At 33.5% G+C, this 57,671-nt stretch carries 53 protein-coding genes and 1 tRNA gene (1 of these 54 cut by a window edge); 21 read left to right on the top strand and 33 right to left on the bottom strand.

Annotation, left to right across the window (positions count from 1 at the left end; all coding sequences use genetic code 11):
- Positions 1-124 precede the first annotated feature (124 nt).
- The 4 genes from ACODSI_RS08675 to ACODSI_RS08690 form a co-directional block, all read right to left on the bottom strand.
- Positions 125-400 (bottom strand): helix-turn-helix domain-containing protein, encoded by a 276-nt coding sequence (locus ACODSI_RS08675; RefSeq protein ID WP_488916450.1) that lies wholly within the window; start codon positions 398-400, stop codon positions 125-127.
- 102 nt (positions 401-502) lie between these two features.
- Positions 503-1,375: a hypothetical protein gene (locus ACODSI_RS08680; protein ID WP_488916451.1), complete on the bottom strand. Its 873-nt coding sequence runs from the start codon at positions 1,373-1,375 to the stop codon at positions 503-505.
- 26 nt (positions 1,376-1,401) lie between these two features.
- The gene (locus ACODSI_RS08685; protein ID WP_488916452.1) at positions 1,402-2,775 is read right to left on the bottom strand and encodes a site-specific integrase; all 1,374 of its coding nucleotides are present in this window, start codon (positions 2,773-2,775) and stop codon (positions 1,402-1,404) included.
- 278 nt (positions 2,776-3,053) lie between these two features.
- On the bottom strand, positions 3,054-3,272 hold the full coding sequence (locus ACODSI_RS08690; protein WP_488916453.1) for a KTSC domain-containing protein: 219 nt from the start codon (positions 3,270-3,272) through the stop codon (positions 3,054-3,056).
- Positions 3,273-3,483: 211 nt separating this feature from the next.
- Between ACODSI_RS08690 and ACODSI_RS08695 the strand changes: the two genes are divergently transcribed.
- From ACODSI_RS08695 to ACODSI_RS08705, 3 genes are all read left to right on the top strand, one after another.
- Positions 3,484-5,907, top strand: coding sequence for a T9SS type A sorting domain-containing protein (locus tag ACODSI_RS08695; RefSeq protein WP_488916454.1), 2,424 nt, complete (start codon positions 3,484-3,486; stop codon positions 5,905-5,907).
- A gap of 9 nt (positions 5,908-5,916) precedes the next feature.
- Positions 5,917-6,726 carry a zinc-dependent peptidase gene (locus tag ACODSI_RS08700; protein ID WP_488916455.1) on the top strand — a complete coding sequence of 270 codons (810 nt, stop codon included), beginning with the start codon at positions 5,917-5,919 and terminating at the stop codon, positions 6,724-6,726.
- Positions 6,727-6,804: 78 nt separating this feature from the next.
- Entirely contained in the window at positions 6,805-7,224 is a 420-nt protein-coding gene (locus ACODSI_RS08705; RefSeq protein WP_488916456.1) for a CBS domain-containing protein, read from the top strand.
- Positions 7,225-7,251: 27 nt separating this feature from the next.
- On the opposite strand, the gene rpe is transcribed toward ACODSI_RS08705, so the two are convergent.
- The 7 genes from rpe to ACODSI_RS08740 all read right to left on the bottom strand — a co-directional run bounded on the left by rpe (position 7,252) and on the right by ACODSI_RS08740 (position 16,582).
- On the bottom strand, positions 7,252-7,914 hold the full coding sequence (gene rpe, locus ACODSI_RS08710) for a ribulose-phosphate 3-epimerase (RefSeq protein ID WP_488916457.1): 663 nt from the start codon (positions 7,912-7,914) through the stop codon (positions 7,252-7,254).
- Between the two features lie 292 nt (positions 7,915-8,206).
- A complete protein-coding gene (locus ACODSI_RS08715; RefSeq protein ID WP_007804760.1) occupies positions 8,207-9,070 on the bottom strand; it encodes a sigma-70 family RNA polymerase sigma factor in 864 nt (287 codons plus the stop codon).
- Positions 9,071-9,164: 94 nt separating this feature from the next.
- On the bottom strand, positions 9,165-10,835 hold the full coding sequence (locus ACODSI_RS08720; RefSeq protein ID WP_488916458.1) for a hypothetical protein: 1,671 nt from the start codon (positions 10,833-10,835) through the stop codon (positions 9,165-9,167).
- Entirely contained in the window at positions 10,823-12,049 is a 1,227-nt protein-coding gene (locus tag ACODSI_RS08725) for a DUF4249 domain-containing protein (RefSeq protein ID WP_488916459.1), read from the bottom strand. Before ACODSI_RS08725 ends, ACODSI_RS08720 begins: the two co-directional genes overlap by 13 nt.
- A gap of 5 nt (positions 12,050-12,054) precedes the next feature.
- On the bottom strand, positions 12,055-14,817 hold the full coding sequence (locus tag ACODSI_RS08730; RefSeq protein WP_488916460.1) for a TonB-dependent receptor domain-containing protein: 2,763 nt from the start codon (positions 14,815-14,817) through the stop codon (positions 12,055-12,057).
- 10 nt (positions 14,818-14,827) lie between these two features.
- Entirely contained in the window at positions 14,828-15,556 is a 729-nt protein-coding gene (locus ACODSI_RS08735; RefSeq protein WP_488916461.1) for a hypothetical protein, read from the bottom strand.
- Between the two features lie 63 nt (positions 15,557-15,619).
- Entirely contained in the window at positions 15,620-16,582 is a 963-nt protein-coding gene (locus ACODSI_RS08740) for a hypothetical protein (RefSeq protein WP_488916462.1), read from the bottom strand.
- A 243-nt stretch (positions 16,583-16,825) separates the two neighbouring features.
- Between ACODSI_RS08740 and ACODSI_RS08745 the strand changes: the two genes are divergently transcribed.
- A complete protein-coding gene (locus ACODSI_RS08745) occupies positions 16,826-17,428 on the top strand; it encodes a CDP-alcohol phosphatidyltransferase family protein (RefSeq protein WP_488916463.1) in 603 nt (200 codons plus the stop codon).
- A 43-nt stretch (positions 17,429-17,471) separates the two neighbouring features.
- Here the strand turns inward: ACODSI_RS08745 and ACODSI_RS08750 are convergent, their stop codons facing one another.
- The 4 genes from ACODSI_RS08750 to ACODSI_RS08765 all read right to left on the bottom strand — a co-directional run bounded on the left by ACODSI_RS08750 (position 17,472) and on the right by ACODSI_RS08765 (position 24,316).
- Entirely contained in the window at positions 17,472-21,080 is a 3,609-nt protein-coding gene (locus tag ACODSI_RS08750) for a DUF2339 domain-containing protein (RefSeq protein WP_488916464.1), read from the bottom strand.
- 108 nt (positions 21,081-21,188) lie between these two features.
- Positions 21,189-23,345, bottom strand: a complete 2,157-nt coding sequence (locus ACODSI_RS08755) for a polyribonucleotide nucleotidyltransferase (RefSeq protein WP_488916465.1) — start codon at positions 23,343-23,345, stop codon at positions 21,189-21,191.
- A 143-nt stretch (positions 23,346-23,488) separates the two neighbouring features.
- Positions 23,489-23,758 carry a 30S ribosomal protein S15 gene (rpsO, locus tag ACODSI_RS08760; protein WP_133533524.1) on the bottom strand — a complete coding sequence of 90 codons (270 nt, stop codon included), beginning with the start codon at positions 23,756-23,758 and terminating at the stop codon, positions 23,489-23,491.
- 102 nt (positions 23,759-23,860) lie between these two features.
- A complete protein-coding gene (locus ACODSI_RS08765; protein WP_488916466.1) occupies positions 23,861-24,316 on the bottom strand; it encodes a GAF domain-containing protein in 456 nt (151 codons plus the stop codon).
- 69 nt (positions 24,317-24,385) lie between these two features.
- Here ACODSI_RS08765 and xrtF point away from each other — a divergent pair, with 69 nt between their 5' ends.
- The 6 genes from xrtF to ACODSI_RS08795 all read left to right on the top strand — a co-directional run bounded on the left by xrtF (position 24,386) and on the right by ACODSI_RS08795 (position 29,044).
- Complete coding sequence (gene xrtF / locus ACODSI_RS08770; protein WP_488916467.1) at positions 24,386-24,943, top strand: exosortase family protein XrtF; 558 nt, start codon at positions 24,386-24,388, stop codon at positions 24,941-24,943.
- The gene (locus ACODSI_RS08775) at positions 24,918-25,361 is read left to right on the top strand and encodes an exosortase F system-associated membrane protein (protein ID WP_488916468.1); all 444 of its coding nucleotides are present in this window, start codon (positions 24,918-24,920) and stop codon (positions 25,359-25,361) included. The genes xrtF and ACODSI_RS08775 overlap by 26 nt, the downstream gene beginning before the upstream one ends.
- Positions 25,362-25,406: 45 nt before the next feature.
- Complete coding sequence (locus ACODSI_RS08780; protein WP_488916469.1) at positions 25,407-25,808, top strand: HYC_CC_PP family protein; 402 nt, start codon at positions 25,407-25,409, stop codon at positions 25,806-25,808.
- A 73-nt stretch (positions 25,809-25,881) separates the two neighbouring features.
- Positions 25,882-27,891 carry a TonB-dependent receptor plug domain-containing protein gene (locus ACODSI_RS08785; RefSeq protein WP_488916507.1) on the top strand — a complete coding sequence of 670 codons (2,010 nt, stop codon included), beginning with the start codon at positions 25,882-25,884 and terminating at the stop codon, positions 27,889-27,891.
- Positions 27,892-27,913: 22 nt separating this feature from the next.
- Entirely contained in the window at positions 27,914-28,255 is a 342-nt protein-coding gene (locus ACODSI_RS08790; RefSeq protein WP_488916470.1) for a heavy-metal-associated domain-containing protein, read from the top strand.
- A gap of 120 nt (positions 28,256-28,375) precedes the next feature.
- Positions 28,376-29,044: a DedA family protein gene (locus tag ACODSI_RS08795; RefSeq protein WP_488916471.1), complete on the top strand. Its 669-nt coding sequence runs from the start codon at positions 28,376-28,378 to the stop codon at positions 29,042-29,044.
- 101 nt (positions 29,045-29,145) lie between these two features.
- Here ACODSI_RS08795 and groL read toward each other — a convergent pair whose 3' ends face one another.
- The 9 genes from groL to miaB all read right to left on the bottom strand — a co-directional run bounded on the left by groL (position 29,146) and on the right by miaB (position 36,912).
- The gene (gene groL, locus ACODSI_RS08800; protein WP_488916472.1) at positions 29,146-30,777 is read right to left on the bottom strand and encodes a chaperonin GroEL; all 1,632 of its coding nucleotides are present in this window, start codon (positions 30,775-30,777) and stop codon (positions 29,146-29,148) included.
- 75 nt (positions 30,778-30,852) lie between these two features.
- Positions 30,853-31,212: a four helix bundle protein gene (locus ACODSI_RS08805; protein ID WP_488916473.1), complete on the bottom strand. Its 360-nt coding sequence runs from the start codon at positions 31,210-31,212 to the stop codon at positions 30,853-30,855.
- Between the two features lie 32 nt (positions 31,213-31,244).
- Positions 31,245-31,520, bottom strand: a complete 276-nt coding sequence (locus tag ACODSI_RS08810; RefSeq protein ID WP_488916474.1) for a co-chaperone GroES — start codon at positions 31,518-31,520, stop codon at positions 31,245-31,247.
- 298 nt (positions 31,521-31,818) lie between these two features.
- Positions 31,819-32,175, bottom strand: a complete 357-nt coding sequence (gene secG / locus ACODSI_RS08815) for a preprotein translocase subunit SecG (protein ID WP_488916475.1) — start codon at positions 32,173-32,175, stop codon at positions 31,819-31,821.
- 3 nt (positions 32,176-32,178) lie between these two features.
- Positions 32,179-32,994: a DUF8458 domain-containing protein gene (locus tag ACODSI_RS08820; protein WP_488916476.1), complete on the bottom strand. Its 816-nt coding sequence runs from the start codon at positions 32,992-32,994 to the stop codon at positions 32,179-32,181.
- Positions 32,995-33,052: 58 nt separating this feature from the next.
- Positions 33,053-33,559, bottom strand: coding sequence for an LptE family protein (locus ACODSI_RS08825; RefSeq protein WP_488916508.1), 507 nt, complete (start codon positions 33,557-33,559; stop codon positions 33,053-33,055).
- A gap of 64 nt (positions 33,560-33,623) precedes the next feature.
- A complete protein-coding gene (locus ACODSI_RS08830) occupies positions 33,624-34,883 on the bottom strand; it encodes a sigma-54 interaction domain-containing protein (RefSeq protein ID WP_488916477.1) in 1,260 nt (419 codons plus the stop codon).
- Between the two features lie 34 nt (positions 34,884-34,917).
- The gene (locus ACODSI_RS08835; protein WP_488916478.1) at positions 34,918-35,337 is read right to left on the bottom strand and encodes a hypothetical protein; all 420 of its coding nucleotides are present in this window, start codon (positions 35,335-35,337) and stop codon (positions 34,918-34,920) included.
- 126 nt (positions 35,338-35,463) lie between these two features.
- Positions 35,464-36,912, bottom strand: a complete 1,449-nt coding sequence (gene miaB / locus ACODSI_RS08840) for a tRNA (N6-isopentenyl adenosine(37)-C2)-methylthiotransferase MiaB (protein ID WP_488916479.1) — start codon at positions 36,910-36,912, stop codon at positions 35,464-35,466.
- A 364-nt stretch (positions 36,913-37,276) separates the two neighbouring features.
- On the opposite strand from miaB, the gene topA reads away from it, so the two are divergent.
- The 7 genes from topA to ACODSI_RS08875 all read left to right on the top strand — a co-directional run bounded on the left by topA (position 37,277) and on the right by ACODSI_RS08875 (position 47,018).
- The gene (gene topA / locus ACODSI_RS08845; RefSeq protein ID WP_488916480.1) at positions 37,277-39,778 is read left to right on the top strand and encodes a type I DNA topoisomerase; all 2,502 of its coding nucleotides are present in this window, start codon (positions 37,277-37,279) and stop codon (positions 39,776-39,778) included.
- A 3-nt stretch (positions 39,779-39,781) separates the two neighbouring features.
- On the top strand, positions 39,782-40,930 hold the full coding sequence (locus ACODSI_RS08850; protein ID WP_488916481.1) for a formimidoylglutamase: 1,149 nt from the start codon (positions 39,782-39,784) through the stop codon (positions 40,928-40,930).
- A gap of 253 nt (positions 40,931-41,183) precedes the next feature.
- Positions 41,184-42,590, top strand: a complete 1,407-nt coding sequence (gene porK / locus ACODSI_RS08855; RefSeq protein WP_488916482.1) for a T9SS ring complex lipoprotein PorK/GldK — start codon at positions 41,184-41,186, stop codon at positions 42,588-42,590.
- A 60-nt stretch (positions 42,591-42,650) separates the two neighbouring features.
- Entirely contained in the window at positions 42,651-43,286 is a 636-nt protein-coding gene (porL, locus tag ACODSI_RS08860; RefSeq protein ID WP_488916483.1) for a type IX secretion system motor protein PorL/GldL, read from the top strand.
- Positions 43,287-43,339: 53 nt separating this feature from the next.
- Positions 43,340-44,899, top strand: a complete 1,560-nt coding sequence (gene porM, locus ACODSI_RS08865; RefSeq protein WP_488916484.1) for a type IX secretion system motor protein PorM/GldM — start codon at positions 43,340-43,342, stop codon at positions 44,897-44,899.
- Between the two features lie 51 nt (positions 44,900-44,950).
- Positions 44,951-45,865 carry a type IX secretion system ring subunit PorN/GldN gene (gene porN / locus ACODSI_RS08870; protein ID WP_488916485.1) on the top strand — a complete coding sequence of 305 codons (915 nt, stop codon included), beginning with the start codon at positions 44,951-44,953 and terminating at the stop codon, positions 45,863-45,865.
- An 85-nt stretch (positions 45,866-45,950) separates the two neighbouring features.
- On the top strand, positions 45,951-47,018 hold the full coding sequence (locus tag ACODSI_RS08875; RefSeq protein ID WP_488916486.1) for an NAD(P)/FAD-dependent oxidoreductase: 1,068 nt from the start codon (positions 45,951-45,953) through the stop codon (positions 47,016-47,018).
- On the opposite strand, the gene ACODSI_RS08880 is transcribed toward ACODSI_RS08875, so the two are convergent.
- Positions 46,981-47,367 (bottom strand): DUF983 domain-containing protein, encoded by a 387-nt coding sequence (locus tag ACODSI_RS08880; protein WP_488916487.1) that lies wholly within the window; start codon positions 47,365-47,367, stop codon positions 46,981-46,983. The genes ACODSI_RS08875 and ACODSI_RS08880 overlap by 38 nt on opposite strands.
- A gap of 99 nt (positions 47,368-47,466) precedes the next feature.
- Here ACODSI_RS08880 and ACODSI_RS08885 point away from each other — a divergent pair, with 99 nt between their 5' ends.
- Complete coding sequence (locus ACODSI_RS08885; protein ID WP_488916488.1) at positions 47,467-49,374, top strand: ABC-F family ATP-binding cassette domain-containing protein; 1,908 nt, start codon at positions 47,467-47,469, stop codon at positions 49,372-49,374.
- A 37-nt stretch (positions 49,375-49,411) separates the two neighbouring features.
- Here ACODSI_RS08885 and ACODSI_RS08890 read toward each other — a convergent pair whose 3' ends face one another.
- The 6 genes from ACODSI_RS08890 to ACODSI_RS08915 all read right to left on the bottom strand — a co-directional run bounded on the left by ACODSI_RS08890 (position 49,412) and on the right by ACODSI_RS08915 (position 53,760).
- The gene (locus tag ACODSI_RS08890) at positions 49,412-49,765 is read right to left on the bottom strand and encodes a hypothetical protein (protein ID WP_488916489.1); all 354 of its coding nucleotides are present in this window, start codon (positions 49,763-49,765) and stop codon (positions 49,412-49,414) included.
- Positions 49,762-50,247: a DoxX family protein gene (locus tag ACODSI_RS08895; RefSeq protein WP_488916490.1), complete on the bottom strand. Its 486-nt coding sequence runs from the start codon at positions 50,245-50,247 to the stop codon at positions 49,762-49,764. The genes ACODSI_RS08890 and ACODSI_RS08895 overlap by 4 nt, the downstream gene beginning before the upstream one ends.
- A gap of 27 nt (positions 50,248-50,274) precedes the next feature.
- Positions 50,275-50,631 carry a hypothetical protein gene (locus ACODSI_RS08900; protein ID WP_488916491.1) on the bottom strand — a complete coding sequence of 119 codons (357 nt, stop codon included), beginning with the start codon at positions 50,629-50,631 and terminating at the stop codon, positions 50,275-50,277.
- A gap of 183 nt (positions 50,632-50,814) precedes the next feature.
- Positions 50,815-52,020 carry a helix-turn-helix domain-containing protein gene (locus ACODSI_RS08905; protein WP_488916492.1) on the bottom strand — a complete coding sequence of 402 codons (1,206 nt, stop codon included), beginning with the start codon at positions 52,018-52,020 and terminating at the stop codon, positions 50,815-50,817.
- A gap of 57 nt (positions 52,021-52,077) precedes the next feature.
- Positions 52,078-53,223 carry an 8-amino-7-oxononanoate synthase gene (locus tag ACODSI_RS08910; protein ID WP_488916493.1) on the bottom strand — a complete coding sequence of 382 codons (1,146 nt, stop codon included), beginning with the start codon at positions 53,221-53,223 and terminating at the stop codon, positions 52,078-52,080.
- A gap of 54 nt (positions 53,224-53,277) precedes the next feature.
- On the bottom strand, positions 53,278-53,760 hold the full coding sequence (locus tag ACODSI_RS08915; protein WP_488916494.1) for a DUF1761 domain-containing protein: 483 nt from the start codon (positions 53,758-53,760) through the stop codon (positions 53,278-53,280).
- Between the two features lie 182 nt (positions 53,761-53,942).
- Here ACODSI_RS08915 and ACODSI_RS08920 point away from each other — a divergent pair, with 182 nt between their 5' ends.
- Positions 53,943-54,797 carry a leucine-rich repeat domain-containing protein gene (locus ACODSI_RS08920; RefSeq protein WP_488916495.1) on the top strand — a complete coding sequence of 285 codons (855 nt, stop codon included), beginning with the start codon at positions 53,943-53,945 and terminating at the stop codon, positions 54,795-54,797.
- Between the two features lie 78 nt (positions 54,798-54,875).
- Here the strand turns inward: ACODSI_RS08920 and ACODSI_RS08925 are convergent, their stop codons facing one another.
- Together ACODSI_RS08925 and ACODSI_RS08930 are read right to left on the bottom strand one after the other, a co-directional pair.
- Entirely contained in the window at positions 54,876-55,322 is a 447-nt protein-coding gene (locus ACODSI_RS08925; protein ID WP_488916496.1) for a KTSC domain-containing protein, read from the bottom strand.
- A gap of 56 nt (positions 55,323-55,378) precedes the next feature.
- Positions 55,379-55,451 (bottom strand) — tRNA-Met (locus ACODSI_RS08930).
- A 119-nt stretch (positions 55,452-55,570) separates the two neighbouring features.
- Here ACODSI_RS08930 and era point away from each other — a divergent pair.
- Both era and der read left to right on the top strand, forming a co-directional pair.
- Complete coding sequence (era, locus tag ACODSI_RS08935) at positions 55,571-56,455, top strand: GTPase Era (protein ID WP_488916497.1); 885 nt, start codon at positions 55,571-55,573, stop codon at positions 56,453-56,455.
- A gap of 76 nt (positions 56,456-56,531) precedes the next feature.
- On the top strand, positions 56,532-57,671 hold the 5' portion of the coding sequence (der, locus tag ACODSI_RS08940) for a ribosome biogenesis GTPase Der (RefSeq protein ID WP_488916498.1). Its footprint extends 168 nt past the window's final position; 1,140 of the gene's 1,308 nt are visible here — the first part of the coding sequence; it begins with the start codon at positions 56,532-56,534; the stop codon falls past the right edge of the window.

A 57,671-nucleotide genomic window follows, 5' to 3' on the forward strand; every position in this document is an offset into this window, starting at 1 on the left:
CTGAACAGATTGTTCTACTTCGCAAAATGATTCCTAAATAATATGCTAGTAAATGATTGTAATGGTTGTCCAATTTCATTGCAATGATTTTTTTGAAGTTATCAGAGGAATATTTAGAAATATGCTACGGGTTCAAATGTTTAACCGCTTGCAACACTTCACTTTTCTTGTAATACACTCTATTGCCTAATCCTAAACTTTTAAGTTTACCCGATTTGGTATGTTTCCAAAGTGTGGTTTTGTTAATCGATAGTAGTTTGCAAACTTCCGAACGAGTTAAAAGTTCGCTTTGTGGCTCATTGTTAGATTGATTTGTTGTTTTTTGAAGTTGCAATAACGGTACTAATGCTTGTGCAAGTTCCTCAACTGTAATTCCGTTTAATAAAATTGGTGCATTCATTGTACTAATATTTAAGATTTATTAGTACAAAGGTGTATCTGTATGAATGCCCATTTAGGGCTTGTTTTTTCCCATTATGGAAAAATAAACCCCAATGAATCGTTATAAAATACTTTCAAAGACAATATTGAAGTTATTTTCTCTATGCGTACTGTAGCTTTTTGTTAATGATTTTAATTTTCCAACAACACAATAGTCATTATATTTTTTCTCAGAAATTAACTTTAAATCTGAAAAAATAAATTTCATAAAATCATTGTCTGTATGATAATGGATAAGTTTTTCTTTTTCCAATCTTTTTTTAAGATAAGAATAATCAGTGTAAAAATGATCAATATAATTTTTTTGATATTTTACAAAGCAATTGTAAATCTCTATACTTTTAAACAATGATAAAATAAACTCTTCGTTGTTTGGTTCAATAAAAATGCCTAATCCTTTATTCTCTATATAAAAATCAGGATATGCTTTTCGGTGCAATTTTTTAAATATAGGTGTATGGTCTAAAAGTAAACCTCTGTGGTATCGTATTTCAAAATCATCAAAATCATTTAATTGATACATCATCTCTATCAATCGAGAGTTATTAGATAATAATCTTGCAATCTCATTTACTACTTCAATTATTGCAATACTTTTTATGAGTTTAATGTAATTGTAGTCTTTAGGAATTTTTGAACCATCAACTTTCTCGAAAGCATCTTTCAATTCATTTCTAAAAATCTCTTGTTCAGCATCGGTTTCATAAAAATTATAACGCTTGTTAAAAAGCAAATATAATTCTGCCAATAATTCGTTGTTTTCAAGACCATATCTACTTTTAAAATCATCACTTATATACAACCGAATTGAGTTATATGTATCTCCAAAGGTTCTTTTTTGTTTTTTGCGTTTGATAAAAAAATGTTTTATCAAAAGTTCTGCTTTGTTATAGTACTTTGTATAAAAATCGGTGTATATTTTTTCGTAGTTCATTTTTTACTTCAAAATTTTACTATTTTTTAACTAACATTGCTTTTAACAACCTCCATCACGGGCTTTTTTTCTTTAGGGGTTAACTTGCTAAAATATTCCAACATTTGATAAGCATTATCATAAGTTGTTTTTCCAATATAACTTAGAAACATTTTTTCTGTTCCATGTGCTGTAATATTCATTAGTATTGGTGTTGGAATTCGTCCATAGAAATTAGTTGCAAAAGAACGTCTACAAATGTGAGAGGTAACTAATTCATATTTTTTATATTCCCCAACAACATTCAATTTTATTTTTTCATCAATTAATTTGCCAGTTCTTTGAGAGATTACTTTTTTTCCTGTTTTTTTTGTTACTGATTTACTTCCTTTAATAGTTTGAGTTAGCCCTGCTATCAAGCAAACATCTTTTATGTATTCATTAAAACGTGCTATTGATATTTTATAAGGTAAACCGCTTTCAATTAGTTCCACAGCATTGGGTAGTAGCGGTATTGCAACGAGTTTTCCTGTTTTTTGTTGTTTGAGTTCAATTATTTTCATTCCACCCAAATCTTTGATGTTTTTCTCGGTTATATTCAGTAAGTCACCACCTCTTTGCCCTATTAAACAGCCCAATAAAAGCCATTTTCTAGCGTTAATCAGTGCTTCTCTTATTAATGGAGTGTTTTTGATAGTCTCTTGTTCTTCTTCACTTAAAATTATAATTTGTTCGGGAGGTTTGTTTTCCGAAATACTTTTTATGTTTTTTAATTGAGGTGAGGTTTCAATATCATTTTTATAAGCATCATTACAAATAGTTTTTATGTTGTCAATATTCTTACCTACGTAATTAACAGAATATTTTTGGTTAAATAACCACACTTTGTACTTTTCAATAAATTGTAAATTGATGTCTTTGATTAAAATGTTTTTATTGTTCAAAGCTTCCTTTTGATAGCGGATAATTGTGTTTTTAAATAACTTTAAATTTCTAATACGTCCATCACTAAGTCCTGCTTCTTTTTTTTGATTTATTTTGTAGGGTGCTTCGCTTATAAATTTGTCAATATAATTGGTTAGAACATCAAGTTCAACAATTTCTACTTTATTGTTAAAAAGATTAATTTGAAGTTGAAGCCAGTCACCATCAAATTCTATTCCTTTATTTATTCCTTCGTTGTAAGCATCATTTATATATATTGCTAATTTATCAAGTTTTGATTTAAGTATTTTTAAATCTTCTTTGCTTGCTTTTGGAAACCCTTTGTCGGAATTCCATTCTTTAGCATCAATTATGAAACCTGTTTTGCGTTTTAATGCAGTAGTTTTGTTAATGGAATAACGCACATAAATATTTGATGTTTCGCTTTTGCTTTGAAGTAAAAATTTTATCGTAGCCATTTGTTTTTTCTTTATCAAAAACAAATATAAAGTATTTAGTCAGTATTTAGTCAGCCAAATGAAGATTTATTTCAATTTGAACAAATATAAAACAAACTGAATTATATTAATTTCAATAAATTCAATGGTTTAAGATATATTGGGATTTATATAAGTATAGGGGTTCTGTTCCCTTCGCGGTCACGAATAAATAAAAGTCTCAAAAGAAATTAAAATTTATTTTCAAATTTCTTTTGAGACTTTTATTTTCAAAGCGGAGCTTTAGGGATCAATGAAATTGAATCCATTTTTTGCATTTAAACATTATCAAAAGCATCATAATGATACTTGCAATTGATGAAGTTAAAGTAGAATTCTTCGGTATTTTCGGCTTTCATTAAGGCCACAAATTCATCTAATGGAACATCAAAATACTGATGAACTACATTGAGTTTGAATTCTATTTCAAGTATTTGATCTACTTCGTCATAACCGATATACATAATATTTGGCGATTGTATGAGATATGTGTTCATGGCGTTGATTTTTTTTATAACGTCTTAAATCAGAATAAAGTATAAAAGTAAAAGTTTTCTTTGTACTGTTTATGCGTAGTTTTACGTGTTTTTTATTTTATAAAATAATAATGCGATAAATGTGAAAAGCAATAAATAGCTAATGGTGAAAAGCATTTTTTTTCTATCAACTTATAAATAAATTATTTAGCTTTGATAAAAATACATTCCTATGAAAATTCGTACAATTCTACACCTTGTTTTTTTTGTAAGTTGTTTTGCACACGCTGCCGTCGTCTCTAATCCAATTATTCCAACATTACCTGATTTGGTCGTTTGCGATGGTAATGCTGATGGTTTTGAATATTTTGATCTAACACAACAAACTCCTATTGTTTTAGCGGCGCAATCTTCAGCACCTTCAGATTATACGGTCAACTATTATACCTCACAAATTGACGCTAATCTTGGTTTTAATGCTATTTCAAATACTAGTTCCTATTTCAATATTACAAATCCACAAACAATATATGTTAGAGTAGTTAACTTAATTACTAGTGAGTATAGTGTAGGCAATTTTACTATAATTGCTTATCCACCTCTGATCCCAGTTTTTACACCTATTGCGCCCATTTGTCAATATGCAACAGCTCCTGTATTGCCTTTTACATCAGCTAATGGTATAACAGGTACCTGGTCGCCATCCACTATAGATACTTCGGTTCTTGGGACTACTATCTACACTTTTACTCCCGATTTTGATCAATGTGCTAGTGTTGTAACGATGGCAATTACCGTTGCGCCTTCATCAACTTTATATTTAGTTTCATCAGCTGCTACAATCAATCAAACGGTTTGTGTGAATAGTCCAATTTCTGATATTGTATATGTGTTTGGAGGTAATGCAACAGGCGCTAGTGTAACAGGATTACCATCCTCTTTTTCGGCTTCAATAAGTGGTTCTACAGTCACTATTTCTGGTGTAGCAGCAACTTCTGGATTTTATCCATATACTATAACGACAATTGGAGGATGTTACCAGTCTTTGAATGGGAATATAACAGTAACCGCTCAATCTACACTTACATTGGTTTCAGCACCTCCAACAACCAATCAAACCGTTTGTTGGAATAGTCCAATAACTGATATAGTGTATCAGGTTGGTGGAGGCACAACTGGAGCTTTAGTTTCTGGTTTGCCGCCAGGTGTCACAACCTCAGTACTAGGTTCGGTAGTTACTATATATGGTGCTCCTGCAGTTTCAGGAGGATCATTTCCTTTTACCGTTACAACTACAGGTGGGTGTGCTACACAAACATTGACAGGAACTATTAATGTTACGACTCCACAAGTTTATATTCCTGCAAATTTTGTTACATGTGATGTTGATGGAGCAAATGATGGATATTCTTCCTATCCTTTAGATGTATTAATTCCATCCATTTTAGGAGGTCAAAGTCCTTCCAATTTCACAGTAAATTTTTATAACGATCAAGCAAGTGCTTATAATGATATAAACGCAATCACGAACCTATCGAATTATCAAACCTATACTCACACTATTTGGTTTAGAGTGACCAATAATGTATCAGGATGTTATAGAATTTCTAATTTTTACACACAAATTGAGCAAAGACCACAGCCAATTATAACGGCAAGTTCTAATGCCATTTGTGTAGATGTTAGTTCCCATAGCGTTCTGAATAGCCTTGTTTTAATGGCAGTAAATACCACTAATTATCTTCCTCAGAATTCTGTTAATTATACTTATCAATGGTATGCTAATGGATTGGCAATAATAGGAGCGACAAGTTCAACTTATTTATTGACTTCTCCATCATTAGATAATGTTGCGACTATTTTTTCTGTTACTATGACCAGTACTTCGCCGTTAGGTTGTGTACAATTCTCAACTGATTTTACAGTACTACAATCTGGTCCAGCATCACCAATAGGTATTGGGTATTCCATTGTAAACAATGCTGGAAATCAAACTGTAACTGTTGATTGTCAAGGATATGGAACATATGAGTATAGTCTTGATGGAGGTGTTCAGCAAACTAGCAACATTTTTTCAAATGTACCTCTTGGATTACACACAATCACCGTTTGGGATATAGAAGGCAACTGTGATCCTTTAGTACTTTCAAATGTAGATGTAAATCTAACTGCAACGCCACCACCAAATGGAAATACAATACAATCGTTTAGTTACGGAGCTACTTTAGGAGATGTTGTAGTGTCGGGTCAAAATATTCAATGGTATTCAGGTGCAAATAAAAATGCAGCAGCTACTTCTTTACCTTTAAATACTGTTTTGGTTAATGGAACTACTTATTATGCCTCTCAAAAAATTGGAGGATATGAAAGCACTACGCGTTTACCAGTAACCGTTCAAGTGAGTTTGAGTAATGCCGAATTTGAATTAACAGGGTTGACTTACGCACCAAATCCAGTAGCCTCTCAGTTGCATGTAAAAGGTAATGAAACAATAGACAACATAAGTGTTTACAATCTTTTAGGACAATTGGTACATGACCAAAAAGCTATGGATTCAGAAGTGCAAGTGGATTTATCGGAATTAAAATCGGGTAATTATTTTGTTAAAGTGAGTTCGGGTAGCAAGAATCATGTCTTTAAAATAATAAAAGAATAGATGCTCTTAATGGATGTATTTGCAATATTAACTATAGCTTTAGCACTCTTTGTTTTGTTCATGATTTTGGATTTTGTATTCGTTATTACAGAATACAATTATAGTTTGCTTTTTGGAAAACCATTTTATGTTCATTATTATTTAAAGATAAATAGATTGCCGCTAAGTCAGTTTGAGATTTTAAGAAATCAATTCTCATTCTATAAATCGTTATCGCTTCGAGAAAAAAAATACTTCGAGCATCGTGTGGCTTCGTTTATTGAACATTACGAATTTATAGGTAACGAAGGTTTTATAATTACTGATGAAGTTAAGGTTTTAGTGGCGTCCACAGCGGTTATGTTAACCTTTGGAATGCGTGACTATTTGTTTGATATCATTGACAAAATAATGGTGTATCCTTCGGCGTATTATTCGACTATTAATCAAGTGTATCACAAAGGCGAATTCAATCCGCAGTTGCGAATAGTGGTTTTTTCTTGGGAAGATTTTAAAATGGGGTATCAAATTGATAATGACAATCTCAATCTTGGGATACACGAATTTTGTCATGTCGTACATTTTAATGCGACAAAAAACGACAATGTAAGTGATGCAATTTTTTCTAGAATGTTTCGTCAAATTCAAGACGATTTACTCATTCCTGCCAATAGAGAGCGATTGATTGATTCCAATTACTTCAGGGTATATGCCTATACTAATCAATATGAATTTTTAGCTGTTGTGATTGAACATTATTTTGAGTCTCCAAAGCAATTCAAACAAGAGTTTCCTGAACTCTATAAAAATGTCAGTTTGATGCTCAATCACAAGCAATAAATTAATAGGTTGCTGACTTTTATCATATTTATGTTGCTATTGTAATTGTAACTTTAGTGTCCAATAAAAGATCAAGTCATGAAACAGAAAGTACCAGTGTCATCTATTATGACTAAAAATGTGATAAAGTTAAATTTGTCAGATGATTTAACTAAAGCAGAGCAATTGTTTAAAAAACATCATATTCGTCATATTCCAGTAGTGAATGGGAATAAGATTGTGGGAATGTTAAGTTATACCGATTTGTTGCGGATTTCTTTTGCAGATGCTGTAGATGAAGACGAAATGGAAGTAGATGTTACGGTGTATAATATGTTTTCAGTAGAGCAGGTTATGGCAAGAAATCTGGTTAAAGTTGCTCCAGATACAACCATTAAGGAAGTAGCCGAAATTCTTTCTAAACGTGAGTTTCATGCCTTGCCCGTAGTTGAAGATGAATTGCTTGTGGGAATAGTAACTACGACCGATTTGATAAAATATTTAATCAACCAATACTAAAACAAAATGCTCCATCTGGAGCATTTTTTATAAGGATGTAATTTTCTTTAAGTCACTTATTGTGCTTGTTGGGTTTTCGGCTTTAAAAACATAGCTGCCAGCAACGAGAACATCAGCACCAGCTTCAACTAATTGAGCTGCATTTTTGTTGGTCACGCCACCATCAATTTCAATAAGGGTAGAAGCATTATTTCTTTTGATGATTTCTTTTAAATCTTTAATTTTTTTATACGTATTTTCAATAAAGGATTGTCCTCCAAATCCCGGATTTACACTCATAATACAAACCATATCGATATCCTTAATTATATCTTCTAGTAAATTAACATTGGTGTGTGGATTAAGTGCTACTCCAGCTTTCATGCCTTCAGCTTTAATAGCTTGCAACGTTCTGTGAAGGTGAGTGCAAGCTTCAAAATGAACGGTGAGTATATTAGAACCCAATTCGGCAAACGTTTTAATATAACGATCAGGATCAATAATCATTAAATGAACATCAATGGTTTTTTTTGCATGTTTAGAAATAGCTTCTAAAACGGGCATTCCAAAAGAAATGTTAGGGACAAAAACGCCATCCATAATGTCAATGTGAAACCAATCAGCATCAGAATTGTTGATCATTTCGATGTCGCGTTGTAGGTTGGCAAAATCGGCTGCAAGAACTGATGGTGCGATAAGTGTATTCTTCATTGTAGTTAGTGTTGTTTTGTTGATTTCAAAATTCGTTGTTCAATTTTGAATATTCAATCTTTTTGCAAAGGTACAAATTATACACTTTAATTTTTGAATTTTGAATATTCAACTTGGAATATTGAATGTTGAAGTCTGTTTCCCATACAAAAAACAAAACTCTGGAACCCGAGCGAAGCGAACTGACCGGATTTTGTTTCCCATACAAAAAACAAAACTCCGGTAATCAGCCGGAGTTTCAATCATCAATCAAAAAACGAACAGTTTTGAAACTGTTGTTGCGTGTATAGGATTATCCTAAATATGTTTTCAAGATTTTACTTCTTGATGTATGTTTTAATCTACGAATAGCTTTTTCTTTAATTTGACGAACGCGTTCACGAGTTAAATCGAATGTTTCACCAATTTCTTCTAATGTCATTGGATGTTGGTCACCTAATCCAAAATACAAACGCACTACGTCTGCTTCTCTTGGGGTTAAAGTTTCTAACGAACGCTCAATTTCTGTACGTAATGATTCGTGGATTAATTCTCTATCTGGATTTGGAGATTCACCAGAGCGTAAAACGTCGTAAAGGTTAGAATCTTCTCCTTCTACAAGTGGTGCATCCATGGATAAGTGACGACCTGAGTTTTTCATAGACTCTTTTACGTCATTAACCGTCATATCAAGTTCTTTGGCAATTTCTTCAGCAGAAGGTGGTCTTTCATTAGATTGCTCTAATAAAGCATACATTTTGTTGATTTTATTGATAGAACCGATTTTGTTTAAGGGTAAACGAACGATACGAGATTGTTCTGCTAGTGCTTGAAGAATCGATTGGCGAATCCACCACACCGCGTATGAAATAAATTTGAAACCACGAGTTTCATCAAAACGTTGAGCTGCTTTAATCAAACCTAAATTTCCTTCATTAATTAAATCGGGAAGGGTAAGTCCTTGATTTTGGTATTGTTTTGCAACAGATACTACGAAACGCAAATTGGCTTTGGTTAATTTCTCTAAAGCACGTTGGTCACCTGCTTTGATACGTTGTGCCAATTCCACTTCTTCATCAGCAGTAATCAAATCAACTTTTCCAATTTCTTGTAGGTATTTGTCTAAGGAAGCAGTTTCACGATTAGTTACCTGCTTGGTGATTTTGAGCTGTCTCATTTATTTTTCTCCTTTTCTTTAAAGTGTTCAGGTTGTTATACGTAATGAGTTGCAAAAAAGTTACAAAAAATCACATTATTTTTAATTTCAGTGTTTATTGTACTTCAAAATAGTCTTTAATAGATATTGGTTTTCCTTCAGATGTAAAACCTTCAATAACAATTTCAAAGGTTCCTTTTTGGTCAGAAGTATAAAATGAAATTTGATTATTATCAAGCAATTCGGGCATCCATAATAATTGATATCGGTAATCGGGAATTCTCTCAAAATCTTTGTTTGAATAATCTGGTTTGAAATAATTCTTTTTTGCTAATGGATTAGAAATAGTGGTTTTGATGATGTAACTGCCTGATAGATTGGTGTTGTATTCATATTTTTTTGTAATAAAACTAACTACACCATTAAAGGTTTTATTTCCATAGGAATAGCCTTGATTGATCACGCAAATTTTATAGATATTTACCGCTGGATATTCTAACAGTTCATTGATGTCTTGAACTAAAAGACCATCAATTAATACTAATGGTGGTTCTTCAATTTCGGTGTTTGGATCGTAATCACTCAGATATAACGAATAAACATTGTTTTTGTTGTAATAATGCATTTCTTTGACAACTTCGGTGATGGTTTCTTTAATGGTAGGGAAACGAGTATAATTGTCTAAAATATATTCTTTAGCAATGGGTTGGTAAAAAAATGCTTGAGGAATTGTTCGGGATAATGTATCTGCTTTTTTCTCAAAATAAGTGTTCTCAATCTGGCTGGCTACGGAATGTTCTTCAATAATTGACTTTAATTCGGAAGATAATTTAACATCGTTTGCTATTGTTACAGAAGTCAAATCAAATGTTGCTGATTGGTCTAAAGTTATAGTGTAATCTTCTTTGTAATTATTCAAAACTTGAATCACACAATTGGGCTCATAGTAAGGTTTGTCAAGATTAAATAGAAACTTTCCTTCTTTATTGGTTTTGACTAATTTGAACTCAAATGTTTTTCCAGGTATTGAAAGTGCAACGGATATGTTATTTACGGGCAGATTGTTTTTTGAAGTTAAAACTCCTGAGATAATTTCACCGCGTAGTTCAGGTAAAATAACATTTGAATCAGAAAACGATACAGTGGTATTCAATTCTTTCTTAGAAAATTCCAATGACGTTAACGGCTTAATGAAAGGTAAATCTTGAACTTTTCTAACAGAAAGTGAATAATTACCTTGAGATAAATGGGTAACTTTTACATCTACTTTTTCTCTATTTGCAAATGATTTTTTTGGAAGTTGAATATTGTTTTCAGGATTGTTTTTCTCTAAAAGCGAAATGGTTTTGTTATTCGAATTGATTTTATTTTCACTTGCCGTTTGAAACGGATTAATGATAGTAATATCAGTTTCAAATGATTCGGAGTTGTTTAACATCCATTTGGTGTAACCAATCAGTTTGTAAGTTCCTGTGGGAATACTTGTCGTAATGAAGAAATCACCTTGTCCCATCGCCTTGTCTAAAAATAATTTGTGATTAAAAATTACTTTTTTATCGCTACTTACAAGCGCTACATAGGCAACCTTACTGATGTTGCTCTGGGTAAAATGCATTGGATTTAAGCAGTATAATTTATAATACAAAGTTTCACCCGTAACAAATGAAGAACCGTTTATATGAAGAAACAGGCTTTCATTTGTAGTTGTAGAAACGGTTTGTTGCGCCCAAACTATTGAGCTAAATAAGGTAACTAAAACGTATAATATTTTTTTTAATCTATCCAAAATGAAGGTATTATATTAGATGAAAAAGAAGTGCAATCGCCACATTGTATATCATATACTTCGTAAATATCGTTTACATTGTTATAATAACACATTTGATTATTTTGTAAACCACTTATCAATTGAGAACCCCTACATTCCAATGACATTCCAAAACATAGTTTGAAAAAATGGTTTAAGTCGTTATCTTGTAATAATGGATCTACTTCACATTGATAAGGGTATTTGGGTATTGGATCGGTTGGAAAAACTTGATTGTAATTGAAAAAAATTCTTTTTGAAGAGACCGATGACACTTCAAAGTATCCTATAACTTTTTCTTCAGGATTCTCTATACACTTAATATTTCCTGCAAAAAAACCAGGTTGATTTTGTGATAAAATACTTCCAGAACCCGACAATTCTTTTAAGGTTTTGTAATAGGTGTAAGATGCCAAATTTTGAACGTATTGTGTAACCATAATACTGTATCGATTGGCAATAGTGTAATCTGTACTTTTAATAAATCGAATAGGAAAGGCAACACGATCTTCCGACAAGTCATTAGTGCTTGTAACAATAATTTTGTCTGATTTTTTGGTGTTAAAACACACTCTAGCTTCTGTAGTTCTTGGAATTAAATCAATAGTTCCACCTAAATTTCCATTAGGATCATATACAAATGTTCCAACTCCTTTTACAGGAACCCATTTTGGCGCCACAATCTTGTTGGTTTCTTCGTATTCAAATCGGTAGTATTTCGAACTGTTTGTAGGGTCAAAGCTATTTACAACCATTTCCACTCCTTTTACACCGTCTTTCGTTACAACAGTAGGAATCACGTCTTGAATTGGATTTATATGCGTCAATGTTTCGCTAGAAGACTCATACGTTTTGCCATCATCCGTTATAATTTTTAAATGGTATACCGCATTTGGTTGTGCTTGAAATTCATTTACAGATAGATACACTCCATTGATTTCTGCAAATGGATAATCATTACCCAAATTATCACTAATAACTACAACAGCATCTGAAACGGTTGTGGGCGCTGTTTCTTCCAAGCGATACGTTTTAGTTAATTTCACTACTTGATGTTTCAATTCATTAGTGATTGTGGCTTCAACAACTAAAGCTTCTTCATAGTTGGTTGTTTTTAAAATATAGGGATCGGTACAACTCGTAAGTATCGAAAGTACTACGGTTAGCATTAGGATGTATTTTATATTCTTCATAACCATTAAAATTTGAAATTATAGGTAATTGTTGGAATTGGAATCGCAAAAATAGAGGTCTTGTAGGCTTTGATTTGTCCGTTTTCAGTCACAAAATAAATGGAGTACGGATTGTTTCTTCCCAGTACATTGTATATTGAAATGTTCCAGAAACCGTGTGCTAATTTTTTAAGTTTGTGCGTGCCTTCTACATTAAATCCAATATCTAAGCGATAATAATCTGGAATTCGAAATTGATTTCGATCACTATATAAAGTGTATTCTGCATTTCCATAAGTATACCTGCCAATAGGATAGGTTATTGGTCTTCCGGTTTGATAGATAAAATTACTTGACAAACTATAACGTTTGGTAAAACGGTAGTTAAACACCACACTTATATCGTGGGGTTTGTCAAAATTGGCCGGAAAATAAGAGCCATTGTTTACACGTTCATCGCTAAATGGACTGTCTAATTTTACAAAAGTTCTGGAATACGTATACCCAACCCAACCGTTTAATCGGCCGCTATTTTTCTTAATTAAGAATTCAATTCCATAGGCTTTCCCTTTTCCTTGAAGCAATTGGGTTTCTATATTTTCATTCAAAAGCAATTGGGCAGCGACTTTATAATCCAAAAAATTACTCGAAGCTTTATAGTATCCTTCCAGACTTATTTCAACATCTTGTTTCGGAATGTTTTTATATATCCCCAAAGAAAATTGTTGCGCAACTTGAGGTTTAACATTCAAATCAGAAAGTTTCCAAGTGTCTGTTGGAGATTGCGTAGTATTGCTCGATAGTAGGTGAATGTATTGATAAGCTTTGTCGTAACTTCCTTTTAAAGATAAATTATCACCAATAACATAGCGTGCAGAGAGACGTGGTTCAAATCCACCATAAGTTTTAATTGCTTCATTGTTGGAGTACGTTCTGGTTTCTATAACAGTAGCATCACTTAAAGGAACATTTTCCTGGTAAATCTTTTGTGTAGCTGCACCCAATGCCGAAAAAGTTGAATAGCGTAATCCTAAATCAATTAATAATTTCGAATTTACTTTAAAAGTATCCGAAAAATAAGCTGCCGATTCAATGCCTCGTTCTTTGTCGAGAGCAACGGGTATGAGTGATGATTGTGGGCTTTTCGGACTCAAATATCCTGGATTAATTCCGTAAAGTTTACTTGAAATTCCATAGTTAAACTTGTGTTTTTCATTAAAATTATGGCTTAATTTCAAAATGGCTTGACTTTCATTAATCTTATACCCAAAATCAAATGCTTTTAATTCACTGCTATTGTAGTCAATAAAAAACTTGTATTCACTATTCGTAAAAATCAAAGAGCCTCTGTTTTTTTCATTAAAGGTGTGATCCCATTTTAATGAAATCAATCGATTGCTGTATTTGTACAAAGAATCAGATGAAATACTAAAAGCATCACGGCTGTAGTAAAAAGTCGATTCAAGATTGTTTTTTTCATTGATCTTATGGTTATATTTTACAATGGCATCATAAAAAGAAGCTTGACTGTTTTTTAACGATTCGTTTTTTAACGATCGTAAAATCCAACCCGAATAGGTGCCTCGTGCGCCAACAAGCAAGCTGGCTTTGTCTTTAATTACGGGTGTGCTCAACGTTAAATTGCTGGTTACTGGGCCGATGCCGCCTTCTCCAGAAAATTTGGTTGGATTCCCGTTTTTTGTAGTAATGTCAAATACAGAGGATAATCTTCCGCCAAATTCAGCTGGAATACTGCCTTTATAAATGTTAGCTTTTTTTGTGGTAAACGGATTTACAGAAGAGAAAAAACCAAAGAAATGCGCTGGATTATAAATCAAAGCATTGTCTAAAAGAATTAAATTTTGGTCTTCTTTTCCGCCACGAACATTGTATCCTGCAGAACCTTCGCCTGTTTGCTTTACACCAGGAAGGATGGTAGCTACTTTAAAAATATCACGTTCTCCCAAAACCAAAGGAATATTTTTGATGCCTTCGATATTGATTGAAGTAACACCAGTAACGGCAGATTTTACATTCTCGCTTTTTTTGGCATTGATTACTACTTCATCAAGGAGGTTTACTTTTTCTTCTAGTTTTAAGTTTAAAGTACCATCGTTATAAAGCACTACTTTCTTAACCAAGCGATTGTGGCTGATGTAATCGGTTTCTATAAAATTGACCCCAACAGGAACGGTTAATTTATAAAAACCTTCTGCGTCGGTGTAGGTACTGTTTTTCTTATTTTGAACTTTTATTAAAACATTCGATAAAGGTTGACCTGTTTTTGCATCTTTCAAATGTCCTGAAAGCACGCACGTTTTTTTATCCGATTTTTTACTTTCTTTTCCAATAACGGTAACTTTTTCTAGCCTTTTAGAACTGTTGATTAAAGAATCATTGTCTTGGTAAAAAATGGGTTTACTGTCTATAGAATTCGAAATTGCGGTTTGTTTTTCAAAAAAATCATCGGGTAATTGTTCCCTAATGATGTTGTGTTTAGAAAGGATTATTTTGTTTTTATCAATAAAATAATTGATTTCAGTTTGCTTTAATACTTGAGATAAAATTTCCTCAATGGTTTCGTTTTTCAGGCTAATAGTTATTGTTGATTTGTTGTCTGAAACCCATTCTTCTTGAAAGTAAAAGGTGTAATTGGTACTTTTCTCAATGGTTTCAAGAGCTGTTTTTAAAGAAGCATCGGTGAAATCAAAGGAATATTTCTCTTGGCTTTTTTGAGAATAAGCTAAGAGTTGGAATAAAAGTATGATTGCGAGTGAAATTTTCCTCATTTGAAATTAATTACTGGATATTGGAATTTAAATAAGTAAATAAATTAGTCAGAAATTTAGATTTGTCTAATTTTATCATATAATCGTTGGTGGAGTAGAATTCATTAATTAACTTCTTGTATTCGGGAAAAATTGTAATAATGCTTTTCTTTGAACTTATTTTGAAATACTCATTTTTATAGTTTAAAATAAAATAGGTTTTTTCTGTGAAATCGTCATAAGGGCCATCACTATTGATTCTTTCGGTTCTAGTTTTGGCATGTTTGATGTAAAAACGCAATTGATTTCCTATATAGCCTTCTTCATAATACCCATTTATAATATCGAAAATTTTAGTTTGCGAGTAATTTAAATTTACATAATTTTTTTTGTCAATGGAAAAGGACTGCACTTTATCTTTTACCAAAATAATTGGACTTTTGTCAGCTTCTCCATTGGGTTTTAAGATCAAATCATCGTTGTAGAGATCGTAATTTACCACAACATTGTTGTAGGTTTGGTCGTCATAAACCACGGTTCCTGTAACGTATTGACTAAAATAAAAGCGATCATTATTATTTGCTACTCGGTCATAATTGAGCAATAACTTTCCATTATTGATGGCTAAATTTTCTTTTCCAGTTTTTTGGTCAAACCAATCATATATAGAATCGCTATTTTGACCATAAATATTAATTTCACCCGATAAAAACAGTAATAGAAAAATAAGAAAAGTAGTGTTTATTTTTTTTAAAACCATTGATTAGTAATTGTATACGTTTAAAAAAGAAGAATGTTCCTACGTAAAAGTATTCATTCTTTTTTAATAATTGATGTCAATTTCAAAATTTAACTTTTGAAGGTAGTAATCAATTTTCTGGTGGGCTTTGTTAAAAAACAGCTTTCGATCCCGGGTACCAGACAAATTTAACGACTTAGAATTCTTTATTTGATGCTGGTAATAATCGGATGCATTTACACAAGTGTTCAAGTCTTCGGTGATGAAGTAACCCAATAAGGTATATGGAATGAACAAGGTTTTTTTATGATCATTCGCAATAAGAACATTGTTGTTCAAAATCAACAATTCATTATAATATAAATGATAGTTGGGCTGATTCAAACTGCATTTGTCTTCTACCTTTTGTAACAAAGTGTTCATTTCGGCATATAATAATTCGGCATTGTTTCGGGTTAGTAAACCCGATTCGTAAAAGTAAAATATTTGTTGTAACGTGCTGTTTATGGTAGTGTCATTCCATATTTCACTGACGGCTGCCTTTTCATATACTTGCTTTAAAACTTCAACATATTCTTGTAACGGTTGGGTTAGTTGGAACTTTTCAAAAGCTTCTTGATTTTCAGTTCCGATGAGCAAGTTTAACCACACATACATTTTAAATTTGGACAGTAAACTACCGCCAATGGTATAAAACAGCGGAATGTCTTTAGCCGAATAAAACAAAGTGGTATTGTCTAAAGTCACGTATTGCTTTAGGTAGTTTGCCGATTGCTCAAAATACGTCACCATATCGTCAAACGACTTTACTTCTGTGGTTTTTTCAACCAATACTTTATTCTTTGCCGAGAAAATAGCGTCCATAGAAATACCATAATGATTGCAAAGCGAAATGGTTTCTTCAATAGAAAATTTGCTTTTGCCCGAAACCCTTCTGTGTGCAGCATCATAACTAATGTTCAGTACAAAAGCGATGACTTCATTCAGCGATTCTGAAGGAGAAAGATAGGTTCTGATGGTCTTTAAAAGTAGTTCTTGATGATTCATATTTTGTGATAATCGCAAATATAGGTATTTTAATTATTATTTATCGCCATTGAAGTTGTAATAATCACAATAGTTTTGGGCTGTTAAAGATTTAAAAATGAAGCTTTTTTTTATAAAACTGTTTTCTTGGTTGTACCAAAAAGGTATTGAAAGAGATATGCCAGAATCATTTGAACGAAAGATGTTAAAAAATTTCATCATCAATCTTATACACTATTTTAAAAATCACTAAAACTTAAAAAAATGAAAAAATTACCTGTAGTGCTCATTGCAACACGATTGTTATTGGGCCCCATTATGATTGCAATTGCTTATTCACAAGTTAATAAGGAGCGAGTTGTTTTAGTAAGCCTAATGATAATAGGATTATTAACAGACATTTTTGATGGTATTATTGCTAGAAAATATAATGTTTCTTCCGAAAAATTAAGACGAATGGACAGTCAAACCGACTTGTTCTTTTGGTTGTGTGTCGGTTGGTGTGCTTGGTTGTTGAATCCAGAAATCATAAAAAATAATTACGGTTCTATTATTTTAATCTTTGTTATGGAAGCGCTTACTTATGTTTTTAGTATTGCAAAATTTGGAAAGGAAACGTGTACCCATGCCCTGCTGTCAAAATTATGGGGCATTACACTTTTGGTAGCTTTTGTTTCAATGATTGGTTTTGGATATGCAGGAATTCCATTTTTCTTAGCCGTTTTTTTCGGAATTATAGGCCACATTGATGTCTATTTGATTATTTATTTTTTGCCAAAATGGACGCATGATGTCCCTAGTTCTTATCATGCTTATTTGATTAAAAGAGGCAATAGCATCAAAAGGAATAAGTGGTTCAACGGATGATTTAATAAACCCCAACTTACAAACAAGCTGGGGTTTATTCGTTTTATTCAAATCGATCTTTGTATTTTTTAAACAAGCTGTTCATTACGAGTAAAACCACTCCAACGCCCAATAAAACCATAGCTCTAATTAAGAAATCGGCATTCGACAAATCGAAGAACATCAGGCGAACAACGCATAGTCCTACAAGAGAAAGCGAAACGTATCTAAAGTATTTTTCTTTGAGTAGAATTCCTAAAATCAACAAACCTAACGCTTCTAAAATCCAGAAGAACGTTAGTATGCCTTTGTCAAAGGTTAAATATAAAAAGCATCCGATACTTAAAGTAGCTGGGTAAATTAACAGGCTGTTTTTGAGCTCAAATTTTTCCATCCATTTAGAAGCTAAATAAATGTAAACGGCTAATAAAGCAAAAATTAACAGGTAAATCGCCAAGAATCGAGATTGATAAAAATTGAAGCTTAAAAATCCTAAATGTAGGTTAGCAAGCAAATAATAAATAATACTGATGTTTTTTTGTACGCTTATTTTTCTATAATACAGGTACAAGTTTAAAATGGCTGTCGCCGTCCAAAATACTGGTAACCATTGGTGTGGTAATTGCGAAAACATCATTAACGAAAGCCATATATTCAACACAATTTGATAATTGGATTTCATCGAATCTATCGCTTCTTTTTTGTTTAAAAGAATAACTAAAACTAATCCTAAAGCACAGCTTGAAAGTTGCATAATCCAATCTAATGGTATAAAAGAGTTGAGTTTGTCGAAGCAATGAAATAAAGACACGACTATAGCCAAAAAGGCAATGATAGAGGCAAAGTCTTGTTTTAGCTTGATTTTTTCTTTGGTAATCAACCAGAAATTAACCAAAGCTAAAGCCATACATAGAATCGATAAATAATTAACTTCTACTTGTAAAAACAACAAAAGCAGCACACCTAAATTCTGAATAATAGGTAAAGCAACGATGAATTTTTTCGCTTTTTCGTCCGAACTTTTAAATTGCAAATACGAGTAGCCAACAGTAAGCAGTACCGTCGTTGCTTGAGTAGTATATAGTAACCAACGGTTTGCAGCAAACGCACTATCAATTGCTGAGTACACCGCAATGATAAGGCTTATCACTAAAATTATAAACGAGTATGTATTGTAGCGTTTGAATTCGTAAAATTTTTGAAAACCCACAAAAGAGATCAGGGCAATTACGGCAAAGTAAACCGATAAGTATTCCGTTTGCAAACAAGAAAACCCAAAAAGAAATGCAGTAAAAAGTAAAAATTCACCAATAATTAAATTGAAATTAGTCCATTCTTTACGGGTGTCTTCCGAATTGTTTCTGAGTCGTTTTGCAAATAATACGTACAGTTCAATAGCGGTAATTCCAAGACAAGTCAAGCCAATTTCAGTTGTTGAAAAGTCAGAGGTATGATATAAAAATAACAGACTTCCAATGAAAATAAAAAAGTGAACGAAAACATATAATACTGTTTGGTTGTCTGAGGTCAACGAGTTTTTCTTGAAATTCAACCATAAGAATTCGTGATTGAATAATGCAATTCCGAACAAGCTAAAAATTTGAATGATTTGATGTTGTGGTAAGTATTTGTATACCAGTAGAAGTAATAGTGCATTCATTCCAACTATGGCAATAAATCGAATGATAAAATCGTTTTTGTAAAAATGGGAAACTGTCCAATTGTAGGCAATTAGCAGTACTAAACCAGCTGCAAAAACAAAATCATAACCCGATTTGTGTTCTATTTTAATCATAAAAACCGTGATGAAAATACCGAAAGCGTAGAAAATAATTCTTCCAATATCAAACGTATTGTTGTCCAGTTTTTGTTTCAAGAAACACCAAATTAACGCAATTCCAATAAGTACAACCACAAATAAATTGTGCGTCAATTGGTTGTTGCTATGTACAACGACAAAAACAGATAAGGCAATAGCGAGCAATCCATTTACACTTAAATTTTTGTCGCCAAAGAAAGGGTCGATAGCGGTAAATTCTTTTTTAATGGAAGTGTAAATCGGAACCGAAATAGCGATTAACGCCAGTCCAATGGAAGTAGCCAAAGCACTTGTGACTTTTGTAGCACCAATACAATCACTAACCACTAATGCCGAAAACAGAATTAAGCCAACCGCTGCAGCGTTATTGATACCAAGGAAAATGCGATACAACAACGATTCTTTTTCTTTATAGACTACAAACAAACAAAGAAGAATAACTATGTATAAAATGCATGCAATAACATCCAAACCAACGCTCCAATCGTTCAACATGATGATGCTTAGTGAAAGCAATACAAATGTCACCATGCCGTCTAAGTGATACAGCCAATAGATTTTTTTCTTTCTGGCTCTAAGCGAAATAAACAAACAAATTATAGCACCAATAAACAGTATAAAGGTTTTAAATCGGCTTCCAGTGCTGTGCAAAATTAGCCCTGTAGCAAATAAAACCCAGTTGGTTAAATGCGTCATAAATGCAGTCTTGTCAAAAAACGTATTTTCATAAACACTGCGGTATTGCATTACTATGCAACTTCCGGCCACAGCAATTATTCCGAGTATAGCAACAATGTTTTGAGTCGCCGATAAATGCGTTCCTTGTGCGTTAAACCAAATGTCAAAAATGATGAAAGCGGTAATGACAATGAGCAAATGATATTCCCATTTTTCTTTGTATGACAATACAATTCCAATAGCAGCAGTTACCGAAGCCAATACAAAAGTAGCAAGTGTTTTTTCGGGAATTACACATAAAATCAGCATACTCAAAATCACATGAAGCGATAAAAAAGTTTGCTTTTTAATGATGTAGCCAACATATAAATTCAGACCAATTCCCAGTGCGATTAAGGCATAACTAAAAATCGGATTGGCAATAAACGTTAAGGCCGGAATCTGTGAAGCGCCAAAACAACCAAACAAAAATAAACTCGCTCCAGCACTTCGCAACCATAGTCCGGTGGTCTGCCATTTCTCTTTTTGCTGTAAAAAATAATACGAGCCCACCAACAATCCGGCATACAGCCATAATATTAAAACTCGAAACAATGGTGCTACTTTCAAGGCAGTATAAATGCTTAAATATCCGATGCCAAGTACCATGATAGCCGTTCCAAGAATTCCAGTCCAATTGTCGGCAAATTGCCTTTCGGCCGTTTTCAGAAACTTGGAAAAAGCACTTTCCTCATATGCCTTTTCTTGTACTGGACGTTGTGGTTGCAATTGAGGTGATGATTGGCTTTCGTAGGTAAGAATGGGTTGTTCAGAACTAATGTTTTCTGCAACTGCAACAGTTTTGTTTTCGTCAATAACACTTTCGAAAGGTATCAATTCATCAATAGGAGTAAAGTGCAGTGAAGTATCTTCAATCACAACTTCAGGAACAATCTCTGGGATGACTTCAATTATAGGAGGTTGAACAGCCTCAACAACGTCGATTTTAGTTTCAGAAGAAATGGTTTTTCCTTCCAATAATTTTTTCAATTCGGCGAGTTCTTTCTTCAAGTCAGAACTTTCAGCACTGTATTTTTCAATAATAGATTTTATAAACTGGCTTTCTTTTTTTAAGGCATAAAAATTATTAAATAAAATGGCAACACCTATTGCTAAAATGAAAATAATGAACTCCATAGTTTTAATTTTGGTACAATCAAATGTAAGTATTAAATTATATAAAAAGACAAAAACCCCGATTCAAATATAAGAATCGGGGTTTTATATGAATTAATTTTAAATCAATTAACCTTGTGGAGCTTCTTTTTTCTCTTCTCTTGGAGGTCTTGGCAATAAGGCTTTTCTAGACACTTTTTCTTTTCTAGTTTTAGGATCAACTCCTAAATATTTCACCATAAATACATCGCCCATTTTCACAACATCAGAAACATTTTCAGTACGTTCCCAAGCTAATTCTGATACGTGAAGCAATACTTCGTTTCCTGGAGCAGCAGTGTATTCTACAACCGCACCAAAATCCAGCATTTTAATTACTTTCACTTCATAAGCTTCGCCCATTGTTGGTTTGAAGATGATAGAATCAATCTTAGCCAATACTGCTGCAATTCCATCTGGATCTGTACCCAAAATTTCAACAACACCTTGCTCATCCACTTCATTAATAACGATAGTTGTACCCGTAGCTTTTTGTAATTCTTGAATCACTTTTCCACCAGGTCCAATCAACGCACCAATAAAGTTACCAGGAATAGTTCTCATGATGATTTTTGGAGCATGTTTCTTAACATCAGCTCTTGGTGTAGCAATAGTTTCAGTTAATTTTCCTAAAATATGCATACGTCCATCACGAGCTTGACCTAACGCTTGTTCCATAATGTCGTATCGCAATCCTTCGATTTTGATATCCATTTGACAAGCCGTAATTCCGTCTTTAGTTCCAGTTACTTTAAAGTCCATGTCTCCTAAGTGATCTTCATCACCTAAAATATCGGAAAGTACCGCAAATTTTTGACCGTCTGTAATTAATCCCATAGCAATTCCAGAAACTGGTTTTACCATTTGAACTCCAGCATCCATCAAAGCCATTGTTCCAGCACAAACGGTAGCCATAGAAGAAGAACCGTTAGATTCTAAAACTTCAGATACAATACGAATGGTGTAGGGACAATCAGCAGGAATCATATTTTTTAAAGCACGTTGTGCCAAGTTTCCGTGACCCACTTCTCTTCTGGAAGTTCCTCTTAAAGGTTTCGCTTCTCCAGTTGAAAATGGTGGAAAATTATAATGTAAATAGAATTTTTCTTCTCCTTGTTCCGATGGCGAATCAATTTGGTTCGCTTCTCTTGAAGTTCCTAAAGTTACTGTTGCTAATGCTTGAGTTTCTCCACGAGTAAATAATGATGAACCGTGAACAGAAGGTAAATAATCAGTTTCACACCAAATTGGTCTGATTTCTGTAGTTTTTCTACCATCCAAACGAATTCCTAATTCAAGGATTACGTTACGAACTGCTTCTTTGTTAGTTTTGTAGAAATATTTCCCAACTAAACCAGCTAAATCTGCATTTTCAGCATATTCTTCTTCTGTAAATAAAGCTTTTGTTTCTTCTTTTACAGCAGCAAATTTTTCACTTCTTTCGCTTTTTCCTGATGCTTCTTTTGCAATAGCATAGCATTTTTCATACGCATAAGCTTTTACTTTAGTGTAAACTGCTTCGTCTTCTTTCTCACCTTCGTAAGTACGGATCTCTTTTTTACCAAAAGCTTCTTGCAAACGCAATTGCGCGTGAATTTGAACTTTGATAGCTTCGTGAGCAAATTTGATAGCTTCTACCATTTCTGCTTCCGAAATTTCTTTCATTTCTCCTTCTACCATCGCAACCGAATCTAAAGAAGCTCCAATCATCATATCAATGTCAGATAATTCTAATTGCGTTCTACTTGGATTGATTACAAATTTACCGTCAATACGTGCTACACGTACTTCAGAAATTAAGTTGTAGAAAGGAATGTCTGAAACGGCTAATGCTGCGGAAGCTGCTAAACCTGCTAATGCATCTGGCATCACATTTTCATCGTGCGACATTAACTGAATCATTACTTGTGTTTCAGCATGGTAATCATCTGGGAAAAGCGGACGTAATACACGGTCAACAAGACGCATTGTTAATACTTCACTGTCGCTTGGACGTGCTTCTCTTTTGAAAAAACCACCAGGAAAACGTCCTGCTGCTGCAAATTTTTCACGGTAATCTACCGTAAGAGGTAAAAAGTCAACGGCTGGGTTGGATGTTCTTGCTGATACAGCTGTAGCTAAAAGCATACAGTCGCCACATCTAACAACAACAGAACCATCGGCTTGTTTTGCTAATTTACCTGTTTCGATTGTGATAGATCTTCCATCACCTAAATCGATTGTTTCTTGGGTTACTTTTGGAATCATAAATTTAATTCGTTTAAACTATTAGGTTAGTTGTGTTGTAGTTGTTGTGTGTAGTAGTTGTATGTAACCCAATGAAAAACCGAAACTTTTCTTATTTATTTTAAAACAAAAAGAGGCGCGCAGGCACCTCTTTAAGATATGTATTATTTTCTAATACCTAATTCTTTAATGATCTCACGATATCTGTTGATGTCTTTTTTCTTTAAATAGTCAAGAAGACTTCTTCTTTTACCTACCAAAAGAACCAACGAACGCTCAGTATTGTAATCGTGACGATTTTTTTTCAAGTGCTCCGTTAAGTGAGAGATTCTAAATGTGAACAATGCGATTTGCCCTTCAGCAGATCCAGTGTTTTCAGCTTTTCCTCCGTGTTTAGCGAAGATTTCAGCTTTGGTTTCTTTACTTAAATACATTCCAATATTATTTTAAATGATTATTATGTATGAAAAAGGATTTTCCTAATTCGAGTGCAAAGATAATCTTCTTTTTTGATTAGGCAAATAAAAAAGTATTCTTTAGAATAATTTCGCAACTTCCTGATTTACAAATTCCAGGAAGCGTTCGTCTTTTTCGGTGAACGGGTCAATCACATGGCTGTCAATGTCTATTTGTCCAATATTGATGCCGTTTACAAATAAAGGCACCACAATTTCAGACTTAACGGTAAAGCTACAGGCAATGTAATTGTCTTGGGCCGCAACGTCTGGCACCACAAAATTAGCATTCGATTCGGCTACTTGTCCACATATACCTTTTCCAAACGGAATTACAGTATGATCGGTTTCAGCACCAACATAAGCCCCAAGATGCAAAGTTTTGGTTTCGTGGTTGGCAAAATAAAATCCAACCCAATTATAATATGCAACGTTATCGGATAAAAATTGGCAAAGGGTTTTTAGCTTTTCGTCTCTGCTTTCCTTTTCATTTGAAAGGATGCTAATTACTTCTGGTTTTAATTCGTCAAAATTCATATTTGTTTTTTTGCAAAAGTAACCAATGCAATTTCTTACTTTTACCTAAAATTTGTTAAAAATTATATTTTGAAAGAATACCTCATTCAATTTAAACCGTTTCTTGTTTTTCTAACCAAATTTGCAATCAGCTACTTGGTGTTGACCGTTGTTTACGAATACTATTTAGGACAATACAATTTAGAGAAGTTTGAAGTTGATGGTTTTACACAAATGGTTGCCCAGCAATCTCAGAAAGTGTTGTCGGTATTTGATGACCATTCGTATATCATGCCCAATTTGAAAGAAGCTAGTGTAAAATTATTTTATCACAACCAATGGGTTGCTCGAATTATTGAAGGCTGCAACGCTTTAAGTGTGATCATTCTTTTCATCAGTTTTGTGATTGCTTTTACAGGTAAATTTAAGCAAACACTACTTTTTATTATTTCAGGAAGTATACTCATTCATGTGTTTAACGTGCTCCGAATCGCTTTGCTTTGTGTGGCGATATATCATTTTCCGCAATACGAACATATTTTACACGGAGTGATTTTTCCACTGTTCATTTATGGCGTGGTGTTTTTTCTTTGGGTGGTTTGGGTTAATAAATATTCATTTTATGCTAAAAAATCTACTAAACAATAAGCTCAAAGTAGCTGCCGGTTTATTCTTAATTGTACTTCTAGTTGCGGTTAGAGCCTTTGAAGATGCTATTTTTTACGATCCGTTTTTGGATTATTTCAAATCAAATTATCACAATTTGCCGTTGCCTAAACTGAACATGATCAAGTTGTTTTTTAGTTTAGGATTTAGATATTATCTCAATTCGATGATTTCGTTGGGGTTGTTGCGTCTTATTTTTAACGATGCTAAAATTATGAAATTTTCCATTTTTCTTTATTCAGTCTTGGGAATTGTATTGATGGTGAGTTTCTTTTTTGTTTTGGTAAAATTTGGGGAAACCAACAAAATGAACCTCTTTTACATCAGAAGATTTATCATTCAACCCATATTTTTAATTCTCTTTATTCCAGCATTTTATTATCAGAAAAAAATAAAATAACATTGTTTTATGATTTATAATTCTGTGTTTTAGTACCTTTGTACTATGAATTTTAGAAAGCACATAAGTTTATTTTTAGCATTTTTCCTGTTGGTTTCCAATTTGGGATTGGCTTTTAATGTACATTATTGCGATGACGAAATTGCTTCTGTTTCAATTCATTCGGTTTCTAATGCTCAAGAAATTGAGAAAGATTGTTGCGGAATAGTAGAAAAAAATTCAAAATGTTGTAAAAACAAAATCATTAAGTCCAATGAGAAATCAGACCAAATTACGGTTACAGTTTTTTCGGTTGATGCTTTTTACAATTTGGCATACAATGATTGGAAACCAACTGTTTTTACTAACAAAACGCACTTCATAAAAAGAGATATTCCTACCTATTACTGCGATGCCAATGCGCCGCCATTATATCTCTTGTACAGCCAATATACCTTTTACGCGTAATTTATCTGAATTCAGTTCGGGTTCTCATTGTCTTTATGAGAATCATTTGAAATAGAATTAATTTTAAATTATGATTATGAAAAAAATAGCATTATTCCTGATGCTGTTCTTTGCTACTACAGTTTTTTCACAAGAAACGTTGAAAGAAATTAAAGTTGATTTGAACAAAAAAGGAATACAAAAATCGCTTACTAAAACGGCCAATACTTCGGTGGTTTCTAGTAAAGAATTGCTCAAAGCGGCCTGTTGTAATTTGGCAGAAAGTTTCGAAACCAATCCGTCTATCGATGTCAATTTTTCGGATGCTTTAACGGGAACCAAACAAATTAAAATGCTAGGGTTGACATCACCTTATTTAATGATTACCGAAGAAAATATACCTTCTGTTCGAGGTGCTTCTCAAGCTTATGGATTGTCGTTTACACCAGGAACTTGGGTGGAAAGTATTCAAATTACCAAAGGTGCTGGAAGCGTTGTGAATGGATACGAAAGCATTTCCGGACAAATCAACACCGAGTTAATCAAGCCCATGAAAGACATTCCGTTTTTTTTGAATGCTTATGGTGCGTCCGATTCGCGTTTTGAATTGAATACTCATTTCAACCGAAAAGTTTCCGATCATTGGGCTACGAGTTTGTATCTTCACGGAAATACAAGAGTGGCCAAAAACGACATGAATAACGATGGTTTTCTCGATAATCCGCTGGGTAAACAAATCAATGTGGTCAATCGTTGGCAGTATGCCAATCCGGAAACAGGTTGGGTTTCGTTCATCAATTTCAAATACATGAAAGATGAAAAACAAACGGGTGAATTGAATTTTAATAAAAATAGAGATAAACTTACCACCAATTATTGGGGTTCCGAAATCAATACCAACCGATTTGATTTTACATCGAAAGTAGGTTATGTTTTTAAAGACATGCCATATCAAAGTATCGGATTTCAAAATGCGTACAGCAATCACAATCAAGATTCGTATTTTGGTTTGAACCAATACAACATCAAGCAAGAAAGTTATTATTCGAATTTGATTTTCAATTCAATTATCAGTAATACCATGCACAAATTTGCTACTGGTGTAAATTTCACCTACGACAAATATGCCGAGTATGTAAATCTTTTGGATGTTGGTAGAATTGATAATTCGGTGGGAACGTTTTTCGAATATACGTATGATAATAATGATAAATTCAGCCTAATTTTAGGCGGACGAGTAGATTATCACAATCGATTAGGTGTTTTTGTTACGCCACGATTGCATATTCGTTACAATCCGTGGGAAAAAGCTGTGATTCGATTTTCGGCTGGAAGAGGAAAACGCGCGGCTAATATTTTTGCTGAAAACCAACAGCTTTTTGCGAGTTCGAGAGTGTTTTCTGTTTTGGATACTAATGGAAAAATTTATGGTTTAAATCCAGAAATTGCATGGAATTATGGTGTGAGTTTCACGCAAAACTTCTCGCTTTTGGGTAAACCAGCCGATATTACGTTCGATTTTTATCGAACTGATTTCCAAAATCAAGCCATAGTGGATGTGATGCAAAGTCCGCAACAAGTTTTGTTTTACAATTTAAAAGGAAAATCGTATGCCAACAGTTTTCAATTGGATTTTAATTACGAAATCATAAAGCATTTAAACTTGAGAACGGCCTATAAATATTATGATATTGCCACTGATTATCTATCGGGAAGTTATCAAAGACCTTTACAGGCTAAACATCGTTTTTTTGGAAATCTAGAATATGAAACGCATATTAAAGAAAAAGGAAAACAATGGAAATTTGATTATACGTTCAATTGGCTAGGGAAACAACAATTGCCCTATACAGCTAGTAATGCTAGTATTGACCAATTGCCTCAATTTTCACCTTCATTTGCTGTAATGAATATGCAAGTTACCAGAACGTTTTCTAAAACTTTTGAAGTGTATGTTGGTGGAGAAAACATTGGAAATTATAGACAAAACAAAGCGATTTTAGGAGCAAACAATCCATTTGGTGCTACTTTTGATACGTCTATCATATATGCACCAGTTTTTGGGCAAATGTATTACGCAGGATTGCGATTTAAAATAAAATAACAATATTAAAACAATTATAAAAATGAAAAATGTACTATTCGGAATAATGTTACTGTTTGTAGCAATTTCCACTCAAGCTCAAGAGAGCAAAAACAAAAATGCAAAATACACCATTGAAGTAAATGGCAATTGCGATTTGTGTAAAAAACGAATTGAAAAAGCTGCTTTTTCGGTAGCAGGAGTAAAATCGGCAGTTTGGAATGTAGAGTCGCACCAACTGGCCTTAATTTTGAACGAAGAAAAATGTTCAGTTTTAGACGTGAAAAAAGCCATTGCTAAAGTAGGACACGATACAGACGAGGTAAAAGCAACCGATGAAGCTTACGATAAATTGCACATGTGTTGCCAATATGAAAGAAAATAAATCGCAAAACTCCTTATAAAGCAATTTGTAAGGAGTTTTTCTTTAAAAAATTATTAAATAGTTATTAGGTAAGCGAAATAATAATTACTTTCACGCACTTAAATAATACCCAAAGTATTTATGACTCATTTTGACTGGAAGCAACTTTTTAATCCTGAATTTTATATTCTGCTAGAAATTGGAGGAATAAAAATAGGATTGTATGTGGTGCTTTTTATTGTCTTTGCTGAAACCGGCTTGTTAGCAGGATTTTTTCTACCTGGCGACAGTTTGCTGTTTTTGTGTGGAATTTACAGTGAATCATTAATGCAACAATTTTCAACAGGAAGTGATTTTTGGAACGTTACTTTTTTAGCAGCATTAATCTCTTTAATGGGTATTTTTGGAAACATACTGGGGTATTGGGTAGGTTCTAAAAGCGGTTCCTATCTTTTTAAACGTGAAGACAGTTTCTTTTTTAAGAAAAAATACTTGTTTCAATCCAAAGATTTCTTTGACAAATACGGAACCAAAGCTATTGTATTTGCACGATTTTTACCCATTGTAAGAACTTTTGCGCCAGTCGTTGCTGGCATTGTTGAAATGGATCGAAAGAAGTTTATGTTTTACTCCATCTTAGGATCGATTTTGTGGTCGTTTACGATGATTTTTGCAGGACATTATTTGTATGAATTGTTCAAATCAAAATTTGGTATCGATTTAAAACATTACATCGAATTTATCGTTATCGGAATTATTCTAATTACTACGGTTCCAGTATTGATGAAATTGCTTAAGAAAAGAAAGTAATTTTATACATTGATTTATAATAAAAGAATCCGCTTCATCATTGATAAAGCGGATTTTTTATTACTTTGTACTTTGTAATTCTAACTTCGTACTTCAAAAAATTACATCATACCTGGCATTCCACCGCCCATTGGCATTCCGCCACCAGCGTTTTCTTCTTTAATATCAATCAAAGCACATTCGGTAGTAAGAATCATTCCTGCAACTGAAGCAGCATTTTCAAGAGCTACGCGAGTTACTTTTTTAGGATCGATGATTCCTGCTTTTAACATGTCTACATATTCGTCTGTTTTGGCATTGTAACCAAAGTTGTCTTTTCCTTCTGAAACTTTTGCCACAACAACCGAACCTTCAAGACCTGCATTTTCAACAATAGTTCTCAAAGGAGACTCTACCGCACGGAACACAATTTGGATTCCGGTTGCTTCGTCAGCATTGTCAGCTTTTACTGTTGCTAAAGCTGCTTTAGCTCTTAACAAAGCGACACCACCACCAGCAACAATTCCTTCTTCAACAGCGGCACGAGTTGCATGTAACGCATCGTCAACACGGTCTTTTTTCTCTTTCATTTCTACTTCAGAAGCAGCACCAACATAAAGAACTGCAACGCCACCAGCTAATTTAGCCAAACGTTCTTGCAATTTTTCTTTGTCATAATCAGAAGTCGTAGTTTCCATTTGACCTTTGATTTGGTTGACTCTATTTTTGATTAAATCGGCATTGCCTGCGCCATTTACAATAGTAGTGTTGTCTTTGTCAATGGCTATTTTTTCGGCAGTTCCCAACATTTCCAAAGTTGCATTTTCTAGAGTGTAACCACTTTCTTCTGCAATTACAGTTCCACCTGTTAAGATAGCAATGTCTTCTAGCATGGCTTTTCTTCGGTCTCCAAATCCAGGTGCTTTTACCGCTGCAATTTTTAGAGCACCGCGTAATTTATTTACAACTAAAGTTGATAAAGCTTCGCCATCAACGTCTTCAGCGATGATTAATAAGGGTTTTCCTGATTGCGCTACGGGTTCTAAAACCGGAAGTAACTCTTTTAAAGAAGATACTTTTTTGTCGTATAAAAGAATGTATGGATTGTCCAATTCTACATTCATTTTCTCTGGATTAGTCACAAAATAGGGAGATAAATAACCTCTGTCAAATTGCATTCCTTCCACCACATCAACATATGTGTCTGTCCCTTTGGCTTCTTCAACAGTAATAACACCTTCTTTACCAACTTTACCAAAAGCAGTTGCAATTAAATCACCAATAACTTCATCGTTATTTGCAGAAATAGAAGCAACTTGCTTAATTTTTTCGGAAGAACTTCCCACTTCTTGAGCTTGTTTTCCTAAATCAGCTACAATGGCTTCAACCGCTTTGTCAATACCTCGTTTTAAATCCATTGGATTCGCGCCAGCAGCAACATTTTTCAAACCTTCTTTAACGATAGCTTGAGCAAGTACAGTGGCTGTTGTAGTTCCGTCACCAGCTAAATCATTGGTTTTTGATGCTACTTCTTTTACCATTTGTGCGCCCATGTTTTCTAATGGGTCTTTCAATTCTACTTCTTTTGCAACTGAAACACCGTCTTTAGTTACCGTTGGTCCACCAAATGATTTTGAAATAATGACATTTCTTCCTTTTGGTCCTAAAGTTACTTTTACTGCGTTTGCTAATGCATCCACTCCGCGTTTTAAACCATCGCGAGCTTCAATATCGAATTTTATATCTTTTGCCATTTTGTTGTTAATTTATGCAATAGGCTTTAAGCTGTAAGCTTTTCCTAATATTGCGATTATTTTATTGTTATGGTATTAAATCGTACTGCTTAATGCCTTTTTTAATTTGAAAATTTTACTTTTAATTGTGTTTATTTTTAAATCTAAATCAGAAAACAATTCTTCAGAAATATAATTTAAATCTTTTGATAGAATTAGTAAGTATTCTGTTTCGTTTGCTGAGCCTAAGGCAATATTTAAAAAATGATTAAATTCCTTGTCGCTATTTCTTCCACATCCTTCACTTATGTTTGTTGGGATTGAAGCTGCAGCTCTACGAATTTGACTGGTTAAACTGTATATTTCATCTTTTGGAAAATTAGAAGTGATTTTATAAACCTCTAAAGTTAGAGAATGGCTCAATTGCCAAATATCATACTTTTTAAAATCTCTCATAGTTTAATGCCTATTGCCTAAAGCTTACAGCTTTAAATTATCGCTAAAATATCGTCTTCACGCATGATTAGATAGTCTTTTCCATCAAATTTTAAATCGGTTCCTGCGTATTTGCCATAAAGAACAGTATCGCCAACTTTTACGGTTAAAGGCTCGTCTTTTTTGCCATTTCCAATAGCAACAACAGTTCCTTTTTGAGGTTTTTCTTTAGCGGTATCAGGAATGATAATTCCCGATGCTGTTTGTGTTTCGGCAGCAGCCGGTTCCACGATGACTCTGTCTGAAAGCGGTTTAATGTTTAATGCCATAATAGGTATATTTTATAATTAATTAAAAATTTAAAGTTTGCAATTGAGTATTCAGAAATTATGCCATTGACACAAAACTGACATATTTTCAGCGAAGGTACTAAAAGTTGGCAAATAGGTAAGACCAAATCCTTTTAGCCCTGACTGGAATGGCATCCTTTGGCTCGTTTTTTTCGAGACAAAGATATAATGGAAGGCAGGAAAAGGGTTTGCAAGAAATCCCAAGCCAATCGCTTCTTAAAGTCAAAAAAAAATCCCGATATGACTCGGGATTTTCTTTGTCGAAATTATAAATTTCTTATTTTTTTACTGGAGCAGCTGGTGTCGTTGCTGGTGCTTTTTCATCAGCTTTTGGTGCTGCCGGTGTTTCTGTTTTGGGAGCTTCTGATTGAGAAGCATCGATAATTTTTTTATTATCACCTGAACCTCCTGAAAAACTCAAGCTTGATAATAAAATTAATGCGATTAATGTAGCAGCCAAAACCCAAGTACTTTTATCTAGAAAGTCGGTTGTTTTTTGAACTCCACCCATTTGTGTAGAGCCACCTAATGAAGAAGATAAGCCGCCTCCTTTGGGATTTTGTACCATAACTACGATGATTAGTAAAAAACAAACGATTGTGATTAATACTAAAAAAATTATAAAATTGCTCATTGTTTAACTATTATTGTTTTGTTGTAAATTTTTAATATTTGAAATTCGGTCTGCAAAGAAACTACTTTTTTCTGGATATTTCAAAATTAATATTTCATAAGCTTGAATTGCTTTTGAAAATTTTTTCTGTTCCAAATAAACTTTGGCTAAAGTTTCAGTCATTAAATAGGATTTGTCCTCTATTATTGGGGCTGAAGCCGTGATAATTTGCTCTTTATCAATAGGCGGAATTTTCGGATTGGCCTGAATAAATTTGTCAATTAGGTCGAGTTTTTTCTTTTTTTCTGGATTTTCTTCGACTGGAATTTCTTTTCGTTCAATAGGTTTTAAACGTGAAAGTTGTAACCATTCTTGAAAAGAGTGTTTTTCTTCTTTAGTGAATTCTAAAGGTTTTCCAATTTCTAATTTTTCTTCTAAGGCTGTTTCAATGGGTTGAGCTTGCGCAATAGAAGATAAAATGGATTGTTCAATTGTATTAACCGACTCGTGTTGTACCTTGTATTCTACCACTTCACTTCCTATTACATCAATGTTTAGAAGTTCGGCGATTTTTTGTTCGTATAGTCCGTTTTGAACCGTAACAAAATTATCTGAAGTTATAAAATCAAACAACACACTTCGGTCTGTAGTATAAGCTGCTGCAACTTTTAAAGCGTAGTTGTATTTGAAACTATCCTGATTGTACAAATGTTTTAATCGCAACACGCGTGCACTTTGAAAAAAGGGAAATTCTTCCATAATTTTTTCCAAAGCATCACTTTGACGCTCATTAATGGCGTCGGGTTTATTGATTAAATACGTGTAATCGGTTAGGTTCAATTTATTTGTTGTTTGGTGTAAAAGGAATTGTAAATTTAATTAAAATCCATGTACTATTTTACCATTTAGCTAAAGACTCGTTAAAAATATCTTGAGTAATTCGCTCAAAAATCACATCTAATGCCGAAGACAAGTTGGCGCCAATGAGTTGTTGATCACCAGGATAATCATAATAAAAAGAAAAAGGTTTTTCAAAATTATCTTCCTCTTTATTGTGGTTAACATAACGCACATTGATGGTAATCGTTAATCGGTTTTGAGAGGCTTTTTGATCGGCTGTTGCAGCCATTGGCGTGATGTTGTAGGCTGTAATTTCTCCTTCATACAACAAGTCACCATTGGTGTTGGTTAGGTTTAAATTCGTTTGATTTTGAATAATTTCTTGCAACTTCAACGTAAATGTTCGTTCAATTCCGGGTTGTACTAACGGCGCATTATTTTGAAAATAATTCACTTGAAATGTTTTAGCGTCAATTTTTCCAGCTCCAGTGAAGTTGTATTTTACACTACAACCAGTTAGTATTAGTGCTGTAAAAATTACGAGAATGTATTTGAAGTACTTCATTTGGATATTAAAAGTCAAAGATATATTTTTTTGTTTTATAAAATGGTAATCCTATTGTAAGGATTTACAAATCGTATTGCTTTATTTTTCGGTATAATGTTCGTTCGGAAATACCTAATTCATCAGCCGCTGCTTTTCGTTTTCCTTTGTTTCGTTCTAACGATTTTTTGATCAATTCAATTTCTTTGGCTTCTAAACGCAGTGGTTCTTCTTCTTCAACAGTTTCGGCAAAGAGGTAGTTGTTGTCGTCACCATCATCTTCAAATTCCTCTTGTTCTGTTTCATTATGGGTAGGAATCATTTCCACTCTTGGTTTTTCATCAAAGAATTTTTCTTCATCCGATTTGCCATATACTTTTTGAATCAAACTCGGATTAATGTCTTGTACTTTGGTGCCGTTTTTCATCAATTCGAGCGTGAGTTTTTTCAGGTCGTTTAAGTCGCTTTTCATGTCAAAAAGCACTTTGTATAGAATATCGCGTTCTGTTGAGAAATCGGAGTTGCTTTTTTTGTCTTTCACCACAGTTGGTAACTGACTTCCTTCTGCTGGAAGGTACGACATTAAGGTTTGAAGTGAAATGTCACGTTTGGTTTCTAAAACCGAAATTTGTTCCGCTGCATTGCGCAATTGGCGAATGTTTCCACTCCAGCGGTACCCTAAAAGATACGGAATAGCGTTTTCATCCAACTTAATTGCCGGCATTTTATATTTGTGAGCAAAATCGGAAGCAAATTTTCGAAATAATAAATGAATGTCATCTTTTCGTTCGCGCAAAGGAGGCAAAGCAATTTCTACAGTGCTCAAACGATAGTATAAATCTTCACGAAATTTACCTTTTTCAATCGCATCAAACATATTAACGTTGGTCGCTGCTACAATACGTACATTGGTTTTTTGTACTTGAGAAGAACCTACTTTAATGAATTCACCATTTTCCAAAACACGTAGTAACCGTACTTGCGTGGTCAGTGGTAATTCGCCAACTTCGTCTAAAAAAATAGTCCCACCATCGGCCACTTCAAAATAACCTTCACGAGTACCGGTAGCGCCTGTAAACGAACCTTTTTCGTGTCCAAAAAGCTCACTATCAATGGTTCCTTCTGGAATAGCACCGCAGTTTACAGCGATGTATTTTCCGTGTTTTCGGTGCGAAAGTGAATGGATGATTTTTGGAATACTTTCTTTACCCACACCACTTTCACCAACCACCAAGACCGAAATATCGGTTGGAGCTACCTGAATAGCTTTTTCTACTGCACGATTGAGTTTTGGGTCGTTCCCAATAATTTCAAATCGTTGTTTTATGTTTTGTATGGATTCCATGTTTTTGAGAATTAAAAGTGAATAACAAAAAGGTTTATTTTAAATTCTTTTTCACACTTAACGTCTTGAAAAGTTCCTTTAAATCATTCAATTGATTGGTGTTTAATTTTGTTTTCACCAATGGAAACGCATTATTTTTTCTTGGGTAGATTAAAATCCAATCTTTTGTTTCTTTAATTAAATAAGTTTCATTCCAATATGAGGTTACTTTAAATGTTTCTCCTTCTTGAGTGTATGAATCTTTGGTAAATGTGATTTTTTGAGTTTCAAAATTTCTTTTGTTGTTTAAAATAGTTTTTTTCATCTGTGCTAATGTCCTGTAATAGATCACAGTCCAAATTACTAAAACTAGGATTAATGGAGTTAACTCAGAAAAATCAAAAATATTTTTCTGTTCTTGGTGCCCTATAGTTCCAGTATCCCACAAATGAGGTGAAAAAATGGAAAAGGACATAAACAGAAAAAGCAAAAAAAAGTATTTTATTTTGAAACCTCTATTTAACAGGTACTTCGATACCTTCGTTAAGTTTTCAATATCAGGCGTGTATTTAATTATGATTTCATTTTCCATTGTCAATTGTTAATTCATCTCACTATAACCAACTGCTTCGCCTATTAAGGTTGCTGTGGTGCAATCGTTTACTTTAACTAAAACAAAATCACCAACCTTGTAATCACCTTTAGGGAAAACAGTCACCACGTTTTCAGAAATTCTGCCGCTCCAATGTGCGTTTGATTTTTTGGATTCTTTTTCAATCAATACTTCAACCGTTTGGTTTAAGAAACGTGAGGTTCGTTCTTCGCTCAATTTCTGTTGTAAATCCACGATTTCTTGTAATCTACGTTTCTTAACTTCTTCAGGAACATCGTCTTCCATTTTTCTAGCAGCCAAAGTTCCAGGTCGTTCCGAATAGGCAAACATATAACCGAAGTCATATTTTACATATTCCATTAAGGATAAAGTATCTTGGTGATCTTCTTCGGTTTCGGTTGGAAAACCCGTAATCATGTCTTGCGAGATCGAACAATTTGGAATAATACGTTTGATCTTATCAATTAATTCCATGTATTCTTCACGCGTATGCTGACGGTTCATTTCCTTTAAAATTCGCGTGCTGCCGCTTTGAACAGGCAAGTGAATGTAGTTGCACACATTATCGTATTTAGCAATTACATACAACACTTCTTCGTGCATGTCTTGCGGATTGGACGTTGAAAATCGAAAACGCATCTTCGGAAATTGAATGGCACACATTTCTAACAATTGTGCAAAATCAACTGCTGTTGCTCTTTGCATTTCGGTCGCTTTGTCGTAATCTTTTTTCAATCCACCACCATACCAAAGGTAACTGTCCACATTCTGACCTAAAAGACACACTTCTTTAAAGCCTCTGTTCCATAAATCTTGGATTTCTTCTAAAATACTTTGCGGTTCACGACTGCGTTCACGTCCGCGAGTAAAAGGGACTACGCAAAAGGTACACATGTTATCGCAACCACGGGTTATGGAAACAAAAGCATTCACACCATTACTGTTCAAACGAACAGGTGCTACATCGCCATAGGTTTCATCTTTTGATAAAATTACGTTGATGGCATCACGACCTTCTTCCACTTCCTTCAAAAGATTGGGTAAATCTTTATAAGCATCGGGACCCACAACCAAATCAACAATTTTTTCTTGTTCCAAAAATTGGTCTTTCAAACGTTCGGCCATACATCCTAAAACACCTACTTTCATACTCGGATTGATACTGCGTTTTACCGCATTGTATTTCTCCAATCGCTTGCGAATGGTTTGCTCGGCTTTGTCTCTAATAGAACACGTATTTACTAAAACCAAATCGGCTTCCTCTAAATTTTGAGTAGTGTTATACCCTTGTCCTGTTAAAATTGAAGCTACAATTTCACTGTCCGAAAAGTTCATGGCGCAACCATAACTTTCTATAAAAAGCTTTTTTGAATTTTCTTCTTTTTGCTCTAAAACCAAACTTTGGCCTTGTATTTTTTCGTTAATTTCCTTTTCCATAAAATCGATTAGTAAAAATCAGTCTGCAAAGATAATACTAAATTATAAAATCTGACAAGATGGCAGACAATGTTTAACATAGTTTTATTGGAAGCGAATGGTTTGGGCTTTTTGGGTTTCCTTTTTCCCGCTTTTGTTCCATTTTTTTTGTTTTTTAGAGTGGAAGTGCGATAGACTTCTTTTGAGTAAAACAAAAAAGAATTTCACGTCAATCGGGGCTAACGAGCTATCCTTTTTTGTGAAATTTAGTACCTATAATAAGGTATTTGATTTTGATAGAAATACTTTTAAAATGCTAAAATAATCGACAAAAACCCAAAATTTAAAAAAAACCTATACTTTTGCCGAATAAACAAAAACCAAAATGGCAAAGAATTTAGTAATCGTTGAGTCACCGGCTAAAGCAAAAACTATCGAGAAGTTTCTGGGTTCCGACTATCAAGTGGAATCGAGTTATGGACATATTGCCGACTTGCCTTCTAAAGAAATAGGAGTAGATGTTGCGCATGGGTTTAAACCCAGATATGAGGTTTCTGCCGATAAAAAAGCCTTGGTTACCAAATTAAAAGGATTAGCTAAAAATGCCGAGATGGTTTGGTTAGCATCCGATGAGGACCGTGAGGGAGAAGCCATTTCTTGGCACTTATCAGAAGAATTAAAATTAGATCCCAAGAAAACCAAACGTATCGTTTTTCACGAGATTACTAAAACAGCCATTCAAAAAGCAATTGAAAATCCAAGAGGAATTGATTACAATCTGGTAAATGCGCAACAAGCTCGTAGGGTTTTAGATCGTTTGGTAGGATATGAATTGTCGCCAGTTCTTTGGAAAAAAGTAAAAGGTGGTCTTTCGGCTGGCCGTGTACAATCGGTTTCGGTTCGTTTAATTGTGGAGAGAGAACGTGAAATACAAGATTTCAACGCTGATGCTTCATATAGTATTACGGCTGAATTTACCAACGAAGCAGGAAAAACATTCAAAGCCAAATTGCCGAAGAACTTTGCAACCAAAAAAGAAGCGGAAGATTTCTTGAATAAAAATATTGGTTCTACCTATAAAGTAGGTGACCTAGAAACCAAACCCACTAAAAAATCACCAGCAGCACCCTTTACAACTTCTACGTTGCAACAGGAAGCCGCTAGAAAATTGTATTTGCCAGTTGGAATTACCATGCAAATTGCACAACGCTTGTATGAAGCTGGATTGATTACTTATATGAGAACGGATAGTGTGAATCTTTCTCAAGAAGCGATGGCAGCGGCTGAAGCCGAAATAACAAGTTATTATGGTGAGGAGTTTAGCAAGCCAAGAAGTTTTAATACCAAATCAAAAGGAGCACAAGAAGCACACGAAGCGATTCGTCCAACCGATATGTCACGTCATACGGTAAATGTAGAACGCGACCAAGCACGTTTATATGAATTAATTTGGAAAAGAACATTAGCTTCTCAAATGAGCGACGCCGAACTGGAGCGTACTAATGTGAAAATAGAAGCTAATAATTATAGTGAAACCTTTACAGCTACAGGTGAGGTAATCAAATTTGAAGGGTTTTTAAAAGTATACCTTGAAGGACATGATGACGATGAAGAAGAACAAGAAGGGATGTTGCCAGCAATGAAAATCAATGAAAAATTGACTAATAATTACATTATGGCAACCGAACGTTTTTCACGTCCACCAAGCCGTTACACCGAAGCATCGTTAGTTAAGAAGTTGGAAGAATTAGGTATTGGTCGTCCTTCTACTTATGCGCCAACTATTTCTACCATTATTGCAAGAACCTATGTAGAAAAAGGAAGTTTTGAAGGTCAAGAACGTAAATACCATCAAATTGTGTTAAAAAATGCCGAAGTCAAAGCGCAAGTTTTAACAGAAAACGTAGGCTCGGATAAAGGAAAATTAGTTCCAACCGATATCGGAATTATCGTAAATGATTTCTTAGTAAAAAACTTTGAAACCATTTTAGATTATAATTTTACGGCTAAGGTCGAACAAGATTTTGATGAAATTGCCGAAGGAAATGTAGATTGGGCAAAAATGATGAATGATTTCTATTCGCATTTTCATCCTAATGTACTTGATGTTGAAAAAAATGCTGATAGAGAAAGCGGTGAACGAATTTTAGGAATTCATCCTGTATCAGGAAAGCCAGTATCTGTTCGTTTAGGAAAATATGGAGCTATGGCTCAAATTGGGAGTGCAGATGACGAGAACAAACAATTTGCAAGTTTGCGTCAAGATCAGAATATTGGTAACATTACTTTGGAAGAAGTATTGAATTTGTTTTTACTTCCAAAACAATTAGGAACCTATAAAGGAGAAGTAATCGAAGTAAATAATGGTCGTTTTGGTCCTTATGTAAAATTTGGAACACAATTTATTTCATTGCCAAAAGGGATGGATCCTATGGATGCTACTATGGAAATTGCGCAAGGATTAATTGATGAAAAAGCTCAAGCGGAAGCGCCAATTGGGATGTATGATAATTTACCAGTTCAAAAAGGAGTGGGTCGTTTTGGACCGTTTCTAAAATGGAATGGCATTTTTATCAATGTAAACAAGAAATATAATTTTGATAACTTGTCGCAATCTGATATTAACGAATTGATAGAAGAGAAGCAACAAAAAGACATTGATAAAGTACTTCACGATTGGAAAGAAGAAGGAATAAAAGTTGAAAAAGCACGTTGGGGTCGTTCGGTGATTACAAAAGGTAAAATCAAAATTGAATTAAATAAAGATGTAGATGCTTCAAAATTGACTCTGGCTCAAGTTCAAGAAATGATTGAAAAAAAGGCACCTGCCAAAAAAGCTACGACCAAGAAAGCACCGGCAAAAAAAGCAACCACTAAAAAGAAGTAACCAATGGAATTTGATTTTTTAAGTCCACTAGATACTGATTTAATCATTGATATCAAGCAATTGTCTTCACAGCATTTGTCGAGTAAAGTGGTATTTCATACAGAACATGATTTTCCTGATGTTTCTAAAGTTCGTATTGCAATTGTTGGAGTTTTAGAAAATAGAGGAGGAGTTGAATCCACATCAATTGATTTGTCGTATGTAAGAAGGGAATTATATAGTCTTTTTCCAGGAAACTGGAGTCATACTATTGCTGATTTAGGAGATATTTTACCAAGTAATTCTCCAGAAGACACTTATTATGCAGTGCAAAAAGTGGTTTCCAGATTAATAAAGAATAATGTTATTCCTATAGTAATTGGCGGTTCTCAAGATTTGACTTATGCACTTTACCGTGGATATGATGATTTAGAACAAATGGTAAATTTAGTTGCTATTGATCCAAAATTTGATTTTGGAAAGCAAGATGGAATGGTTTCTTCAGAATCTTTTTTATCAAAGATAGTTTTAGAAGAGCCAAACAATCTTTTTAATTATTGTAATATTGGTTATCAAACTTATTATAATTCTCAGGAAGAGATTGATTTAATCGAAAAATTATATTTTGATGCCTACAGATTAGGTGAAGTGTGTAATTCGATTTCAATAGCTGAGCCTGTTTTTAGAGATGCCGATTTAGTGAGCTTGGATCTGAATTCAGTGAAATCATCTGATTCTGGAAATTTTAATAATTTTCAGCCTAATGGTTTTAATGGAAAAGAAATATGTGCCTTGTCAAGATATGCGGGCATTAGTGATAAAGTTTCTTGTTTAGGTATTTTCAATCAGATGGGAACAAAACAAGAATCGGTTTTGATTGCGCAAATTGTTTGGTATTTTATAGAAGGTGTTCATTACCGATCTAATGAATATCCATTTGGAAGTAAAGAAAATTATAGTAAATACACCGTGCCATTTGAGGAAGAAGATATTGTGTTTTTCAAAAGCGACAAAACGGAAAGATGGTGGATTGAGATACCTTTTTTTACAAACTCGCACAATAAACTTAAAAAGAATACGTTATTACCATGTTCTCACGAAGATTATTTGGCGGCTTGTAACCATGAATTCCCAGAACGATGGTGGAAAGCACAACGTAAAAGTATTTTGTGATACTATAGTAAATAAAAATCTTATAAATCTTTTCTAACATTGATTTTGTAAGTATTTGAATACAAAAAAACACTAAAACGACTAATAATCGTTAAATGTTGCATTTTATCGACAAATTTATTTTGATAAAAAATATATAATTGTATTTTTGGTCAAGGAAAGTAAATTTTAAGATATAAATAATTGTTTTTTTCAAAAATAATAGATAGGTTTACGCCCTTAAAAAAAGAATACATAATTAACCCAAATTTATATGAAGAAGTTCATTGCATTTGCATCTGTTTTAACCCTATTAGTGAGCTGTGGTAAGTCTAGCGACAAAGGTGAATTAGTTGGAGTTAAAGGTAAAAAATGGCATCCAGAGAAACCATTCGGAATGACTTTAGTTCCTGGTGGAGCATACATTATGGGTAAATCAGATGATGATTTAGCTAATGTTCAGGACGCTCCTACCAAAACAGTAACTGTTAGATCATTCTATATGGATGAAACTGAAATCACAAACAGTGAGTACCGTCAATTTGTAGAATGGGTTAAAGATTCTATTATTAGAGTTCGTTTGGCTATACTTGCAGATGAAGTGGGACAAAAACCAGGGTCAGGTAAAGGTGGTAAAGGTGGAGGAAGCATTGGTGATTTTGCATTCGCTGATCAAGATCCTGCTAAAATGACACCTTACGATAAGTACATGTACGAGAACTATTATAGTGTTGGTACTACTGACGATCCTTATGCTGGAAGAAAATTGAACAGAAAAGTGAAATTGATTACGGATACGTCTAAATATCCAGATGAGTATTATACCGAAGTTATGGATACTATGTATCTTCCAGTTTCTGAATCATTTAACGGATTAAGAACAATTGATGTAGATAAATTGAAATTTCATTATTCATGGATGGATATTCAAGCTGCTGCAAAAGCCAAAGTAGGTAAAAGAAGCAAGTTTATAAAAACAGAAAATACTAAAGTATATCCTGATACTACAGTTTGGATTAAAGATTTTGCCTATTCTTATAATGAACCAATGCACAATGATTATTTTTGGCACCAAGCTTATGGAGATTATCCAGTAGTTGGAGTGAATTGGAAACAGGCAAAAGCATTTTGTGCTTGGAGAACTTTGAATAAAAATATTTATGTTAAAAAGAAAAAAGGAAGAGATTTAATCAACTCTTTCCGATTGCCAACTGAAGCTGAGTGGGAATATGCTGCTCGTGGAGGTCTGCAATCAGGTAATTACCCTTGGGGTGGTCCTTACACTAAAAATGACAGAGGATGTTTTATGGCAAACTTCAAACCAAGCAGAGGGGATTATGCAGCTGATCAGGCACTCTATACTGTTGAAGCTAAATCGTATCAGCCAAATGGATACAATCTTTATAACATGTCCGGAAACGTAGCGGAATGGACTGATTCGTCTTATGATGCTTCAGCTTACGAATATGTTTCAACTATGAATCCAAATGTACCTGATACTTCTAATAAACGTAAAGTAGTTAGAGGTGGTTCTTGGAAAGATGTTTCTTACTTTTTACAAGTTGGAACTAGAGATTTCGAATATCAAGATACAGCAAGAAGCTACATTGGTTTTAGAACTGTTCAAGATTATATGGGAACTCAAACTACAGGTGGTGGGAAAAAACCTGGAAAAATCTAAAATTTAGAATATTAACTAACTTAATTATATTAAACTTAACTAACTAAAATTTTTTTTATTATGGCATTAATTCCTAAAAGAGTAATGAATTTCACCTATGGTATGGGTGCGGCAGTTGTAATCGTTGGAGCATTATTTAAAATCCAACACTGGCCTGGTGCAAGTGCACTACTTATTACTGGATTGTTAACAGAGGCTTTCATCTTTGCACTATCTGCATTTGAACCTGTTGATGTTGAATTAGATTGGTCTTTGGTGTATCCTGAATTAGCAGGAGGTCAAGCAAAAGAAAAAACAAAGAAAGCTGAGGATCCAAAAGATGCTCAAGGGTTACTTTCTCAAAAATTAGACAATATGTTGAAAGAAGCTAAAATTGACGGAGAGTTAATGGCTAGCTTAGGAAATAGCATTAAAAACTTTGAAGGAGCTGCAAAATCAATTTCTCCAACAGTTGATGCTATGGCAGGACAAAAGAAATACGCTGAAGAAATGGGTAAAGCAGCCTCTCAAATGGAAGCTTTAAATGGTTTATACCAAGTTCAATTACAAAGCGCAGAAAGAAACGCAAAAATCAATGAAGAAGTTGCTGAAAACAACTTAAAATTAAAAGATCAAATGCAATCATTAACATCTAATTTGTCTACATTAAATAATGTATACGGTGGTATGTTGTCTGCTATGAATAACAAAGGATAATTAGTTTTTAAACTAAATTTTATTAAATTAACATTAAAAACTAACTAGAAAAAATGGCAGGAGGAAAATTAACCCCTAGACAGAAGATGATTAACCTGATGTATCTGGTTTTCATCGCGATGTTGGCATTGAATATGTCGAAAGAAGTACTATCAGCATTTGGATTAATGAATGAAAAATTCGAAAGTGCTAATGTTGCTTCTCAAGCGAATAATGCAAAATTATTGCAACTTATAGATCAAAAAGGTACTGAAAATAAAGGATTATATGGTCCAGCTATGAATGCTGCTGATAAAATCGCTGCAATTTCAAAAACTTTTTACGATTACGTTGGTTCATTGAAAACAGATGCTACCTTTGGAGTAGAAGTTGAAAAGAAAACAGGTAAGTTACCATATGAAGCTATGGACAAAGGGCCTCACATTGATGAGACTTGGTTCAAAGGAGATAACTACTCAGCTAAGGGTACTGCAATTGTCGCAGCAATCAACAAATATGTTGCTGATATGAAAGCTGCTGTAGCTAGCGAACCGAGTTTGTCAAAAAAATTGTCTCCAATAATTGCTGACTTAGAATCAAAATTTAATACGGCAGATGTTAAAGATGGTGAAGGAGTAACTAAAAAATATTTATCATACCATTTCGAACATTTTCCAGCTATTGCTTCTTTAGCAAAATTAACTGCTTGGCAAAATGACGTTAAAAAAGCGGAATTTGATTGTTACAATTCCTTATTAGGAGGTGCTGCTGTTGATGCTGCGTCTATGAAAAACTATACAGCTTTAGTTGTATTAGAGAAAAGTGCATACTTTCAAGGTGAAGCTGTAAAAGGTAAAGTGGTTTTAGGTCGTTACGATGAAAACACAAAACCAACCTCTTTCCAAGGACCTGGTAAAATTGAAAATGGTCAAGCTGTTATCTCTATGACTGCTGGATCTATTGGAGAGCAAAACATTAATGGTCAATTTACATTTATGGAAGATGGAAAGCCAGTGCCGTTAAAATTTGAAGGTAAATATGTTGTTATTCCACGTCCAAACTCTGCTAACATATCTGCTGATAAAATGAATGTAGTGTATAGAGGTTTACCTAACCCTATGACTATTTCATTTGCTGGTATCGGTGATAATAATGTTACAGCATCTGCTCCAGGTTTAACCAAAGCTGGTGCAAATGGTAAATATATACTTAACCCTGGTTCAGGAGATGAAGTTATAGTTAATGTTACTGGAAAAATGTCAGATGGAAAAACAGTTGCAGATAAAAAACCTTTTAGAATTAAAGGTATTCCTGCACCTCAAGCTGCTATCGGTGGAACTGCTGGTTCTCAAAAAGGAGCAAAGTCTCGTTTACAATCATCTCAAATAACTGCTATTTTGCCTGACTTTTTATACGATTTAAAATTTCAAGTAACTCAGTTTGTATTGAAAGTTCCAGGACAAGCATCTATTGTTGTTAATGGTGACCGTTTGAATGCTCAATGTATTTCTGCCCTTGGTAGAGCAACAAAAGGTGATCAGATTACTATTTCGGATGTAAAAACAAAAATTATTGGAGAAGGTTCTGGTATTCAAACTAAGACTGCAGCGCCTGCAATATTCGAAATACAATAATAATTTAAGTTAGACGTTATAAATCTACTTAGATAACTTAGAATATAAATTATGAAATTGAAAAACCTTTTATTAGTTGTTATGGCTGTTGTTGGAAGTTCTGCTTCTAACGCTCAATCCAATTTATTAAATGCCAAAGTCCCTTCCGAAATTGGAAAGAAAACGGCTGCTCAAATGGAATCTGATAACGACAAACCACTTCCATATGGTTATGTACATGATAGAGATGTATTGATGGGTAAAACGGTATGGGAACTTGTTGATGTGGATGAAAGAATCAATTTTCCATTGTATTATCCGGTAGATACAGCTTTTGTTGGTAAAGACAGACGTTCTCTATTTGCAGTGTTGTTAAAAGGTATTAAAGAAGGAAAAATCACTGAGGTTTATGGTGATGATTACTTTAATAGTAAAAAAACGCTTAAAGATATGGAAAGTGTTTTTAAATATAGAGACACAATCCCAGCTGGAATAGATGAGTTTAATACTGATATTGAAGGTTATAAGTCGGGTAAAAAGGTTTTGGATAAGCAATATATCAATGAAACAGAATTGGATGCCTCTGATATATCTGGTTACAAAATAAAAGGGTATTGGTATTTTGACAAACGTCAAAGTGAGTTAAAATATAGATTACTTGCTATTTGTCCTATGGCCACTGAAGCTAGAGATAAAGCTAAAGGTAACACTGATGCAATCGAATTGTTTTGGGTTTACTTCCCTTCCATACGAGACATCCTTCATGACGCGAAAGCATTTAATGACAAGAATTCTGCTATGCCAATAACATTTGATCATCTTCTGAATTCCAGACGTTTTAACGGCGTTATTTACAAAGAAGAAAATGTGTATGGTGATAGACAAATTGATCAATACATGAAAGATAATGCACAGATGCAGTTGTTAGAATCAGAACGAGTTAAAGAAAAAATTCGTAACTTCGAGCAAGACATGTGGAATTACTAATTTAAGTTTTTCAAACAATATTAAAAAACTCTTACCTTTGGTAGGAGTTTTTTTTTATTTATAAATCTCCATATCTTACCATTTCATGTTAGATTATATTATAGTTGGCTCTGGACTAGCAGGAATAGCTTTTTCTGAAGTAGCTCTTCAAAACAATAAAACCATTATTGTTTTTAATAACCAATCTCAAAATTCCTCTAAAATTGCAGGCGGTTTATACAATCCTGTAATTCTTAAACGATTTAGTGAAGTTTGGAAGGCTAACGAACAGTTGGAACTACTATATCCATTTTATCAAAATTTGGAACAAAAACTCGGCATAATACTAGACTATAAATTGCCGCTATTAAGAAAATTTTATTCTGCAGAAGAACAAAATAATTGGTTTTCAGCATCTGATAAGCCTAATTTATCTAAGTTTCTATCGACTGATTTAATCACAAAAAAATGGAATTTTATTTCTTCTCCTTTTAATTTTGGAGAAGTTTTGTTTTCAGGTTATGTTGATACGGCTTTATTAGTATCGTCTTACAAGTCTTTTTTGATTGAAGAGAATTCCTATAAAGATGAAACTTTTGATTATTCCCAATTAAAAATTTATGATGATTTTGTAGAATATAAAAATATCAAAGCAAAACATATCGTCTTCGCAGAAGGATTTGGAATGCTTTCCAATCCGTTTTTTAATGCATTACCACTTGACGGAACTAAAGGCGAATTACTTCTTATAAAAGCACCCAATTTGAATTTAGAGGTTATCGTAAAATCATCAATTTTTATTTTACCTGTTGGAAATGATTTGTATAAAGTAGGCGCTACTTATAATTGGGAAGACAAAACCAATACACCAACAGAAGCTGCTAAAAAGGAGTTAGTAGAAAATCTAAAAGAATTAATTAACTGCGATTTTGAAATAATAGAGCATTATGCAGGTGTTCGACCCACTGTTAAAGACCGTAGACCATTAGTGGGTACTCATCCACTGCACAACAACATTCATGTGCTTAACGGACTCGGTACAAGAGGTGTGATGCTAGCACCAGCTATGGCAACTGATTTATTTAATCATATTGAAAATAATATTCCTTTAGACAAGAATATTGACATTCGTAGAATTAAGAATTTTGTTTCCAGTTTTTGTCAAAATGGATAAACATATTAATGTAGATATTTCTGGCCAATCGTGCTGTCACAGGCATTAATACTAGAATGCCAATAATAATTCCTATAAATGTGGTCAATACATCAAATCCTAAAATAACATTTAGAATAATGAATATGGCAACACCCATAGCAACAGTCAATCCATAACTCACATACATGGCTCCATAAAAAAATGACGGTTCAATCATATATTGAGTATGACAATGGCTACAGGTTTCATTCATTTTGTATAAAGAGCCTAGTTTGTATGGGTTTTTTTCTACATACATACTTTCTTCTTGACATTTAGGACAACTTCCTGTTAAAATACTATTTAATGTGCTTCCTTTTTTTAACATTTGCAAAAAATTTAACTTCTTTTGAATTGATCTTGTGACTTAGAGTCTTCAAAGGTAATCTTTAAGGAAGTTTTTATGGTAACAATTGTAACAAAATATATGCTTAATATTCATAATTTATCGGTTTCTTTTGGTGGTTCGTATCTTTTTGAAGAAGTAACTTTTCGTTTAGGTTCTGGCGATAGAGTGGGTCTTGTTGGAAAAAATGGCGCTGGTAAATCAACCATGTTGAAAATTCTTGCTGGTGATTTTAAACCAGATTCGGGACAAATTGCCACAGAAAAAGAAGTGAGAATGGGATTCCTTCGTCAAGATATCGATTTTGAACAAGGTCGAACCGTTCTTGAAGAAGCGTATGAGGCATTTACTGAAATTAAAATGGTTGAAAAAAAATTAGAAGAAGTCAACCATCTTTTAGTAACGCGTACCGATTATGAAAGCGAAGAGTACAGTCAAATAATTGAAGATTTATCCGAATATACCCATCGATTTGAATTGCTTGGCGGATATAATTATGTAGGCGATACAGAGAAAATCCTTCTTGGTTTAGGTTTTAAAAGAGAAGTGTTTAATAATCAAACCGATACTTTTTCCGGTGGATGGCGTATGCGTATCGAATTGGCAAAACTGCTTTTACAATCTAATGATATATTGCTTCTCGATGAGCCAACCAACCACTTGGATATTGAAAGTATCATATGGCTAGAAGGATTTTTAAGAAATTTTCCTGGTGTAGTTGTTATTGTTTCTCACGACAAGATGTTCTTGGATAATGTTACCAATAGAACCATAGAAATTTCTTTAGGTAAGGCCTATGATTTCAATAAGCCATATTCTGAATATCTAGAATTACGTCATGAAATTAGAGAAAAGCAATTGGCTACCCAAAAAAATCAAGCCAAGAAAATTGAAGAAACTGAAAAATTAATTGAAAAGTTCCGTGCCAAAGCTTCTAAAGCTTCAATGGCGCAATCGCTTATCAAAAAATTAGATAAAGTAGAACGTATTGAAGTTGATGAAGATGATAATTCGGTAATGAATATCTCGTTTCCAGTTTCAAAAGTTCCCGGAAAAGTAGTTATTGAAGCTGAAAATGTAACCAAAGCGTATGGCGATAAAGTCATTCTAAAAGACATTTCGTTATTGGTTGAACGCGGCAGCAAGATTGCTTTTGTAGGTCAAAATGGCCAAGGGAAATCAACTTTTATTAAAGCAATCGTAAACGAATTTGAATTCCAAGGAGAAATTAAATTAGGACATAATGTTCAAGTAGGCTATTTTGCTCAAAATCAAGCTGAATATTTAGATGGGGAAATCACGTTGCTAGAAACTATGGAAAATGCCGCGACTGATACCAATCGTTCTAAAGTTCGCGATATGTTAGGATCATTTCTTTTCCGAGGTGATGATGTTGATAAAAAGGTTAAAGTGCTTTCTGGAGGTGAACGAAACCGTTTGGCGTTGTGTAAATTGCTATTGCAACCTATCAATGTTTTGGTGATGGATGAGCCTACCAACCACTTAGATATTAAATCTAAGAATGTATTGAAAGCAGCACTACAGAAATATGAAGGAACGTTGCTTTTGGTGTCTCACGACAGGGATTTCCTTCAAGGCATGTCGAATATTGTATACGAATTTAAAGATCAAAAAATCAAAGAATATTTGGGCGACATCAATTTCTTCTTAGAACAGCGCAATATGGAAAACATGCGTGAAGTAGAAAAGAAGGATATTGAGAAAAAAGAAGCTCCAAAAGAAACGAATAAGATTTCGTATGAAGATCAAAAGAAAGGGAAATCGCTCCAGAATCGTTTGAGTAAAATTGAAAGTCAAATTCAACAATTGGAGAAAGACATTCAAGCCGATGATAAGGCATTGGCTTCGAATTATGATAAACATATTGAAGACGCCTCTTTTTTCATAGCTTACAATAAAAAGAAAGCCGAATTAGATAAGCTTTTAGAAGATTGGGAAGTGGTGCAAGGTGAAATTGATAGTATGTAACAAAAAAAGAGTTCCAATTTAGGAGCTCTTTTTTTGCTTATTCTTTATTGAATGTTGCTTTATAAAAGGTAGTGTCTTTTTTCTCGTCAAAATATACTTTACGATTGTTTTTATTTTGCAATTCGAAAGTATCGTTTACCACAAATTTTACTTCGGTAAATTTATAACCAGTTTCTCCTGTGATTGTAATCTGATATAAACTATCTTTTTTAAGAACGTCCATTTCCATATCGTTATCCCAAGAAAGCGGTTTGTCGTTACCCCGAATTCCTACTTTTTTGATATTTTTTATTTTGGATACATCCAAAGTGAAAACCACCGTTCTTTTGTATGATTTTTGAACACAACTAACAGTCAGTAAAACAATAAATAATAGCACAATTTTTTTCATGATTTTTTCTTTTTTGTGATTAAATAATCTATTCCAAATCGTCCTGAACCTAAAATTAGCGTAAACAAACTTACCCATAGAAATCCCATAGCAGGAAGACAATTCCATAAACCGTTACTGATTTGTTGCATGAAGATGGCAACCAACATGGTGCCTAATATTAAAAAGGAAGCGATTCGTGTTTGAAAACCAAACAACAAAAACATTCCTCCAACAGCTTCACTAAAAGCGCCCATCCAAGCAAAAAATGCTGGAAATAAGGCAAAGATGCCACCATATGCCGCTACATCTTTTGGAAACCAAAAAGCAACTTCAAACAATCCTAAATTATTGTCGACTGGCGACCAAGGTAAACCAAATTTTGCCGCGCCAAAATCGGAAGTTAATAAATACCCACAAATGATTCTGGGTAGTGCTAATAAGAAGTCTTGCCACCAAAAAGGCATTAAAATAGGCTTTGTTATTCGATGTGTTATTTTCATGATGATTGATTTGATAATTAAAACTTCTTAATTTTTGTAACCCATTGATAATCCGGTGTCACCTGTAACATATAAATCCACCGAGGCTACTTCATTTGATTTGTTTTCAATAACGAGCGCGGTATTGCTTTCTGCTTTTACAGTAACCGTTTCGTTTGGAATTACAGTAATTGGTGAGTATGTTCCTCCGGTTATCGGAGCCATTACTATTTTTATATCATGATTGGATACATTTTTTAGTTTCACTTTAAAAGTTCCATGTTCATTATTTCCTAACACAAAACTTTCATTAGGTTTTATGGTGGTGTTAGAAGTTAAAGAACCAAATACGCTACACGAAGTAATAGCAATGGAGAAAACAAGAGTTGAAATTGCATTTTTCATTTGATACATTTTTAATGAAACCTTTTAATTGGTTTTCTGGTTGTTTGATGAGGCAAAGTTGCGGCATTGCCTGCAATCAAACGCTTCAAATTATAATTTGAGACAAAGTCAATTGGTATCAAATCATAATTAAAGAAAAATGCTAGTAAAATGGGGAGTTAATACCAAATGATTTGATACGTTTCAAATTTCATTTAGAAATTCTTTTGGCGAAATTCGAGTATTTTTTTTGAAAGCACGATTGAAAGTAGCCTTTGAATTGAACCCACAATCATAAGCAATCCCTAAAAGTGTAGATTGTTTATGTTCGCCATTGGCAAATTTTATTTTAACAGCTTCAATACGGTAGTTATTGATGAAGTCATTAAAGTTCATTTTAAATCCTTGGTTGATGGCTTTTGAAATCACGGCAACATTAGTCTGTAATTTTTTGGCAACATCAGTGATGTTTAATTCGGGATTTTGGTATAATTTCTCTTCTCGAATAAGCGATTCTATTTTTACTTTCCACTGTTCAATTTCAGGAGAAATAGTGGTTTCTAAATAACTATGTTCAATATCAATTGTTAGTTCTTCAGAAACTGAATTAGGAGATTCATTTAGTAATAATATTGGATTTTTATCAAATCCTATTTGGAATGGAATACCCGCATTTATGGAATTGGAATACCCCACGATGGCAATGTAATACATCACAACAGAGAAGAAAAGAAAAAACCACCAACTTCCTTTGTAGCTGTTTAATTCAGGAAAAAAATAACAAATTACATCAAAAAAAATGGGCAATAAGAGCATTATTAAAAAGGCCATCAAGTAGGTTTTAATCCATTTGAACAAGATGCTATCAGCATAACTTACCACTTGATAAATTAGTTTTTTATAAGAATTATAATATCGAATGGAAAGAATAAAATACGCAATCATAGATACTAATCCTGTTTTTTGATACCAATTATCAAAGTCTTTATCCATACCGTTTTTATAGAAAAAGTACTCGTGTAAAATGAGTTTGTCATACACCCACATGCCTGTTATATACAGTAAGTAAAGTATACCCGGAATTAAGTGTAAAGCTTCTTTTTTAGTAAATTTAAAATTAGGATTTAACAAGCTTTGCGTATAGAAAAAAATAATTGGCCCAATAAATAGCAAGTGTTGCAAAGGCAAATAAAATAAGATATCTCTGTAAGGTTGGTTGTCGTACCAGCCAGCAAAACCAAGCATCCAAGGCGCAATATATAAACTACATAAGAAAATAAATAAGCTCAACCAATAATTGGATTTATTCTCGGTTTTAATCGCTTTTGTTAATAGCAGCGCACTGTAAAGAATTCCTTGTGAGAAAGAAATGAGGAGAAGTGAACTATAAAAACCAAATTCAAAAAGCATACGACTATTTTGGTAAATATAATTTCAAATGTAAGCTATAAAATTGTAAAAATGCAATTATTTAAACGGATGGCGTAATTGCCATTCAATAGTGGGCTCTAATTTTTCAAAAAAATTCTTGAGATGTTTATTGATTAAGGTAGTGTTGTGGTAGATAAATCCTGACATTTTCACCGGAACTGCTCCAATAGAACTTTTAATTTCTAGAGCTGTTCTTCCAAAAATAATTTTTTTAAATCCATGTTCAATACCATATTCAGTCATGTTGTAAAGCATGTTCAAATAGAGCATGTTTTCTTTTTGTACTTTCGAATCGTAGCCTAAAAAATAGGTTTCTAAAACAGTTCCGTTGAGTAATATCGTGTGAAATCCAACAAGTTTTTCTTCTAAAAAATAGCCAAATACCAAGAAATGATTTAGACATTGACTTTTCATTACTGAGAAATGGTTTTTAGAGAGAAAGAACGTATTAAACGGCGCATTTTTGGCCACATAATAATACAGCTCGTATATCGTTTCTTCATACTTGATAATTTCATCTAACGATAATTCTTTAACGATAATCCCATCAAATTTCTTATGAGCACGTTTGTATTGATCTCGGTATTTCTTCGAAAAAGCATTGACGTAATCGGCTTTAGTTTTCCATTGTTCATCAATATATAAAATCATATTGGGTTGTGAATTAAACTCATACATAGTAGAAAAGGTATGTTTTTTCAATTCGACCGAGCAATTTTCATAAAAATCTTTAAAGGAAACAATATGGATTTGGATCTTGTTTTTTTTGAAATAGTTAGTGATTTCCTTAGCACTTTCAAGTAAGATAGTACTAATGTATTTTAAATCTATCGTTTTAGAAAAGGCATAACCATTTTGCCCAGTAATCATATTGTTTCCCATGAATAGAGTATGAGAAGCAAATTTTCTAAAAATTAGGTTCCGAATAATAGTTTTAAAACATTTATCGCGTTCACCAAAAGATTCCAATTGGTTTAAATTTAAGTACTGAGCTAATGATACACCAATGAGTTCTTGGTTTTCAAAAATGGCAATGTAAAAGCATTGCATATTAACGGGTGCCGATTTTTCTAATACTTGCAAATAATGAGATTGTAAAAAAACATTATTATTGGCAATGGTGTCCCAGTTTTTGGGAAGATCGCTAACCTTGTTAAGTATTTTAAATGAGAGTCCTTGCATAAAAAAAATCGCTCCACAAATGTAGAGCGATGAAGTTATAATTAAATGTTAAAATTATTTCATAGCACAAATTATTCCGCCCATGAGCATGCAAGCTACAACCCAATATCCACCTGCAACTAAAACATATTTCCAGCTTCTTCTTTCGTAAAGAGCTCCAACTCCAATTACTGGTAAAGCAAAAAATAATCCAGTCATAAATCCATGTAATGCACCGTGTTTGAAAGTTCTGTAAGTATCTCCATAAGCGGCCATATAATTGGTAAGTACCGATGGGTCTACACCTTTAATGTTAACCGTTGCAGAATTTGCTCCCATTTGATGAATCACCAAAAATTGAAGTGTAAATGCAATAAAAAAAGCATACAAAATTGACATCCCAAAAATGACAATCATATTACTACCTTTCATTTTTTCTTCTGTTATTCCAGCTTCTTTCATCCAGATCGTTCCAAATACTTTTGGATTGTACCAAATAAATCCAACAACTAACGTTGATAATGCCGCAAGCAATAATGCTAAAAAGTTAATGTTCATAGTTTTAAGTTTAATTGATTAGTATAACAAATATAGGAAAATTATTTTTCAAAAAAATAAGATTTTTTTGTAAGAATAAGAATACGTAAAGTCACAAAATAATTCAAAAAAATGTTGTTCGTCGATTTTATTTGTTTATAAACGACTTTATGTGTTGTTTTACATTACCAAATCAAATAAACATGAAAGCAACAATTACATTCTTAGTATCTCTTTTTGTTTCAGTAGCTGCTTTTGCAGAAGTACCAACAGCTGAAAAAAATGCACTTATCAAGTTTCATAAATCTACTCATGGAGATCAATGGAAATCGAAGTGGGATTTGACAAAGCCAGTTTCTACTTGGCAAGGTGTTAGTGTCGTAAATGATAAGGTTGTTGGAATTGATTTGTCAGATAATAATGTATCGGGTACAATTCCGGCTCAAATATCAGATTTGAAAAACTTACAATCTTTAGTATTGTTTAAAAATAGTATTGAAGGTTCATTGCCAAAAACAATTGGTGATATGAAATCTTTGAAAGTATTGAATGTTTCTTTCAATAAACTTTCGGGTTCTATTCCTGCTGAGTTAACAAAAGCTTCGGCATTGACTGAAATTTCTCTTTTCATGAATAATTTATCTGGGTCTATTCCTAGTGAAATAGGTTCACTTTCAAATTTGCAAGTATTGTCATTATACAATAATAACTTAACTGGTGAAATCCCAAATTCCACCTACGAATTGAAATCTCTAAAAGTATTACAACTAAACAGTAATCAATTAACAGGAAACTTGAGTAATTCGGTAGCTAATTTAGTTTCTTTGGAAAGTTTGAGTTTATTTGATAATAAAATGAGAGGTCAAGTTCCATTTGATTTAGAAAAATTGAAAAATCTTAATGAAATGAACATTTCTTATAACAATTTTAATGGTGTTGTATCAAGTAAATTGGCTAAGAAAGATGTAATGAACATGACGATGGTTGACCAATATGGTGTTGCTACTACTTTAAAAGTTGATGTGGAAAAAGACAAAGCAGTTGCTGAAGAAGAATAATAAATAGTTTTTAAGTTCATTTATAAAAAAAACCTTAATGAAATCTCATTAAGGTTTTTTTGTTCTAGATAATGATAATTAATCTTCCGTTCCTTCTCCAGTTTTTCGGTAGATGAAATTACCATAAATATGACGTTTTGCAAATCGATTTGGCGATTCTGCGTTCACCATTTTGATGTAAATATTTTTTGGAATCCCAATGTATTCATAAGACATTCCATTTACGTAAGTAACAAATAGGGTTTGTTTTTCTAAATAGAAATCAAGGATATTGTAATTGTTTATGGTTTCTTGGTATTCTGGCAAATTTTTCTCAACCGTTTCATTGGAAATACTTACCAAAAAATGATAGGCATTAATGATGTTCTTACTTTTTTCTTCTGCGGCAAGTCTACCTTCATCATCATTTACAAACTTATCGGGATGACTGTCTTTCATCGCGTTTCTGTAGATGGTTTTCAATTCTTTTAAAGTTACATTTTTGTCAACTTCCAATAACTTTCTGTATTCAACAACTCTTTTCATAAACTAAATTTCTATTAAATAATAAAAGCCACTCTTTTCAGAATGGCTTCTCTTAGTAGCGGGAACAGGACTCGAACCTGTGACCTTCGGGTTATGAGCCCGACGAGCTGCCTACTGCTCTATCCCGCGATGTTTCGAGTGCAAATATACAACCATTATCGATACGCACAACAAAAAAATTAAAAAAATCTTTTATTTCTACTATTCACTTGATATGAGTACCTTTGCAGCAAATTAAATTGAAATAAATGTCGCATAAAGCCGGTTTTGTAAACATCATAGGAAATCCAAACGTTGGAAAATCAACACTAATGAATGCTTTCGTTGGTGAACGATTATCTATTATTACCTCTAAAGCGCAAACAACGCGCCACAGAATCCTCGGAATTGTAAACGGAGATGATTTTCAAGTAATCCTTTCGGATACACCAGGAATCATCAAGCCAGCTTATGAAATGCAAAAATCAATGATGGATTTTGTAAAATCTGCCTTTGAAGATGCCGACGTTTTAATTTATATGGTGGAAATAGGAGAGAAGGAACTTAAAGACGAAGCTTTTTTCAATAAAATTATTCATGCCAAAATTCCGGTATTGTTGCTTTTGAATAAAATTGACAAATCCGATCAAGAGCAATTGGAAGAACAAATTGATCTTTGGAAAGAAAAAGTGCCTAATGCCGAAATTTATCCGATATCGGCTTTAGAAAATTTCAATGTAAAAGAAGTTTTCGCTCGCATTTTAGAATTACTTCCAGAATCGCCTGCTTATTATCCAAAAGATGCATTAACAGACAAACCAGAACGTTTCTTCGTTAATGAAACTATTCGCGAGAAAATCCTTTTAAACTACGATAAGGAAATTCCTTATGCCGTAGAAATCGAAACAGAAGAATTTTTGGAAGACGATAAAATCATCCGAATTCGTTCGGTAATTATGGTGGAACGCGATACACAAAAAGGAATCATCATCGGACACAAAGGAGCAGCGCTTAAACGTGTCGGAATGCAAGCTCGTGAGGATTTAGAAAAATTCTTCGGAAAACAAATTCACATTGAAATGTTTGTTAAAGTAAATAAAGATTGGAGAAATAGCCAATTTCAATTGAGACGTTTCGGATACAATCAAAAATAACAAATCTTTAAATCGAATTTTATTAATTTGAAAGGCAATTTCAAAATTGTACCTTTGCAGCATATTATAAATTATCATGAACAATATTGTAGCCATAGTAGGAAGACCTAATGTAGGGAAATCCACTTTTTTTAATAGATTAATTCAACGTAGAGAAGCCATTGTCGATTCGATAAGTGGTGTAACACGCGATAGAAACTACGGAAAAAGTGAATGGAATGGAAAAGAATTTTCGGTAATCGATACAGGCGGTTACATCAAAGGTTCTGATGATATTTTTGAAGCAGAAATTCGCAAACAAGTAGAACTTGCGATCGATGAAGCGGATGCTATCATTTTCATTGTTGATGTGGAAGAAGGCATCACGCCTATGGACGACGAAGTGGCCAAATTACTACGTAAAGTCACCAAACCAGTGTTGCTTGCAGTCAACAAAGTGGATAATTCGATGCGTGAAAAAGATGCTGTTGAATTCTATAATTTAGGTCTTGGAGAATATTTTACCATTGCCGGAATGAGCGGGAGTGGCACCGGAGATTTATTAGACAAATTAGTCGAAGTATTGCCTGAGCTTCCAGAAACTACAGAAGAAGAAGTTTTGCCTCGTTTTTGTGTAGTAGGTCGTCCTAATGCTGGAAAATCCTCTTTCATCAACGCACTTATTGGTGAAGATCGATACATTGTAACCGATATTGCAGGAACTACTCGTGATGCCATCGATACGCGTTACAACCGTTTTGGTTTCGAATTCAACTTGGTCGATACCGCCGGAATCCGTCGTAAAGCCAAAGTAAAAGAAGATTTAGAATTTTATTCGGTAATGCGCTCGGTTCGTGCTATTGAACACAGTGACGTAATTATTTTATTAATTGATGCTACTCGTGGATTTGAAAGTCAAGATCAGAACATTTTTTGGTTGGCTCAAAAAAACCGTAAGGGAATTGTAATTTTAGTAAACAAATGGGATTTGGTCGAAAAAGATACCATGTCTGCTCGTGATTATGAAGCCAAAATCCGTCGTGAATTAGAACCTTTTACTGATGTGCCGATTATCTTTGTTTCAGCCTTAACCAAACAGCGTTTACTGAAAGCATTAGAAGAAACGGTAAAAGTTTACGAAAGCAGAAAACAACGCATTTCTACCTCTAAATTCAACGATTATATGTTGAAATTGATTGAAAATTTCCCACCACCAGCTTTAAAAGGAAAATACGTA

This window comes from Flavobacterium sp. FG139 (assembly GCF_057809695.1).

Coding starts and splice junctions, on each gene's coding strand:
- ACODSI_RS08675 (WP_488916450.1), bottom strand. CDS start 400: ATGAATGCACCAATTTTATTAAACGGAATTACAGTTGAGGAACTTGCA.
- ACODSI_RS08680 (WP_488916451.1), bottom strand. CDS start 1,375: ATGAACTACGAAAAAATATACACCGATTTTTATACAAAGTACTATAAC.
- ACODSI_RS08690 (WP_488916453.1), bottom strand. CDS start 3,272: ATGAACACATATCTCATACAATCGCCAAATATTATGTATATCGGTTAT.
- ACODSI_RS08695 (WP_488916454.1), top strand. CDS start 3,484: ATGAAAATTCGTACAATTCTACACCTTGTTTTTTTTGTAAGTTGTTTT.
- ACODSI_RS08700 (WP_488916455.1), top strand. CDS start 5,917: ATGGATGTATTTGCAATATTAACTATAGCTTTAGCACTCTTTGTTTTG.
- ACODSI_RS08705 (WP_488916456.1), top strand. CDS start 6,805: ATGAAACAGAAAGTACCAGTGTCATCTATTATGACTAAAAATGTGATA.
- rpe (WP_488916457.1), bottom strand. CDS start 7,914: ATGAAGAATACACTTATCGCACCATCAGTTCTTGCAGCCGATTTTGCC.
- ACODSI_RS08715 (WP_007804760.1), bottom strand. CDS start 9,070: ATGAGACAGCTCAAAATCACCAAGCAGGTAACTAATCGTGAAACTGCT.
- ACODSI_RS08725 (WP_488916459.1), bottom strand. CDS start 12,049: ATGAAGAATATAAAATACATCCTAATGCTAACCGTAGTACTTTCGATA.
- ACODSI_RS08730 (WP_488916460.1), bottom strand. CDS start 14,817: ATGAGGAAAATTTCACTCGCAATCATACTTTTATTCCAACTCTTAGCT.
- ACODSI_RS08735 (WP_488916461.1), bottom strand. CDS start 15,556: ATGGTTTTAAAAAAAATAAACACTACTTTTCTTATTTTTCTATTACTG.
- ACODSI_RS08740 (WP_488916462.1), bottom strand. CDS start 16,582: ATGAATCATCAAGAACTACTTTTAAAGACCATCAGAACCTATCTTTCT.
- ACODSI_RS08745 (WP_488916463.1), top strand. CDS start 16,826: ATGAAAAAATTACCTGTAGTGCTCATTGCAACACGATTGTTATTGGGC.
- ACODSI_RS08750 (WP_488916464.1), bottom strand. CDS start 21,080: ATGGAGTTCATTATTTTCATTTTAGCAATAGGTGTTGCCATTTTATTT.
- ACODSI_RS08755 (WP_488916465.1), bottom strand. CDS start 23,345: ATGATTCCAAAAGTAACCCAAGAAACAATCGATTTAGGTGATGGAAGA.
- rpsO (WP_133533524.1), bottom strand. CDS start 23,758: ATGTATTTAAGTAAAGAAACCAAAGCTGAAATCTTCGCTAAACACGGA.
- ACODSI_RS08765 (WP_488916466.1), bottom strand. CDS start 24,316: ATGAATTTTGACGAATTAAAACCAGAAGTAATTAGCATCCTTTCAAAT.
- ACODSI_RS08775 (WP_488916468.1), top strand. CDS start 24,918: ATGCTAAAAAATCTACTAAACAATAAGCTCAAAGTAGCTGCCGGTTTA.
- ACODSI_RS08780 (WP_488916469.1), top strand. CDS start 25,407: ATGAATTTTAGAAAGCACATAAGTTTATTTTTAGCATTTTTCCTGTTG.
- ACODSI_RS08790 (WP_488916470.1), top strand. CDS start 27,914: ATGAAAAATGTACTATTCGGAATAATGTTACTGTTTGTAGCAATTTCC.
- ACODSI_RS08795 (WP_488916471.1), top strand. CDS start 28,376: ATGACTCATTTTGACTGGAAGCAACTTTTTAATCCTGAATTTTATATT.
- groL (WP_488916472.1), bottom strand. CDS start 30,777: ATGGCAAAAGATATAAAATTCGATATTGAAGCTCGCGATGGTTTAAAA.
- ACODSI_RS08805 (WP_488916473.1), bottom strand. CDS start 31,212: ATGAGAGATTTTAAAAAGTATGATATTTGGCAATTGAGCCATTCTCTA.
- ACODSI_RS08810 (WP_488916474.1), bottom strand. CDS start 31,520: ATGGCATTAAACATTAAACCGCTTTCAGACAGAGTCATCGTGGAACCG.
- secG (WP_488916475.1), bottom strand. CDS start 32,175: ATGAGCAATTTTATAATTTTTTTAGTATTAATCACAATCGTTTGTTTT.
- ACODSI_RS08825 (WP_488916508.1), bottom strand. CDS start 33,559: ATGAAGTACTTCAAATACATTCTCGTAATTTTTACAGCACTAATACTA.
- ACODSI_RS08830 (WP_488916477.1), bottom strand. CDS start 34,883: ATGGAATCCATACAAAACATAAAACAACGATTTGAAATTATTGGGAAC.
- ACODSI_RS08835 (WP_488916478.1), bottom strand. CDS start 35,337: ATGTCCTTTTCCATTTTTTCACCTCATTTGTGGGATACTGGAACTATA.
- miaB (WP_488916479.1), bottom strand. CDS start 36,912: ATGGAAAAGGAAATTAACGAAAAAATACAAGGCCAAAGTTTGGTTTTA.
- topA (WP_488916480.1), top strand. CDS start 37,277: ATGGCAAAGAATTTAGTAATCGTTGAGTCACCGGCTAAAGCAAAAACT.
- ACODSI_RS08850 (WP_488916481.1), top strand. CDS start 39,782: ATGGAATTTGATTTTTTAAGTCCACTAGATACTGATTTAATCATTGAT.
- porK (WP_488916482.1), top strand. CDS start 41,184: ATGAAGAAGTTCATTGCATTTGCATCTGTTTTAACCCTATTAGTGAGC.
- porL (WP_488916483.1), top strand. CDS start 42,651: ATGGCATTAATTCCTAAAAGAGTAATGAATTTCACCTATGGTATGGGT.
- porM (WP_488916484.1), top strand. CDS start 43,340: ATGGCAGGAGGAAAATTAACCCCTAGACAGAAGATGATTAACCTGATG.
- porN (WP_488916485.1), top strand. CDS start 44,951: ATGAAATTGAAAAACCTTTTATTAGTTGTTATGGCTGTTGTTGGAAGT.
- ACODSI_RS08875 (WP_488916486.1), top strand. CDS start 45,951: ATGTTAGATTATATTATAGTTGGCTCTGGACTAGCAGGAATAGCTTTT.
- ACODSI_RS08880 (WP_488916487.1), bottom strand. CDS start 47,367: ATGTTAAAAAAAGGAAGCACATTAAATAGTATTTTAACAGGAAGTTGT.
- ACODSI_RS08885 (WP_488916488.1), top strand. CDS start 47,467: ATGCTTAATATTCATAATTTATCGGTTTCTTTTGGTGGTTCGTATCTT.
- ACODSI_RS08890 (WP_488916489.1), bottom strand. CDS start 49,765: ATGAAAAAAATTGTGCTATTATTTATTGTTTTACTGACTGTTAGTTGT.
- ACODSI_RS08895 (WP_488916490.1), bottom strand. CDS start 50,247: ATGAAAATAACACATCGAATAACAAAGCCTATTTTAATGCCTTTTTGG.
- ACODSI_RS08900 (WP_488916491.1), bottom strand. CDS start 50,631: ATGAAAAATGCAATTTCAACTCTTGTTTTCTCCATTGCTATTACTTCG.
- ACODSI_RS08905 (WP_488916492.1), bottom strand. CDS start 52,020: ATGCTTTTTGAATTTGGTTTTTATAGTTCACTTCTCCTCATTTCTTTC.
- ACODSI_RS08910 (WP_488916493.1), bottom strand. CDS start 53,223: ATGCAAGGACTCTCATTTAAAATACTTAACAAGGTTAGCGATCTTCCC.
- ACODSI_RS08915 (WP_488916494.1), bottom strand. CDS start 53,760: ATGAACATTAACTTTTTAGCATTATTGCTTGCGGCATTATCAACGTTA.
- ACODSI_RS08920 (WP_488916495.1), top strand. CDS start 53,943: ATGAAAGCAACAATTACATTCTTAGTATCTCTTTTTGTTTCAGTAGCT.
- ACODSI_RS08925 (WP_488916496.1), bottom strand. CDS start 55,322: ATGAAAAGAGTTGTTGAATACAGAAAGTTATTGGAAGTTGACAAAAAT.
- era (WP_488916497.1), top strand. CDS start 55,571: ATGTCGCATAAAGCCGGTTTTGTAAACATCATAGGAAATCCAAACGTT.